The organism is Prevotella phocaeensis (assembly GCF_900065875.1).
Taxonomy (GTDB): Bacteria; Bacteroidota; Bacteroidia; order Bacteroidales; family Bacteroidaceae; genus Prevotella; species Prevotella phocaeensis.
Genome location: NZ_LT160626.1, coordinates 173,015 through 230,685, shown reverse-complemented (window position 1 = coordinate 230,685; position 57,671 = coordinate 173,015). Strand labels below are relative to the sequence as shown.

General features: G+C 45.2%; 49 protein-coding genes and 1 tRNA gene (2 of these 50 running past the window's edge). 24 read left to right on the top strand and 26 right to left on the bottom strand.

Annotation, left to right across the window (positions count from 1 at the left end; genetic code table 11):
* From BN3912_RS09135 to BN3912_RS09115, 5 genes are all read left to right on the top strand, one after another.
* Positions 1–1,954, top strand: the 3' portion of a protein-coding gene (locus tag BN3912_RS09135; protein ID WP_023983591.1) for a TonB-dependent receptor. Its footprint begins 605 nt before the window's first position; 1,954 of the gene's 2,559 nt are visible here — the last part of the coding sequence; its start codon lies off the left edge, out of view; its stop codon occupies positions 1,952–1,954.
* 12 nt (positions 1,955–1,966) lie between these two features.
* Complete coding sequence (locus BN3912_RS09130; protein ID WP_064972303.1) at positions 1,967–3,310, top strand: DUF5689 domain-containing protein; 1,344 nt, start codon at positions 1,967–1,969, stop codon at positions 3,308–3,310.
* A gap of 24 nt (positions 3,311–3,334) precedes the next feature.
* Positions 3,335–4,753: a DUF6359 domain-containing protein gene (locus tag BN3912_RS09125; protein WP_023983594.1), complete on the top strand. Its 1,419-nt coding sequence runs from the start codon at positions 3,335–3,337 to the stop codon at positions 4,751–4,753.
* Between the two features lie 79 nt (positions 4,754–4,832).
* Positions 4,833–5,084 (top strand): type B 50S ribosomal protein L31, encoded by a 252-nt coding sequence (locus BN3912_RS09120; protein ID WP_004369923.1) that lies wholly within the window; start codon positions 4,833–4,835, stop codon positions 5,082–5,084.
* A 96-nt stretch (positions 5,085–5,180) separates the two neighbouring features.
* Positions 5,181–6,107: a DNA/RNA non-specific endonuclease gene (locus tag BN3912_RS09115; RefSeq protein ID WP_023983595.1), complete on the top strand. Its 927-nt coding sequence runs from the start codon at positions 5,181–5,183 to the stop codon at positions 6,105–6,107.
* Between the two features lie 2 nt (positions 6,108–6,109).
* Here the strand turns inward: BN3912_RS09115 and BN3912_RS12525 are convergent, their stop codons facing one another.
* Together BN3912_RS12525 and BN3912_RS09110 are read right to left on the bottom strand one after the other, a co-directional pair.
* Positions 6,110–6,271 carry a hypothetical protein gene (locus tag BN3912_RS12525; protein WP_154665154.1) on the bottom strand — a complete coding sequence of 54 codons (162 nt, stop codon included), beginning with the start codon at positions 6,269–6,271 and terminating at the stop codon, positions 6,110–6,112.
* A 282-nt stretch (positions 6,272–6,553) separates the two neighbouring features.
* The gene (locus BN3912_RS09110) at positions 6,554–7,180 is read right to left on the bottom strand and encodes a hypothetical protein (protein WP_016665229.1); all 627 of its coding nucleotides are present in this window, start codon (positions 7,178–7,180) and stop codon (positions 6,554–6,556) included.
* 319 nt (positions 7,181–7,499) lie between these two features.
* On the opposite strand from BN3912_RS09110, the gene BN3912_RS09105 reads away from it, so the two are divergent.
* Both BN3912_RS09105 and trxB read left to right on the top strand, forming a co-directional pair.
* Positions 7,500–8,051: a glutathione peroxidase gene (locus tag BN3912_RS09105; RefSeq protein WP_023983596.1), complete on the top strand. Its 552-nt coding sequence runs from the start codon at positions 7,500–7,502 to the stop codon at positions 8,049–8,051.
* A gap of 249 nt (positions 8,052–8,300) precedes the next feature.
* Positions 8,301–9,248 (top strand): thioredoxin-disulfide reductase, encoded by a 948-nt coding sequence (gene trxB / locus BN3912_RS09100; RefSeq protein ID WP_023983597.1) that lies wholly within the window; start codon positions 8,301–8,303, stop codon positions 9,246–9,248.
* Positions 9,249–9,308: 60 nt separating this feature from the next.
* Here the strand turns inward: trxB and BN3912_RS09095 are convergent, their stop codons facing one another.
* Complete coding sequence (locus tag BN3912_RS09095) at positions 9,309–10,745, bottom strand: sodium:solute symporter (RefSeq protein ID WP_023983598.1); 1,437 nt, start codon at positions 10,743–10,745, stop codon at positions 9,309–9,311.
* Between the two features lie 100 nt (positions 10,746–10,845).
* Between BN3912_RS09095 and BN3912_RS09090 the strand changes: the two genes are divergently transcribed.
* The 3 genes from BN3912_RS09090 (at position 10,846) to BN3912_RS09080 (ending at position 16,350) form a co-directional block, all read left to right on the top strand.
* Entirely contained in the window at positions 10,846–12,210 is a 1,365-nt protein-coding gene (locus BN3912_RS09090; protein ID WP_004369915.1) for a TrpB-like pyridoxal phosphate-dependent enzyme, read from the top strand.
* A 613-nt stretch (positions 12,211–12,823) separates the two neighbouring features.
* Positions 12,824–13,711 (top strand): YwqG family protein, encoded by an 888-nt coding sequence (locus BN3912_RS09085; RefSeq protein WP_023983599.1) that lies wholly within the window; start codon positions 12,824–12,826, stop codon positions 13,709–13,711.
* Between the two features lie 194 nt (positions 13,712–13,905).
* Entirely contained in the window at positions 13,906–16,350 is a 2,445-nt protein-coding gene (locus BN3912_RS09080; RefSeq protein ID WP_023983600.1) for a DUF2339 domain-containing protein, read from the top strand.
* A 189-nt stretch (positions 16,351–16,539) separates the two neighbouring features.
* Here BN3912_RS09080 and mfd read toward each other — a convergent pair whose 3' ends face one another.
* The 9 genes from mfd to BN3912_RS09035 form a co-directional block, all read right to left on the bottom strand.
* Positions 16,540–20,073, bottom strand: a complete 3,534-nt coding sequence (mfd, locus tag BN3912_RS09075; RefSeq protein ID WP_023983601.1) for a transcription-repair coupling factor — start codon at positions 20,071–20,073, stop codon at positions 16,540–16,542.
* A 108-nt stretch (positions 20,074–20,181) separates the two neighbouring features.
* Positions 20,182–20,979, bottom strand: coding sequence for a polyprenol monophosphomannose synthase (locus BN3912_RS09070; protein ID WP_023983602.1), 798 nt, complete (start codon positions 20,977–20,979; stop codon positions 20,182–20,184).
* Positions 20,980–21,119: 140 nt separating this feature from the next.
* Positions 21,120–21,878 carry a lysophospholipid acyltransferase family protein gene (locus BN3912_RS09065; protein ID WP_023983603.1) on the bottom strand — a complete coding sequence of 253 codons (759 nt, stop codon included), beginning with the start codon at positions 21,876–21,878 and terminating at the stop codon, positions 21,120–21,122.
* Positions 21,875–23,047: a metallophosphoesterase gene (locus BN3912_RS09060; RefSeq protein WP_023983604.1), complete on the bottom strand. Its 1,173-nt coding sequence runs from the start codon at positions 23,045–23,047 to the stop codon at positions 21,875–21,877. The genes BN3912_RS09065 and BN3912_RS09060 overlap by 4 nt, the downstream gene beginning before the upstream one ends.
* Positions 23,044–23,856, bottom strand: a complete 813-nt coding sequence (locus tag BN3912_RS09055) for a vitamin B12 dependent-methionine synthase activation domain-containing protein (RefSeq protein ID WP_023983605.1) — start codon at positions 23,854–23,856, stop codon at positions 23,044–23,046. Before BN3912_RS09055 ends, BN3912_RS09060 begins: the two co-directional genes overlap by 4 nt.
* Complete coding sequence (locus tag BN3912_RS09050; RefSeq protein ID WP_023983606.1) at positions 23,853–25,187, bottom strand: dihydroorotase; 1,335 nt, start codon at positions 25,185–25,187, stop codon at positions 23,853–23,855. Before BN3912_RS09050 ends, BN3912_RS09055 begins: the two co-directional genes overlap by 4 nt.
* 12 nt (positions 25,188–25,199) lie before the next feature.
* Entirely contained in the window at positions 25,200–25,967 is a 768-nt protein-coding gene (locus BN3912_RS09045) for a DUF4369 domain-containing protein (RefSeq protein ID WP_036859035.1), read from the bottom strand.
* A gap of 93 nt (positions 25,968–26,060) precedes the next feature.
* A complete protein-coding gene (locus BN3912_RS09040) occupies positions 26,061–26,489 on the bottom strand; it encodes a C-type lectin-like domain-containing protein (RefSeq protein WP_036859207.1) in 429 nt (142 codons plus the stop codon).
* Positions 26,473–26,811, bottom strand: coding sequence for an FtsB family cell division protein (locus BN3912_RS09035; RefSeq protein WP_230204682.1), 339 nt, complete (start codon positions 26,809–26,811; stop codon positions 26,473–26,475). The genes BN3912_RS09040 and BN3912_RS09035 overlap by 17 nt, the downstream gene beginning before the upstream one ends.
* 154 nt (positions 26,812–26,965) lie before the next feature.
* Here BN3912_RS09035 and BN3912_RS09030 point away from each other — a divergent pair, with 154 nt between their 5' ends.
* Positions 26,966–28,759, top strand: coding sequence for a DNA polymerase III subunit gamma/tau (locus BN3912_RS09030; protein WP_023983609.1), 1,794 nt, complete (start codon positions 26,966–26,968; stop codon positions 28,757–28,759).
* A 56-nt stretch (positions 28,760–28,815) separates the two neighbouring features.
* Here BN3912_RS09030 and asnA read toward each other — a convergent pair whose 3' ends face one another.
* Complete coding sequence (gene asnA / locus BN3912_RS09025; RefSeq protein ID WP_023983610.1) at positions 28,816–29,853, bottom strand: aspartate--ammonia ligase; 1,038 nt, start codon at positions 29,851–29,853, stop codon at positions 28,816–28,818.
* A 288-nt stretch (positions 29,854–30,141) separates the two neighbouring features.
* Here asnA and BN3912_RS09020 point away from each other — a divergent pair, with 288 nt between their 5' ends.
* From BN3912_RS09020 to BN3912_RS09005, 5 genes are all read left to right on the top strand, one after another.
* Positions 30,142–30,819 (top strand): M1 family aminopeptidase, encoded by a 678-nt coding sequence (locus tag BN3912_RS09020; protein ID WP_023983611.1) that lies wholly within the window; start codon positions 30,142–30,144, stop codon positions 30,817–30,819.
* The gene (locus BN3912_RS12200; RefSeq protein WP_154665153.1) at positions 30,816–30,998 is read left to right on the top strand and encodes a hypothetical protein; all 183 of its coding nucleotides are present in this window, start codon (positions 30,816–30,818) and stop codon (positions 30,996–30,998) included. Before BN3912_RS09020 ends, BN3912_RS12200 begins: the two co-directional genes overlap by 4 nt.
* A 101-nt stretch (positions 30,999–31,099) precedes the next feature.
* Positions 31,100–31,173: transfer RNA gene (locus BN3912_RS09015), tRNA-Arg, on the top strand.
* Between the two features lie 38 nt (positions 31,174–31,211).
* Entirely contained in the window at positions 31,212–32,435 is a 1,224-nt protein-coding gene (pepT, locus tag BN3912_RS09010; protein ID WP_064972302.1) for a peptidase T, read from the top strand.
* A 105-nt stretch (positions 32,436–32,540) separates the two neighbouring features.
* A complete protein-coding gene (locus BN3912_RS09005; protein ID WP_023983614.1) occupies positions 32,541–34,793 on the top strand; it encodes a cation:proton antiporter in 2,253 nt (750 codons plus the stop codon).
* A 45-nt stretch (positions 34,794–34,838) separates the two neighbouring features.
* Here BN3912_RS09005 and BN3912_RS09000 read toward each other — a convergent pair whose 3' ends face one another.
* The 6 genes from BN3912_RS09000 to BN3912_RS08975 all read right to left on the bottom strand — a co-directional run bounded on the left by BN3912_RS09000 (position 34,839) and on the right by BN3912_RS08975 (position 44,206).
* Positions 34,839–37,667: a putative LPS assembly protein LptD gene (locus BN3912_RS09000; protein WP_023983615.1), complete on the bottom strand. Its 2,829-nt coding sequence runs from the start codon at positions 37,665–37,667 to the stop codon at positions 34,839–34,841.
* Positions 37,668–37,777: 110 nt separating this feature from the next.
* A complete protein-coding gene (locus BN3912_RS08995; RefSeq protein ID WP_023983616.1) occupies positions 37,778–38,314 on the bottom strand; it encodes an HDIG domain-containing metalloprotein in 537 nt (178 codons plus the stop codon).
* Between the two features lie 89 nt (positions 38,315–38,403).
* Complete coding sequence (locus BN3912_RS08990) at positions 38,404–40,179, bottom strand: biotin/lipoyl-binding protein (protein WP_004369885.1); 1,776 nt, start codon at positions 40,177–40,179, stop codon at positions 38,404–38,406.
* A gap of 548 nt (positions 40,180–40,727) precedes the next feature.
* A complete protein-coding gene (locus tag BN3912_RS08985) occupies positions 40,728–42,959 on the bottom strand; it encodes a patatin-like phospholipase family protein (protein ID WP_023983618.1) in 2,232 nt (743 codons plus the stop codon).
* 80 nt (positions 42,960–43,039) lie between these two features.
* Positions 43,040–43,510: a preQ(1) synthase gene (gene queF, locus BN3912_RS08980; protein WP_023983619.1), complete on the bottom strand. Its 471-nt coding sequence runs from the start codon at positions 43,508–43,510 to the stop codon at positions 43,040–43,042.
* Between the two features lie 6 nt (positions 43,511–43,516).
* Complete coding sequence (locus tag BN3912_RS08975) at positions 43,517–44,206, bottom strand: queuosine precursor transporter (protein WP_023983620.1); 690 nt, start codon at positions 44,204–44,206, stop codon at positions 43,517–43,519.
* A gap of 139 nt (positions 44,207–44,345) precedes the next feature.
* Between BN3912_RS08975 and BN3912_RS08970 the strand changes: the two genes are divergently transcribed.
* Positions 44,346–45,431 (top strand): TlpA disulfide reductase family protein, encoded by a 1,086-nt coding sequence (locus tag BN3912_RS08970; RefSeq protein ID WP_023983621.1) that lies wholly within the window; start codon positions 44,346–44,348, stop codon positions 45,429–45,431.
* A 310-nt stretch (positions 45,432–45,741) separates the two neighbouring features.
* Here BN3912_RS08970 and BN3912_RS08965 read toward each other — a convergent pair whose 3' ends face one another.
* Positions 45,742–46,668 (bottom strand): calcium/sodium antiporter, encoded by a 927-nt coding sequence (locus BN3912_RS08965; protein WP_023983622.1) that lies wholly within the window; start codon positions 46,666–46,668, stop codon positions 45,742–45,744.
* Between the two features lie 128 nt (positions 46,669–46,796).
* Here BN3912_RS08965 and BN3912_RS08960 point away from each other — a divergent pair, with 128 nt between their 5' ends.
* Both BN3912_RS08960 and BN3912_RS08955 read left to right on the top strand, forming a co-directional pair.
* Positions 46,797–47,243, top strand: a complete 447-nt coding sequence (locus BN3912_RS08960) for a NanQ anomerase/TabA/YiaL family protein (RefSeq protein ID WP_023983623.1) — start codon at positions 46,797–46,799, stop codon at positions 47,241–47,243.
* Positions 47,244–47,393: 150 nt separating this feature from the next.
* Positions 47,394–47,651 (top strand): hypothetical protein, encoded by a 258-nt coding sequence (locus BN3912_RS08955; RefSeq protein WP_023983624.1) that lies wholly within the window; start codon positions 47,394–47,396, stop codon positions 47,649–47,651.
* Between the two features lie 146 nt (positions 47,652–47,797).
* Here BN3912_RS08955 and BN3912_RS12335 read toward each other — a convergent pair whose 3' ends face one another.
* From BN3912_RS12335 to nusB, 5 genes are read right to left on the bottom strand one after another with little or no spacing between them, the layout of a single operon-like run.
* Entirely contained in the window at positions 47,798–48,247 is a 450-nt protein-coding gene (locus tag BN3912_RS12335) for a DUF5606 family protein (RefSeq protein WP_023983625.1), read from the bottom strand.
* Positions 48,248–48,249: 2 nt separating this feature from the next.
* The gene (gene coaE, locus BN3912_RS12330; protein ID WP_023983626.1) at positions 48,250–48,834 is read right to left on the bottom strand and encodes a dephospho-CoA kinase; all 585 of its coding nucleotides are present in this window, start codon (positions 48,832–48,834) and stop codon (positions 48,250–48,252) included.
* A gap of 53 nt (positions 48,835–48,887) precedes the next feature.
* Positions 48,888–49,871, bottom strand: coding sequence for a CdaR family protein (locus BN3912_RS08940; RefSeq protein WP_023983627.1), 984 nt, complete (start codon positions 49,869–49,871; stop codon positions 48,888–48,890).
* An 8-nt stretch (positions 49,872–49,879) separates the two neighbouring features.
* Positions 49,880–50,203 (bottom strand): preprotein translocase subunit YajC, encoded by a 324-nt coding sequence (gene yajC / locus BN3912_RS08935; protein ID WP_004369871.1) that lies wholly within the window; start codon positions 50,201–50,203, stop codon positions 49,880–49,882.
* Between the two features lie 19 nt (positions 50,204–50,222).
* The gene (gene nusB / locus BN3912_RS08930) at positions 50,223–51,212 is read right to left on the bottom strand and encodes a transcription antitermination factor NusB (protein WP_023983628.1); all 990 of its coding nucleotides are present in this window, start codon (positions 51,210–51,212) and stop codon (positions 50,223–50,225) included.
* Between the two features lie 235 nt (positions 51,213–51,447).
* On the opposite strand from nusB, the gene BN3912_RS08925 reads away from it, so the two are divergent.
* The 4 genes from BN3912_RS08925 to BN3912_RS08910 all read left to right on the top strand — a co-directional run bounded on the left by BN3912_RS08925 (position 51,448) and on the right by BN3912_RS08910 (position 53,879).
* Positions 51,448–52,077: a 50S ribosomal protein L25/general stress protein Ctc gene (locus BN3912_RS08925; protein WP_023983629.1), complete on the top strand. Its 630-nt coding sequence runs from the start codon at positions 51,448–51,450 to the stop codon at positions 52,075–52,077.
* Positions 52,078–52,142: 65 nt separating this feature from the next.
* Positions 52,143–52,718 (top strand): aminoacyl-tRNA hydrolase, encoded by a 576-nt coding sequence (gene pth / locus BN3912_RS08920; protein ID WP_023983630.1) that lies wholly within the window; start codon positions 52,143–52,145, stop codon positions 52,716–52,718.
* The gene (locus BN3912_RS08915) at positions 52,715–53,149 is read left to right on the top strand and encodes an RNA-binding S4 domain-containing protein (protein WP_023983631.1); all 435 of its coding nucleotides are present in this window, start codon (positions 52,715–52,717) and stop codon (positions 53,147–53,149) included. Before pth ends, BN3912_RS08915 begins: the two co-directional genes overlap by 4 nt.
* A gap of 127 nt (positions 53,150–53,276) precedes the next feature.
* On the top strand, positions 53,277–53,879 hold the full coding sequence (locus BN3912_RS08910; RefSeq protein WP_016665237.1) for a porin family protein: 603 nt from the start codon (positions 53,277–53,279) through the stop codon (positions 53,877–53,879).
* Between the two features lie 202 nt (positions 53,880–54,081).
* On the opposite strand, the gene BN3912_RS08905 is transcribed toward BN3912_RS08910, so the two are convergent.
* Positions 54,082–57,045 carry a TonB-dependent receptor gene (locus BN3912_RS08905; RefSeq protein ID WP_023983632.1) on the bottom strand — a complete coding sequence of 988 codons (2,964 nt, stop codon included), beginning with the start codon at positions 57,043–57,045 and terminating at the stop codon, positions 54,082–54,084.
* Positions 57,046–57,285: 240 nt separating this feature from the next.
* Here BN3912_RS08905 and aroB point away from each other — a divergent pair, with 240 nt between their 5' ends.
* Positions 57,286–57,671 carry the 5' end (the start) of a 3-dehydroquinate synthase gene (aroB, locus tag BN3912_RS08900; protein ID WP_023983633.1) on the top strand. The gene runs 664 nt beyond the window's last position, so the window shows 386 of its 1,050 coding nt (coding positions 1–386); the start codon lies at positions 57,286–57,288; its stop codon lies off the right edge, out of view.

Here is a 57,671-nt window from a genome sequence, read left to right as displayed (position 1 = left end):
TAATGCTCTGTCTTATTTCTTCGGTGTTCAGAAGAAGTGGAATAACGGTCACAGCCTTTCATTCTCTACATGGGGCAATCCTACAGAGCGCTCCACGCAGGGTGCTTCGACCGAAGAAGCGTACTGGCTTGCCAATGATTATTACTATAACCCTTATTGGGGATATCAGAACGGGCATAAAAGAAACTCGAGAGTTGTTAACGATTTCGCACCTTCCGCCCTATTCACATGGGATTGGGACATCAATAAAGATATGAAACTCACAACGACTTTGTTCGGTTCCTATAGCATGTATAAGAGTACGAAGCTCAATTATAACAACTCAGAGAACCCGCAACCCGATTATTGGAAGGCGTTGCCGAGTTCATACTACGACGTATGGGACGCAACGGATACGCGGTATCGCACCGCTCAAGCATTGGCAGACTGGAATTCGGCATATAACTTTTGGAGAGCAAGCAAGGCCAATCGCCAGATCAACTGGGATCAACTCTACTACGCCAACAAGCAGGCAGCCCTCAATGGCAGCGATGCTTTGTATTTTATTCAGGCAAAACATATCGACAACCTGCGCTTTAATTTAGCCTCGACACTGACGACTCAACTCAACAAGAATGCCGTATGGAACTTAGGTTTCATGCTCGGACAGAACAAAGGGCACCACTATCAGACCATGGAAGATATGCTGGGAGCATCTTCTTTCCATAACATAAACACGTATGCACTGGGAACTTACAGCGCTAACGATCCGCGTATTCAATACGATTTGAATACTGCAGGGCCCAATAACCTCGGACGTCTCGTCTACGAAGGCGACAAGTTCGGCTACGATTACGATATTCTTGTACACAAAGGCCTTGTGTGGACTAACTATGCAGTAAATACCGGTCGCTGGCATTTGATGGCTGCCGGAAAGTTCGGGGCTACGGACATGGCACGCAGAGGCAACATGCGCAACGGCTTGTTTGCCAACAATTCTTTCGGAAAAAGCGGTTATGCAAAGTTCGGAGAGGCCGGCGGAAAGGCAAGCATGATATTTAATGCGGGCGCAGGAAATACATTTTCATTGGGTGCCGGCTATGAATGGCGTGCGCCGAATGCCAATGCAGCGTTCGTATCTCCCGAAATGAACAACGACTTTGTGAATAATCTAAAAGACGAACATGTGTTCAGTAGCGATTTCGGTTATCAGTACCAGAGTCCTTGGCTACATGCCAATTTGAACGCATATTATAGTTATGTAGACCACATCACGGAGTGGCAGAACTTCTACTACGACGATGTAAATGCTTTCTCTTATGTATCTATGACCGGTATCAAGAAAGAATACTACGGCATAGAGCTGGGTTTAAGGTTCAAACTTACTTCATTTTTAGATCTTAAAGCTATCGGTTCGTGGAATGAAGCCAAAAACATAAATAATGCACAGGCACGCTATTTAGTTTCTACAAAAGGTGTCTATGTAGACGAAAAGGTATATAACAAGAACATGCGCGAGTCGGGTACGCCGCTTACTACGGCAAGTTTGGGACTAAGCTACCACCAGAAAGGCTGGTTCATCGACCTGAACGGCAACTATTACGACCGCATCTATCTGTCGTATGTGCCCAATTATCGCTTCGAAAGTTCACTAAAAGTCAGCGGTCAAGTAGACAACTTGGGCAATTACATCGTACCCGAACAGATGAAAGGGCACGGCGGTTTCATGCTTGACGGCAGCATCGGAAAGAACATATACCTAAAGCATGGTTCGCTCTCCATTAACCTCATGGTGACCAACATACTGAATAATCAGAAGATTGTTACGGGAGGTTACGAACAAAGTAGAAGCGACTATACGACCAACAACGACGGAACATTAAGCAATTACCGTTCTTATAAGTTCTCTCGTAACCCGAAAGTGTATCACGCATTCGGTACAAACGGCATGATCAACATAGCATATAAATTCTAAAAGTTTATCGAAATGAAAGATTTGAAATATATTCTGTTTGTGCTTATCTGTACGCTCTTCGTATCTTGTATGGGCGAAGATTATGCCGATCCGCAGGGAAACGGCATGCCTCCTTACGGCAATAACGAACTGCAAGAAACCAATGTCGTTTCCATAGCTGCTCTGAAAACCAAATATGCCAGTACTATTTCATCGAACGGCATGGAACAGATAAGCGAAGACATCCAGATAAAAGGTTATGTTACAGGCAACGATATCGAGGGCAATATCTATAACAGCATTGCTCTGCAAGATGAAACCGGCGCCATTATCATCTCCATCGGGCAGGGCGGATTACACGGTTCATTGCCCGTAGGTCAACAAATACTTGTATCACTCAAGGGGTTGGTCATCGGTGGTTACGGCATGCAGCCGCAGATAGGAGCCGTTTATACGAACAAAAACGGTACACAGTCAGTAGGCAGAATGAACCGCTACGCATGGAGTACGCACCATAAAATACTTGGAACTCCCGATGCTTCGAAAGTCAAACCGACAGACTTCGACTTGAGTAAGATAGGTGATCAAACCTATTTAGCAGAAAATTGCGGTAAATTAATGACGCTCAAAAAGGTGAAACTGAAAGATGCAGACGGCAAAGCCGTATTCGCTCCCAACGACGGAAGCGTGCAACTCACCGCCAACAACGTAAACCGCGCTATACAAGGGCATGACAACATCGTGGTTAGAACCAGTACCTATGCCGATTTCGCCAATATGGTAATGCCGACAGAAGTACTGAATATCACCGGTATCTTTACGCGCTTCCGCGACACATGGCAAATCCTGATGCGCAGTACCGGTGATATCGAAGAGGCTCCGAAAGCCATTTATCAACAAAGTTTCGCTGAAAGTCAAGGAGACTTCACTATTTTCAACACCACTCTTCCTACAGAACTTGCCAACGTATGGAGCTGGGTATCTGCCAATTTCGGTATGAAAGCGACAGCATACGTGACAGCCTCTCACGCCAATGTGGCAGCAGAAAGCTGGCTCATCAGTCCGTCTATCGACCTTACAAAGGCCGCCACGGTCTCACTTTCTGTAGATCAGGCGTTGAATTTTCTACAAGGGAACACGCTTAGCGACTTCGCTCAAGTTGCAATCAGTACCAATTATCAGAGTGGAGATCCGGCTTCTGCCACGTGGACACCACTCACTCTTTCCCAATATCCTGCCGGCAGCGACTGGAATTTCGTTACGGGTACGACCTCACTGAACACCTATAAAGGAAAGAAAGTACGCATTGCTTTCCACTATAAGAGTACTTCTGCGTGCGCTCCTACTTGGGAGGTGAAGAACTTTACCGTAGAATAAATAAAAATAAAGATATAAAACAAAATGAAAAAGCTATTCTATTCATTACTCGTTTTGGCTATGACAGCCACGACATTTACAAGTTGTGAAGATGTTCCGGCACCTTACAACGATCCTAACAATAACGGTGGCGGTACGACAACAGAGGTTACTCCTGCAGGTAGCGGTACGGAGGCCGATCCTTACAACGTAGCGGCAGCCTTGCAAAAGATTAAGACTCTCGCAGCAAACGTGAACTCAGAGCCGATTTACGTTAAAGGTAAAATCGTCTCAATCAAGAGTGTTGAAACTAAAACCTACGGCAATGCAACCTATTACATCTCTGATGACGGCACGGCAAAAAATCAGCTTTACATCTATCAGGGCTATTATCTCGGCAACAAAAAATTTACGGCCGAAGATCAAATCAAGGTGGGCGACGAGGTTGTTATCTATGGTCCGTTCGTAAACTATAATGGCAACACCCCCGAAACAGTAGGCAAAGGCCAAACTTACATCTACTCGCTCAACGGCAAAAAAGATGAAAATGGCGGCGGCACCACACCTTCTGTAGAGGCCAAGGGCGACGGAACGGAGGCTTCACCCTATAATGTTACGGCGGCCATTGCCAAGGGCACGGCCTCGAATGTATATACAAAAGGCTTCATCGTAGGTTATATTTACGGCAAAACAGCTAAAGACGGAGCCCGTTTCTCCTCCGATACATGCACGGTAACATCCAATGTCTTGATTGCTGCGACGGCTACCGAAAAAGACATTACCAAATGCATGCCGGTACAATTGCCGGCAAATGCCGTCCGTACTGCGGTCAATCTGAAAGACAACAAGGCTTATCTGGGTAAAGAAGTGCTTCTCTACGGAGAGATTACAAAGTACTACGGACAGCCCGGTATTAAATCTGTAACCTATGCAGAAATCGACGGTAAGACCGCCGGAACTAAGCCCGGAGCAGCTTCTGATGCCATTCTCAATGAGACTTTTGCTACAAGTTTAGGAAAATTCACCGTTGCCAACGAAGTCGATCTTGCAGCAGGAACAACCGTATGGCAGGCAGATACTAAATATAAATGCGCCAAAGCAACCGCATACATCAATAAAGTAAGAGTGGCAAGCGATAGCTGGCTCATCTCTCCGGCATTGGATTTAAGCAGCGTTACCAAAGCTACGCTCTCGTTTGAACAGGCAGGTAGATATTTCGGAACCGTGGCCGATGAAATCAAGGTGCTCGTTTCAACCGACTATAACAGCGGGAAACCGTCTACTGCAACATGGACACCGCTCACATTAAGCGCAACGGTAACAAACAAAGACTTTACTTTCGTTGCCACGACAGCCGATCTGCAAGCCTTCGTAGGCAAGGCAAACGTACGCATAGCCTTTGAATATAAGTCTTCTGCAACGGTTGCCGGTACATGGCAACTAAGAAACCTAATCGTTAAATAATCTATCTTATATTTGGCTGATTACGAAATTCTTCGTAATTTTGCAGCCCAAACAACGATTATTATAAATACATATTAAAATGAAAAAAGGTATTCATCCCGAAAACTATCGCCCCGTTGTATTCAAAGATATGTCCAACGGCGATATGTTCCTTACCAAGTCTACATGCAAAACAAATGATACTGTAGAGTTTGAAGGCGAAACTTATCCGGTGGTAAAAGTGGAAATTTCAAGCACCTCTCACCCATTCTATACAGGTAAGAGCAAGCTTGTCGATACAGCAGGTCGTGTAGACCGCTTCATGAACCGCTACGGCAAGTTGAAGAAATAATATATCAATCAGCTTTTAGAATATAATTGAAAGAGGTGCGTCCTAACGTAATTGCACATACGTTAGCACGCACTTTTTTTATTTAAACATGTATCTATGAACGGATGGAAAGCCATATCAATGGCTATAATTGCGGCAGTAGCCTTATCGGCATGCGGCAACGACAGCGAAGATAACGGAGGCAACAAGGCCGAAACCAATGCTAATAAAAACATAGCTACGGCAAATATGCCTGCTGAAATTACTCATTTAGAGTTTCCGAAAGTAAAAGGAGGCAGCAGCGAAGTCATTGTACACTCGACAACGCAATACGGTATGACGTATGCACTCGAATGGGACCACACGAAACGCGCACAAAGATGGACGTGTTTCGAGATAACTGCTGCCAACAGAGTGAAGAACTGGTCGCGTTACAAATGGAATTCGACTTCTTGGGGAGGCGATCCTTTCCAGCTCGATCCCAAGGTCCCCAAGAACGAACAACCACCTGTAAGAGGAGAATTCAGCGGAAGTTATTACCCTGATGGAGGGAAATCCTATTATCAGCGGGGCCATATATGCGCCTCGGAAGACCGTGTCTATTCGAAAGATGCCAACGAACAAACGTTCTACATGACGAATATGATGCCGCAAGTAGGCAACTTTAACGGCAAAATATGGGCAAAATTGGAAGAAAGAGTGCGCACGTTAGCCCTGAGTACTGATACTTTATTCGTATGCAAAGGCGGAACCATCGACAACAGCGAGCAGATATTGGGCTACACTCGCAGCCGTTTTATCGTGCCGCGCTACTTCTTTATGGCATTGCTTGCCAAGAACAAATTAGGCTACAAGGCCATAGGTTTCTGGGTAGAACATCTTAACGAAGACCACAGCAACGACAAACTGGGCATTTATGCCGTGAACATAGCAGACTTGGAAAAGAAAACCGGCATCGATTTCTTCTGCAATTTGCCCGACGACATAGAAAAACAAGTAGAAACGCTCGATATAGACAACGTAAAACGTGCTTGGGGATTTTAATCTTACACCGCCGTTCTGCAACCTGCATCCACAACGATAAACCGCACCAAACTGCCATCTTGCAGTTCGATGCGGTTTATTTCAATATCGAAACATAGATAATCCCTGCCCATTTCTTCCCAAAAGAAGAGATTACAAAAATTTATTTTGTCTAACCCCGTCATAATCTTCAAAGACAAAAGAACAGCAACCCGATTACTTTCTTAAAAAGATTTAGACAACCTAAGTCCCTACCGCACAACTGTCAAACATTCATCCCTAATCGCTTATCTCTCATCCCTATTCCCGACACACCGCCTTTTTAACAGCCTTACACCCTACCTCTAAGACAGACAAACATACCGCCTGTGTGTTATCAAAAGCCGACACACAGAAAAAAGAGCCGCACCTCATAAGAGATGCAGCCCATGATTTTCGAAATTATTTATTCACACTATTACCTGCACTTACTTAGCATGCGAGTTGATGGGAACCGAATTAATCTTCGTACCTCTGGTCATCGCCTTTGCAAGAGTCTTCCTCTCCAGATTAAACTCATCCACTTCGTCGGTATTCTGTCCTATCATTACTCCGTTAAACTTGCTGCTGTCGAGATAGAACCCATTGCTTACGCTATGGGCATCCAGCCTCATAACACGCTTCTTTCCGTACTGGTTAGGATCGTATTCAAGATAAATATCGCCCGTACGCGGATCGATGTACCACGAAAAACTCAACACATCCGTACCTTCACTATAATAATCGTACTCCCTGCCACGACCATTCAGCGATTTCGAATTATACTGATCGAAGATAAATTCCACGTCCAGATTTTGCGTAACTCGCTGTCCGTTCTCCGTATATTGTGCAACAAGCGTACCTCCCCATATACCGCGAAGCATTTGCGCCTCCTCGTTAAGCGCATCAGTGCCATAATTAAACGGCCGGTTATACCAATCGTAGCTGTCGTACCAACTACCGTAATAGTCGTAATAATCATAGTCTCCGTACCACGGATCGCTGTCGCAAGAGGTGAAAGTTGCCAGCAATCCAACCATTATTGCCATTGGTAAAAGTTTATACATCCTTTTCATAATCTTATATTTTTTATATTGTTGTTTATTCATCTAATCGGTATTGCAAAGATATACTATCCGCCTTTTGTCTGCAATGATAAAATCTATATTTGTAAGTAGGGGTTTCCCTATTCGTTGGTAGGGAAAAACGGTTTATTTAGTTTATTTATGTTTTTTCGGCTTTTGCATGTCATATTATTTATATACCTTTGTAGATAGCAGCACACAGAGTGGGCCCATATAATATTGGCATAGTGTTTGCTTGCAATAATTACAATTACGGATAATAATATCTATAGAAATATTTATAAACAACAAAACCCAATAAACCAAAAAGATGAAAACAGTATACGAATTTACTGTCAAAGACAGAAAGGGAAACGACGTATCTTTGAAAGAGTATGCCAACGAGGTGCTCCTCATAGTAAACACGGCTACCAAATGCGGATTTACCCCGCAATACGAAGAACTGGAGGCTCTTTACAAGAAATACCACGCACAGGGGTTCGAAATTCTCGACTTCCCTTGCAATCAGTTCGGCCAACAAGCCCCGGGAACCGATGAAAGTATTCACGAATTTTGTAAGCTGAACTACGGCACAGAGTTCCCTCAATTCAAGAAAATCAAGGTAAACGGCGACGAAGCAGCACCGCTCTATAAGTTCTTGAAAGAGCAAAAAGGCTTTGCAGGCTGGGACGAAAGCCACCCCATATACCCCATTCTCGACAAGATGCTAAGCGAGGCAGATCCGAATTACAAGGAGAATGCCGAGATCAAATGGAACTTCACCAAGTTCTTGATCAACAAGAAAGGGCAGGTAGTGGCACGCTTCGAGCCCACCGAAAAGATTGCAAACATCGAAAAGCAGATAGAAGAACTGCTGAAATAATCAGGAATTAAGGATTTTAAATTTCGAATTATGCCTGCCGACATTATGAATGTTGATTTAGGATTTAGGAGCTTTGATTAATGTTTTAGGTATAAATAATGTTGATCGGCAAATCGTTTAACTCCTCAATCATAATTATTCACTCATAATGCAAGGCATAATTCGTCATTCAAAATTTCTAATTCATCATTCGCAAATGCCGCAGGCATAATTCGAAATTCTTAATTCAAAACTCAAAATTAAAGAAACATGTCTAACAAAGAATATACCCGTTGCCTCATTATAGGCAGCGGACCGGCCGGTTACACGGCGGCCATATATGCCGGAAGAGCCAATCTGAAGCCGATAGAATACTGCGGTATTCAGCCCGGAGGACAGCTCACGCAGACCACAGAAGTAGAGAATTTCCCGGGATACCCGCAAGGTATCGACGGTAACCGGATGATGGCGGAGCTTCGCGAGCAGGCTGAACGCTTCGGAACCGACGTGCGCGACGGCGAAATAGTTAAGGCCGACTTCAGCAAGTCGCCCTATGTGCTCACCACAGATCGCGGTACACAGATCGAAGCCGATACGGTTATCATCGCTACAGGGGCTTCGGCAAAGTATCTCGGCTTAGAAGACGAGAAGAAATACAACGGACAAGGCGTCAGCGCATGTGCCACCTGCGACGGATTTTTCTATCGCAAAAAGACCGTGGCCGTGGTAGGCGGCGGCGATACGGCATGCGAAGAGGCGCTCTATTTGGCAAACCTCTGCAAAAAGGTGTACATGATAGTGCGCAAAAACTACCTGCGTGCTTCCGACGTGATGCGCCAACGGGTGGAAAACAAAGACAATATAGAAATCTTATACGAGCACAATACACTCGGTCTTTATGGCGAGAATGGCGTGGAAGGCGCACACCTTGTCAAACGTAAAGGCGAGGCCGATGAGCAGAAATACGACCTTCCGATAGACGGATTTTTTCTTGCCATCGGTCATAAACCCAACACCGACGTGTTCAAAGAGTGGCTCGATCTCGACGAAACCGGCTACATCAAGACCGAAAACGGTACCCCCCGTACCAAGATCAAAGGCGTTTTTGCAGCCGGAGATTGTGCCGATCCCGTTTACAGGCAGGCCATCGTTGCAGCCGGAAGCGGCTGTATGGCAGCCTTAGAGGCAGAACGTTACTTGGGAACCATCGGAAAATAGCAGTTTCACATCGTCCGCTTCGGGCCTTAAAACCTATACGCCAAGCACATCGGCACGGCATCATACCGCCCGTTGTGCTTGGCTTTTTCGTGTCAGGAACAGCCCTGCAAACGTCAGAAATCCGTTGAGCATCAGCAATTCATAGCCGAACTTGTAGCCCGTGAGCGCCGATGTAACCATGTCGATGGCATAACATATCAGCGGCGAAGCCACAGCTATGTAAGGTACAAGGCCATCATTCGCCTCATGTTTGGTCAACAATCCGAAAGCAAACAATCCGAGCAGCGGCCCGTAAGTATAGGAACACATAATATAAATGGCATCGATGACGCTTGTAGAATTAATCATTCTGAACAACAGAATGAAGAGAACGAAGACCAAGGCCATGCCTATATGCGCCCGTTTGCGCAGTTTTTCATCGTCTGCACGTTCGCACAAGTCCACACAATAGCTTGTTGTAAGCGCGGTAAGAGCCGAATCGGCGCTCGAAAACGATGCTGCCACGATGCCTATAGTAAAGAAGATAACCACGATGTTGCCCAACCTACCGGTGGCGGCAAACATAGGTAACAAATCATCTCCCTGCACAGAAAACGGAGCAACACCCTGCTTTTGCGCCAAAAGCACAAGCAAAACACCTAATACCATGAACAACAAATTGGCCGGAGCGAATGCAAAACCATAAGTACACATATCCTTTTGCGCCTCGCGGAGCGACTTGCAAGTGAGGTTTTTCTGCATCATATCCTGATCTAACCCCGTCATTACGATTACAATAAATATACCGCTGAAGAATTGTTTCCAGAAGTTTTGACGCGAAAACCAGTCGTCGAACACGAACATACGGCTGTACGACTGCGCTCTCACCGTATCTATAGCCTCGCCAAAACTCATTCCGAGCGCATCGATCACATGGAATATGATCAATATAAGTGCCGTAAACATGCAAAAGGTTTGAAAAGAATCCGTCCAAACAAGCGTTTTAATACCGCCTTTCCGCGTGTATAGCCATATCAGAGTTACCATGCCGACCACCGTAACGGGGAAAGGAACGCCGATACCATCGAACACAAAACGCTGTAGAATGATGCATACGATGTAGAAACGGGCTGCCGCACCCGTCATTTTCGATAGCAGAAAGAACGATGCACCCGTCTTGTACGACCGGTGTCCGAGCCTTTTCTGCAAATAAGAGTAAATGGTAGTAAGGTTGAGCCGATAATATACCGGCAACAGAAAGAACGCCACGGCGAAATAACCGAATATAAAACCGATGCAGGTCTGCATGTATGTCATGTCTGTTTTCAGTACCATGCCGGGTACAGATACGAAAGTAACGCCCGAAACAGACGCTCCAACCATGCCGAACGCCACCATATACCACGGTGAACGACGGTTCGCACGGTAAAAGGTATCATTGTTAGCCCTGCGAGAAGTTAGCTTACTGAATAACAACAGTAAGCAAAAATAAACCAAAACAGTAGTAATTATCACCATAACGGTTGCAAAAATAACAAAAATATACCGATTAATCTGCCGCCGTTAGAGTTTTTTCGTACCTTTGCAAGCAGGATTTATAACTTTAAAACCGATTAAAATGAGCAGACAAAAGAAATTCATACTGCAAGAAAACGAACTGCCTACGCAATGGTACAACATACAGGCAGACATGGTAAACAAGCCTTTACCGCCATTAAATCCTGCAACTCGCCAACCTCTTACGGCCGAAGACCTGTCTCACATCTTCAATGAAGAGTGCTCAAAACAAGAACTCGACACCGAACATGCATGGATCGACATCCCCGAAGAGGTGCTCGACAAGTACAAATACTACCGTTCAACGCCGCTCGTTCGCGCTTTTGCACTGGAAGAAGCACTGAATACGCCCGCTCACATCTACTTCAAGAACGAAAGCACCAACCCTTTAGGCTCGCATAAAATCAATTCAGCCATCCCGCAGTGCTACTATTGCAAGCGAGAAGGTACCACCAACGTAACCACAGAGACCGGTGCAGGCCAGTGGGGGGCGGCATTAAGCTACGCTGCAAGCGTATTCGGACTCTCCGCAGCCGTATATCAAGTAAAGATAAGCATGCAGCAAAAGCCTTACAGAAGCAGCATCATGCGCACTTTCGGGGCCGAGGTAACGGGCTCGCCCTCTATGTCTACCCGTGCCGGAAAGGATATTATAACCCGCGATCCCACGCATCCCGGCTCGCTCGGAACGGCCATTTCGGAGGCCATAGAGCTTGCCACAACCACGCCACACTGCAAATATACGCTCGGTTCCGTATTGAACCATGTGGCATTGCACCAAACCATAATCGGCTTAGAGGCCGAAAAACAAATGGAAATGGCAGGCGAATATCCCGACAAGGTAATAGCTTGTTTCGGCGGAGGCAGTAACTTCGGCGGCATTGCATTCCCCTTCATGCGCCACAATATATTAGATGGAAAGGCAACAGAATTCATTGCAGCAGAGCCGTCGAGCTGTCCTAAGCTCACCAGAGGCGTGTTTCAATACGACTTCGGCGACGAAGCAGGCTACACCCCCCTACTGCCTATGTACACGCTGGGGCACGACTTCAAGCCCGCGAACATCCATGCAGGCGGATTGCGTTATCATGGCGCCGGCGTTATCATTAGCCAATTAATCAAAGACAAGATGATGCATGGCGTCGATATTCCGCAACTCGAGACCTTTGAAGCAGGCATGCTCTTTGCCCGTACCGAGGGTATTATTCCCGCACCCGAAAGCTGTCATGCCATTGCAGCTACCATCCGTGAGGCGCAGAAGTGCAAAGAAGAGGGACAGGAAAAGGTGATACTGTTCAATCTCAGCGGACATGGCCTTATCGACATGACGGCCTACGACAACTATATCAACGGCGATCTGCGCAATTACACGCTGACCGACGATGACATACAAAAGAGTTTGAAGGACATTCCGCATATTCTATGAGGAGAAAGAAAGGAAGGAAGAACCTCCTCATCCCCCTTCCAAGGATGAAAAAGGAAAAAAGAAAGAGAAACAACCGATAGCTACATCGTAAGGACTTGGCTTGCCTAAGTCCTTATTTTATGCCCCCTATTTAAGCAAAGTTATACAAACGTTTTCCTTACACCATAGGTCTAAGCCACTTAAATAACACCTCCAACCGTCATAGAGCACCTGTCTAAAGAGTTTAAATGGCCCACTCGAAAACGTTATTTATAACATACTTGCAACCAACAGATTACCTGTACAAACGTAACATCTCACCTCCCCTCTTGAAAAGAGATGTATAATCCCTCTCTAACTCCCCCCTGTAGGGGGAGAATATAGTTTGAAAGAGGTTGAAAGAAGTGGTAGAGGAGGTCTCTTCCATATATTTCTATCACAAACGAAAACAGGCCATAAGCGCTTTTTTATTCCCAAGATTTTACAACATATCATTTTTATTACTATATTTGTAAGCGTAAATATCGGTGATACCGATAAGAAAGTGCAGACCTCTCTCATCCGGCTATTATACATAAGAGTACCTTTCTGTCTGCCCGCTATCACCTTTTAACGACTTTAAAAATAGGAAACCATGAAATTATTTTGGTTCGATAAGTTCTCGAAAAAGGCATCTTTGAAAAACAAGATGCACGCCATTGCCGATGAAATCAAAAGACGTACGGCCGTCGACTGCTACAAAATAACCGTAGATAAGAGCCGTATACCGACATTAACCGATAGCAAATTGGGAGGTTTGCCCTATTGGGACAACACGAAAGAATACCCCACAGACGAGGAAGGGCGCGGGATGTTCTTGCTCATACAAATCAACTTCGGGCAGATACCTACCCGCTCTATCCTGCCCGAACAAGGCATTTTGCAGGTGTTCTTATCCACTTCAAACAAGTATTACGGGGCAGATTTCGATTGTCCGGACGTACAGAAAGATTTTAAAGTGATATACCATGAGCACGTAGACAACAGCATTACGCCCGACAAGGTTTCGGCCTTGGGCTTTCCGGTGAACACTCAAGCAAACGTGGTTGAATATACTCCCTGCGATAAAGAGGTTGCCTTGAACATCAAGCCGGCACACATGAGCATGACGACAGACGACAAACGCTTCGTTACCGCGTTCGCACAAGCAGTGAAAGACCTGTATGGAGAGCAGATAGACACGCAGGATGAAGACGGAATAAGCATTATAAGCGAGTATTTCGGCGATGATGAAAAATGCACGGATTATTTCTTCGATGCCTTTTACAACGAGAGCCATCTGCTCTTGGGCTACCCCTCGTTTACGCAATACGATCCGCGCGAAGACCTTGAATATTACGACACACTGCTCTTGCAGCTCGTTTCAGACGATGCAGCCAATATGATGTGGGGCGATGCAGGTATCGGCAATTTCTTTATCAACAGTGAGACATTGCGCCGAAAAGACTTCTCTAAGGTACTTTATACGTGGGACTGCGGATAATATGCAGCACCGGCAACCATGATACAGCGCTGGTGTTGCCCCCTGATGCCTGCCCGTTATAATAGATATTCACAACGCAATGCTACGTTCTACGGTTGCTCATGCGCCTGCAGCAAGTACATTTTTCCGGACTGAAACATTGCCCGATACTTAAATAATCATTAATTTTGCAACCGAACATATAATTTATATTTATGGAATCTTTTATCGGCATATTCGTTCTTTTACTCTTCGGAGTGCCCCTTTTGTTGTGGCTTCGTCTTGAAAGTCGTTTTAACAAGATCATCGAGAGCTTGGAATTGTTGGATTACAGGCAACGAAAATTAAAGAAATTACTCGAAAATATGCAGAATAAAGAGACCGCAGAGCCTCGACAAGAAAAGCATCCGGAACCGACAATTGATGAGTCTAAGCCTGAAGAGAAGCCGACAGAAGCGGTTGTTCCCGTGGTTCAAGCAGAAGAAGTGCACGAGCCTGTAGTTAAAATACCCGTAACGCAAATTGCCGAAGAACACGCAGAAACAACGGAAGAGCTTGCACCTGTTAAAGAAGAATTACAGGAAAAGGCCGTTCTGCAAAGCATTGAGACACCGACAGAGGCAGAGCCTGCGATAGCCGAAAAGCCCGAGAATCCCGCATACAGCGAACCGCTATACGAAAAAGAAACCCGCAATTTCAATTACGAAAAGTTCATCGGCGAGAATCTTTTCGGCAAGATAGGCATCTTGGTCTTTATCATCGGCATAGGTTTCTTTGTGAAATACGCCATCGACAAAAACTGGATAAACGAGGTAGCCCGCACTGTTCTGGGCTTTGCAACGGGATGCGGCATGCTTATTCTGGCCGAACGTCTGCACAAACGCTACCGTGCATTCAGCTCGTTGCTGGCAGGCGGTGCCTTTGGAGTGTTCTATCTTACCGTTGCGATCGCCTTCCATTACTATCATCTGTTCTCTCAAACGTCGGCATTCGTTACGCTTATCTGCATCACGCTGTTCATGTCGGGCGTTTCTATCCTATACGACAGGAGCGAACTTGCCGTTACTGCGCTCGTCGGAGGGTTCATTGCGCCGTTCATTATCAGCACCGGAACGAGCGATATCGTTACGCTTTACACCTATATAAGTATTCTCAATCTCGGCATGTTCGCCCTCGCAATGTACAAAAAGTGGGGCGGTTTGCCCGTCATTGCGTTTGCATTCACTTATATTATCATAGGCCTGACGGTACTCAACGATGGAACCGCTAACCCCACACCGTCTCTGCCGGCACAGATGACGTGCTTCACAACGCTGTTTTTCCTGATATTCCAGCTACCCGTATTCTACATATTGAAGTCTGAGAGCACACCTCGGATGAACAAATGGCTTATGTGTGTGATTGTTGGCAATAGTTTTCTTTACTTTCTTTTCGGCAATTTTTTCGTACATGGCTTACTGTTCGATTTCGAAGCAGAGGCTCTTGTGAACCTTTTCATAGCAGCGGTAAACCTCGCGTTGTATCTGTATCTGCGCATCAAGCCCAATGTTTACGCCCCTTTGAACAGTGCTCTATTGGCCTTAACCATTACGTTCATCTCCATTACTCCGCCCGTTCTATTCCGCGGTTCCACTTTCCTAATCATCTGGGCAGCCGAGTCTGTGGTACTTTTATGGCTCTATATCAAGGCTAAGAGTAGGGTTTACGAGGTAGGGGCTATGGTAATGGCAGCCCTTACACTACTGTATTATTTCACTTCCGGTACATATGAGTACGGCTCGGCAGAAGGTACAACCGTACCACTGTTCCTGAATGCCGACTTTTCTACAAGTATCTTCGTAAGTCTGGCGATACTCGTATTTGCCATACTCATGCATCGCTTCAAGAATATCTTTACCGAGCAGAGCCACTTCCTCGTCTACACGCCTTATAATGCGATTATGTTCGGCGCGGGTATCTTTATCGCAATCAATGCATTTATCAACGAGTTCGGGGCCCGATTGAGTGGAGATACAGCTATTGCGGCCGACTTCTTAGCCACCTCCACGATATTTGCCGCGAGTACGGTAGCACTGCGTAACCGCTTTAAACTTGCCGATTTCAAGCAATGGTATGTTGCCATGGGCGGCTTTATCACATTGTTATATATGTATTGTATATGGCTGTTTCCTGAAAAAAGAGAATACACGCCGACTTTTCTGCTTTGGTTGACAACCGCCATTATCGTATTCAATCTGTGGTATATTGTACGCGGATTTTTGAAAATCGACTGGTATCGCAACGAATTATATGCCTATTTCTCTGTGCTTGCCACACTTGTATGGGTATCGGCAGCAAAGTTTTTGCTTCTTTCGCTCGGCTCCTACAGCTTCGGTGCAGGCTTCTCGTTGTCGTTAGGCACGGCGGCTTTCATCCTTATGTGTCTCGGCATGCGCATTCACAGCAAACCAATCCGCATCGTGAGTCTTGCGGAATTCGGCATCGTATTGGCAAAACTGGTGCTCATAGACGTATGGACGATGCAGGCGGTGGGCAAGATTATCGTCTTTATCAGTCTCGGAGTCATCCTCCTTACCTTGTCTTTTCTGTATCAGAAACTCAAGAATGTGCTCTTCGGAGAGGAGCCGGAAGAGAAAGAAGAACACCATAAAGACGTATGAAAAAGTACAGGAAAAATATTTAGAATGCGGAAGAAATGGCGCACGAGCCTACGGTTTCCTCATATACTCCCGTCTCCCGTGCGCCCAAGAGCCATTATCTTCCGCAACCGTGTGCCGCGGAAATGAAATACGCTTTTGCCTCCTTGTGTATCGACAGAACAACAAAAATCACGAGATGTACGCCCTTTATTATTTTTGTTCCATATCACGAAGCACACTGACGGCCTCTTCCACGCTCGTTACATCGTTCACATGCATAAGACGACGCCCTTTTGTTTCTTTCAAATCGCAGCGACGCGAATTTCTTGCAACGTAGTTCAATACTTTCTCGAAGGCCGTACTTCGATAATAAATGCTCTCGGTGTTGCTCACAAACTGCATGCTCATGCGCCCTTGGCGCAACATGATTTTCTCGCAACCCAAGCGTTTGCCTAACCTACGCAGGGCAACTACGTTCATCAGTTCTTCACCTTCGTGCGGTACATTGCCGAAACGATCGATCAATCTATGCCGATAAGCGTCGAGCTCCGTATCGTTTTCTATGTTGTCGAGTTCTCTGTAAAGCAACATCCGCTCACTGCTACCGGGCACATAAGTATCGGGAAAATACATATCAAGGTCGCTCTCTACGGCACAATCTTCTACGAAATTATCGCCCGTAAGTACTTTTCCCTGCGCTATCTCCTCGGCATACATGTCTTGGAATTCGTCGTTTTTCAACTCGGTTACCGCCTGATTTAATATTTTCTGATATGTTTCGTAACCCAAGTCTTCCATAAATCCGCTTTGTTCCGCACCAAGTAAATTGCCTGCACCGCGTATATCGAGGTCTTGCATGGCGAGATTGAAACCGCTGCCCAAGTCGGAGAACGTTTCAAGAGCCTCTAAACGGCGGCGGGCTTCGGGCGTGAGAACGCTCTTAGGCGGCGCAAGAAGATAACAAAAAGCCTTGCGATTAGAGCGTCCGACGCGCCCCCGCATCTGATGGAGATCACTTAAACCGAAACGATGTGCATCGTTTATGATAATTGTGTTGGCATTCGGAATATCGATACCGTTCTCTACAATTGTGGTAGAAAGCAATACGTCGTAATCATAGTTAATGAATCCCATGATTATACGTTCCAATTCATCGGGCGACATCTGCCCATGAGCGATGGCAATACGACAATCAGGCACATATTTATGAATAAGATAAGCTATTTCGGGCAGACTGCTGATGCGATCGCTCACAAAGAATACCTGCCCGTTACGGCTCATCTCGAAGTTGATGGCATCGGTAATAACCTCGTGACCATAGGTAGACAATTCGGTATGGATAGGATAACGATTGGGCGGAGGCGTGCGCATGATGCTCATATCGCGTGCCCCCATAAGCGAAAACTGCAACGTGCGCGGGATCGGAGTGGCCGACATGGTGAGCGTATCTACATTGCTTTGCAGCTTACGAAGTCTTTCTTTCGTGGATACGCCGAACTTCTGTTCCTCGTCGATGATAAGTAAACCGAGGTCATGCCATTTTACCGTCTTTCCTATGAGCTTATGAGTTCCCACGAGGATATCTATTTTTCCGGTTTCGAGATCGGCAAGTATCTGCTTTGTCTGCTTGGCACTGCGGGCACGGGAGAGGTAATCTACACGCACGGGAAAGTCTTTTAGCCGGTTGCGAAACGTTTGATAGTGCTGAAAGGCGAGTACTGTAGTGGGCACGAGTACGGCAACTTGCTTTCCATCACATGCCGCCTTGAAGGCCGCACGCACCGCTACTTCGGTCTTACCGAAACCTACATCGCCACATACAAGTCGATCCATCGGGCGTAAACTCTCCATGTCGGCCTTCACCTCCTGCGTTGCTTTCAGCTGATCTGGCGTATCTTCGTAAAGAAAACTTGCTTCCAGCTCATGTTGCATAAATGAATCGGCGCTGAATGCAAAGCCTTTTTCATGACGACGTTTGGCATATAACTTGATTAGATCGCGTGCTATATCCTTTATCCGCTTCTTTGTACGCTCTTTCAAACGTTCCCACGCGCCCGTACCGAGTGCAGATAAGCGTGGCGGTTCGCCTGTATCCTGTCGACGGTACTTGCTGATTTTGTATAAAGAGTGTATGCTCACGTCTACCTTGTCATTGTTCTGATAGATGATGCGGATAACTTCTTGATAACTGTTCCCACTTGGTACGCGCACCAACCCGCCGAACTTGCCGATACCGAAGTCCACATGAACGATATAATCGCCCGGTTCCATCTCTTGAAGTTCTTTCATTGTGAGCGCTATTTTGCCTGCCCGAGCACCGTCTGACTTAAGACTATACTTATGAAAGCGGTCGAATATTTGATGATCTGTAAAGAAGCATACGCGCAAATCATTGTCGATAAATCCCTCATGAAGCGCAACATCCCCCATTCCATCCAATGGAATGGAAACTTTAGCGGCCTCTTCCTGTTCCTCGGATTGCGGGGAAGAGGTGTTTGCATATATCTCTTGAGTAGAAAAATCGCTACCTTGAGGAAGAATACGGGAGGCTGCCAATATCTCTCTCAGCCTCTCCTGTTGCTTCCTGCTATCGGCTAAAATATAATTCTTATAACCGCGCAAGCGATAATCTTCTAATGTCTGTCTAAGGAGAGTAAAGTTTTTATGGAACAAAGGTTGTGCTGTTACGTGGAAATGCAGAACGGAGAATTGCGTGTATTTTGCCAAATTGTCTGACTGTATGGTATGTTCACCGGCATTAGGTCCGAACTCTACGATGCACAAATTCTCGACATCACTCATGAAACGGGTACCTGTACAAAGCGTACTCTCTGTACGCATATCACGCATAATCTGTGCCTGCTCCATTTCCGTAACTCCCTCTAAGCGCTCAGCCAGTGCTTGCGACGAAAATCCCTCGGCATAAATGCCTGCGATGGTATCGCGAATATAAGCGATATCTTTTGCCACAAGCAAAGCATCCTGTGGCATGAAACTGAGAAACGACACCTTATCGGAGACTAAAGCAGCAAGTTCCGGTACGATTTCTATTTCGTTCTTCTTATCTTTCGACAACTGGTCTTGCACCGTAAAGGTACGGATCGTGTCTATTTCATCACCGAAGAAGTCGATACGAAACGGCACCTCGCACGAAAAAGAATAAACATCGAGTATGCTTCCACGTAAGGCAAATTGCCCGGGTTCATATACATAATCTACTTCATTAAAGCCAAACTCACGCAGTTGTTTCTCTATTTGTATGACATCGATCGTTTGCCCGACCTGCAATTTCAGTATTCGTTCATCAAGTCTTTGCCTGCTTACAACAAGTTCTGCAAGCGCTTCAGGATAGGTAACTATATAAAGAGGAGCCTTTTCCTGCTCTTTATCTAAGGGAAAGGAGCTAATACGAGCAAGCACTTCGGTACGAAGTATTTCATTGGCAGCATCTCGCTGACCGTATTTTACGGCACGACGATACGAAGAAGGCAGAAAAAGCACCTGCTCTACATCCATCATCTGTACCAAATCATGGTAGAAATATCCGGCCTCATCAGCATCGTTGAGAACAAATACAACCGTCCGGTCAATCTGTTTTGCAATAGAAGCAAAAAACATAGGTGTAGCAGACGCCATTAGTCCCTGTAGGAAAATGTTTCTTACAGATTTATCTTCCAACAGCTTTTCAAATGCTCCTGCCTGTGGCAACGAAGCATAGAATTGTCGAATATGTTGCATATTCATAACGTCTTTCCCTTTCTCCCATCCAAAAAAGATAAATTCAACGGGACATACAGGAATTATGAAAATTGATAATACCTAATATTAGTTATAGAGCAATAGATAACAATATTATCTGCTTTCTTCCCTTTCCGAAGAAGATACAGAGGCCGGATTATCGGGAGAAATGATTGCCGGATATTTCCTCAACCATCCGTCTAACCGCAATCGCATTACACCGAAAAACGCTTCACCGAATATTCCACCGCTCATCTTACTTACGCCTTCGCGACGATTGACGAATATCACGGGCACTTCCTTTATCTTGAAACCGATCTTATACGCAGTGTATTTCATTTCTATTTGGAAACCATAACCCTTAAATCTGATTTCATCCAAAGGTATCGTCTGGAGCACCCTACGCTTATAGCACTTAAAACCGGCGGTAGTATCATGCACTTTAAAGCCCGTTACGAAGCGTACATATTTCGATGCGAAATAACTCATCAGCACGCGTCCTATAGGCCAATTCACCACATTCACCCCACTCACATAGCGAGAACCTATTGCAAGATCAAAGCCTTCATCATGGCATGCGGCGTACAAACGGGGCAAGTCGTTAGGATCATGACTAAAATCTGCATCCATTTCAAAGATATATTCGTACTCCCGTTCCAATGCCCAACGGAAGCCGGTAATATAAGCCGTGCCCAATCCCAATTTACCCTGACGCTCGATAATAAACAGTCTATCGGCAAATTCACTATCGATCAACCGGTGTACAATATGTGCCGTGCCGTCCGGACTGCCATCATCAATGACGAGAATATGAAAACATTTCTCCAACGAGAATACCGCACGGATGATCTTTTCTATATTCTCTTTTTCGTTATAAGTGGGAATAATTACGATACTGTCGCTCTGATTCATAGTCTATGCAGTTATAATATAATGTGCAAATTTACTGAAAAATTTTAATAACTATGGTCATTATCATGTCCATATTCCATAAGTTCATCTTTTCTCCGAGACCTTTATCTTCCTTATAAAATGCAGGAAAAGCCGAAACATCACTGATCCGGATTTTCTACAAAGCCCTGATATTCGGGTTCCAACCCGCTCATCACCGTACGGTAAGCCTCGTCCATAGTTTGTTTTTCGTATTCCAAGCCCTTACCTTTCGGGGGGATAGGCCGATGGATGGTAAGCCGCAGCGGATGCCAAACGGCCCATTTGCAGTCGCGAGTGCGCGGCATAACGTCGAAAGAGCCATTGATTGTGAGCGGTACAACGGGCAATTGCAGCTCATCGGCAAGCATGAAAGCGCCACGAAGGAATACTCCCATATGTCCGGAAAACGTGCGCGCGCCCTCCGGAAATACCACCAACGACATGCCGTCCTGCAATGTTTCGCGTGCCTTTGCATAGGTTTCCTTTATTTTACTGGGCCCGCGTTTGTCTACAAAGATATGGTGAGCAGCCTGACAGGCTACACCTACGAAAGGTACATTCTTGAGCGACCGCTTCATCATCCACTTGAAATTACGCCCCAAGAAACCGTATATCAGAAATATATCGAACGCCCCCTGATGGTTGGATACGAAAACATACGACTGATGTGGCTCAAGGTTTTCGCGTCCTTCTACCTTAACAGGCAGCAAGAGCACGCGAACGATGAGCCAAGACCACCATTTTCCCGGATAATATCCCCAGAAGTGTCCGTTCCCGAGCAGGCATCCGCACACCGTAACAATAGAGGTTATTACGGATGAAACGACAACTACGGGCAATACAACGCACAACTGATAAAGTCTGTAAAGGTATTTCATTTTGTTTTATGTAAGGTTATTACTGCGATTTCTGCCGAGGAACCGAGGCGGAAAGGTACAACTCCGCCTATTCCGGCAGTAACATAGAGATAACGATCGCCCTGCCTGTAAAGCCCATAGTCTTGCTTATATCTCAATTCCGTGGGGCGCCAACCGAAGATGCTTAGCTGTCCGGCATGGGTATGTCCGCACAGCGTGAGTTGTATATTACTCTGGGGCAGCACATGTCTGTCCCACGAAGAGGGATCGTGCTGCAGCAATATCTTGAACACCCCGGGCTCTTCGATGTCTCGAAGCGCCTTCCTAAGATCGGCTTTCTGCGGAAAAGGCGGTCTGCCGTCGTTCTCTGTGCCCACAACAACGATAGAATCTTTGCCGCGATGAATAGAAATGTGCTCATTCCGCAGCAACTTCCATCCCATTTGCCGTTGCCTGTTCACCATATCTTTTTCATTGGCATCCTTAATAGCCGCATCGGCTTTGATGTATTCGCTGTAGTCGTGGTTGCCCAAGACACTATACACACCGTCTTTGGCCTGCAGACTTGCCAGCGACCGAGCGTGCGGACGGAGCTCCGAGGGTTGTATGTTCTGCAGGTCGCCGGTAAAGAATATGGCGTCTGCCTTTTGCGCATTGATGCTGTCCACGTCGCGTTTAAGCAATGCAAAACGACTTCCGTAGAACGTACCCACATGGGCATCGGAGAATTGAACGATTTTATATCCATTGAAAGTGGCGGGCAAGTCTTTCATATAAATATCCACATGCCTTATTTCAAGGCGACTGAACCCGACTGTTGTGCCGTAAACATAAAGAACGGCAGCAATAATTCCCGCTGCCAGACCTACAAAACTGCCAACGTTTCTACGGCACCGACGGAGCCTGCAATACAGCAATCCTAACGATGAACACAGCGCGAAAACGGCTTTAGGAACGGCCCAAATGCCAATAAACAGCAGATATACGTCTATCCAAACGAGATCGTCGGGCACGAAATTACGCAGAGAAGCCAAACAAACGGTATACGCAACCATGCCGAAGCACTGCAGCCACCACAACAGGCGGCGCCACCATGCCGACTTCAGGCGGTATCCGAAATACCGAAGACCGATGTATAAATCGGGCAGCACGATCAACAATAGCAACAAAATGAATATCCTTGCAATCATCTTTTCAATAAACTACTTTGTAAAAAGCGCCGCATCAGCTCCATAGGAATACCTCGGCGACGGGCATAATCTACCAACTGGTCTTCTCCGATGCGCCCTAAATCGAAATATATTGCCTGCGGATGCGCAAACATAAAGCCCGAAACGCTGGCATGGGGCATCATCATACCGCTCTCAGTCAGCCGAATGCCGATCTTCTTCATGCCCAGCAGTTCCGATAGAATAAAGTTCAAACTCGTATCGGGCAACGAAGGATAGCCCACAGCCGGCCGTATGCCTTGATAATCCTCACGGTGTATCTGCTCCATCGTTAGCTTCTCGTGGGGCGAATAGCCCCAATAAGTCTTCCTAACCTGCTCGTGCATGCGCTCTGCAGTGCCTTCTGCCAGCCGATCAGCAAGCGTCTGCGAGAGCATCCGCTTAAAAGTATCGTCCTTATAATCTGTTTCCATGCCCGCATCTACCGTGGTTGCGAACACGCCGGCACGGTCTTTGATGCCCGAAGACAGCGGTCTTACAAAGTCTGTAAGGCACAGATTGGGCTGCGAGGAGTTTGCAGAATGCTGCTGACGCAGCATGGGTATTCTCACTCCACCGAGCATCAAATCGTCTCCATCGCTGTTGGCATCGAGAATATCGAATAGAGCATACGTATGAAAACGCCCTTTCCATTCGTTTAACATAGCCGTGGCATCGGCACGAAGTTTACGCTTTTCCTCCGCCGGCTTCCCGTTCAAGCCCCAAGCATGGTAGAAATAAAGCCAGTTGATGTAGGGTTCTATATCTGCAATCTCGTAAGTTATCTTCATCTGAAACTGATTTCTTCTCCCCTATATGCCTCGTCGAACTGGCCGTTATTGTATATAATGTGGCCGTTGCATATCGTGGTGAGAACTTTCCACCTGAAGCTATGCCCCATCAGGGGGCTCCACTTGCATTTATACATGATAGACCTATCCGTGACAGACCATGCTTCCGACGGCCTTAGAAGTACTATGTCGGCCTGATACCCCTTACGTATATATCCGCGGCCGCGTACTCTGAAGAGCGATGCGGGATGGTGGCACATCAGTTCTACCACGCGTTCGACGGTAAGCACGCCGCTATCTACGAGCTCCATCATGACCGGCAACGAGAACTGCACCATCGGCATACCCGAAGCAGACCTCGATGCACCGCCCCTTTTATCGGCAAGCAAGTGGGGTGCATGGTCGGTCCCCACGGTATAGATACGCCCGTCGGTCAGCGCAGAACGCAAAGCGTCGCGGTCGGCCGCGGTCTTTATCGCCGGATTGCACTTAATCAAGGTACCCAACTCCTTATAATCGTTATCGCTAAAGTATAGGTGCGCAATCACTGCCTCGCCCGTTATATTGGGATATTTGCCGAAGAAATCGAGCTCGCGTGCCGTAGACACGTGCGCCACATGGAGATGTGTGCCGAACGTATGCGCCAACTGCACGGCCAAACGGGTAGAGTTATAGCAAGCCTCTGCGGAACGTATCTGCGGATGAAGGGCAACCGGCGGATCATCTCCGTATCTCTGTTTCGCTTCGGTCATATTCCTGTCGATGATGGTCGTATCTTCGCAATGCGTCATAACGGGAAATTGCAGCGATGCACAGGCACTGAACACCTGTTCGAGTGCCTCTCTACGGTCTACAAGCATGTTTCCGGTAGACGATCCCATAAAGAGTTTGACACCCGGAATGCGGTGCCGATCCAATTGAGAGAACAGTTTTACGTTGCTATTCGTGGCGCCGAAAAAGAAACTATAGTTCACATGACTTTTACGCCGTGCCGTTTCGAACTTCTCGTTCAGAGCCTCTATCGTCGTTGTCTGCGGCACAGTATTCGGCATTTCGAAATATGTAGTAACGCCACCGTATGCGGCTGCGCGGCTTTCACTGTCGATGTCGGCCTTCTCGATGGCCCCCGGATCACGGAAGTGCACATGTTCATCGATGATACCGGGTAAAACAAAGCACCCCGTGGCATCTACTTCCTGTTCGTAGATGCCACGGGGAGTTGCGGCAGGTTCCGGAATATCGGCTATTTGACCGTCTTCTACGACTATCGAGGCATCGAATATTCTGCCCTCATTAACTATCTTTCCGCCTTTTATCAGAATATTGCTCATGCGACGGTCTTATCATTCTGAAGGTTTGGCAAGTTCGTTCGGAGTAGGTGCAGGCAATGGAACAGGCGGTGCGGTGGGCGCTTCTTTCATGCCGTTCATAATTTGTTCGTTCTCTTGAGCCTTCTGATAATAATCCTTCACATACGGATCGTTCTTGAAATTATCGGTGGCCTTGCTCATTATATCCTCGATCCACGGGGTAAGTTGCGGATATTTTTCGGTAATGGTTACCATAAAAAAGATACCCGGACCAAGCACATTATCGAAGTTTTCGGTTACAAAAGAAGTCACAAGATGGTCTTCTTGCTGGCTCAAACGCTCGGCTTCGGCACTGAGTTTGGCGGTAACAATATCCATGTTGCTGCCGTTCATAATTGCCTGATCGTGCTTGTGAACGAGTTCGGCCTCTTGATTTTTTAGCTGATTGTACCTGTTGAAGAATTTAAAAAGCTTATCATTGAGCGGCGTTCCGCTTACTGTTTGCTGTGTATTGTCTATCTTTATCGTTATATCTCCGCTCTCCAACACGAGCGGGAGCACGCTTTCATCGTCCATAAAAATATTGGCCATGCGCACCGAATCGAGGTTCCCCGAGAAATGGAACTGCCCATGAACCACGTCACACGAGTCGATATTCACGAAATCATTGTTCTTCAAAACTTTCAAGTATAACATCCTACCGTCTAAATTAGATACGTTTGAAGAACCTTGTATATTGTAAGAGTTCACACAAGAGGTGAAAGTCATCAGAGTTAAAAGTGCGTATAAGACTATTTTCATAAACAACTGTTCTTGTTCTTTATTCACAAAGATAACACGTATTGTTGGTGCTTTAAAATAAATTTATGCTATTTAAAGGTATTACCTGTACTTTTATAGTTTTTTTTCTTTTTGTAATTCCGTTCCTATTCGGTGGGTTGTATAGAGTTCTAAAATAGCTGCAACAAGCAGAAGCACCACCCATTTGTTATACACATAGGCAAGGTAATTTTGGTATCCGTTGCTTCCGGCATTCTGAAACAACGACAACAAAAAGTGATGTACGGTATCTATCATAAGAATACCCGATATCAGAAAGAAGATACTTGCTACTGCCTGTATGCGCTTCAGGCGCTTCACAACGAACGAATTTCCTTCGTATATCTGCATCGACTGCATCACCGAAAACATAATGGCGCCCAGTAGAAACAGCCAGCATACAATGTGTTGCTGCCACATCAGGGAAAAACAGCCGGCACCTATTACCATTAGAGCGCCGCCGGCAAGGAAGACCGTGCTTTGCAGTTTATTCAGTTGTCTCATTTTTTCGTTCATCAGGTTTCTTTTCATCAGTGCTTAAAACATAAATATCTTCATCGTCTGCCTTCATGAAATAGCGCTCACGGGCTATCTTTTCTATGGCTTTAGGATTGCGTTTCAGTTCTCGCAACTGTTTCGTATCAGCCTCGTTTTGCGAATTGTACTTCTTGATTTCCGATTTAAGATCATCTATTTGGAGCTCCAGTTCTATAAACTTACGGAAACTGTTGTCGTCAACTACACCGACAATCAAGATGCCTATCACACTCACTATGATATACTTATAGTGACAGAGCATACTCCATATTACATTCAGACGACTCATTTCCAAATAAATGTGACTGCAAAAGTAAGCAATTTAATCCGAAATATACAAGCTACAATTCATAATTAAATTAAAATATACATGAAACTACCGCTTCTGCAGTTTCTTTTTATTACCTTTGCAACAAACATAACCCTGATTTAGAAAAATCGAAATGGAAGATTATATTGTATCTGCACGTAAGTACAGACCTATGACTTTCGACTCTGTAGTGGGGCAATCGGCCCTCACAACGACACTTAAAAACGCCGTAAAGAGTGGAAAGTTAGCACATGCGTACTTGTTCTGCGGCCCGCGAGGCGTAGGTAAAACCACCTGTGCACGTATCTTTGCCAAGGCTATCAACTGCCAAAACCCCACCGAAACAGGCGAGGCATGCAACGAATGCGAAAGCTGTAAGGCTTTTAATGAGCAAAGATCGTACAACATATTCGAACTTGATGCGGCGAGTAACAACTCGGTTGAGAACATTAAAGCATTGATGGAACAAACGCGCATACCGCCTCAAGTGGGCAAATACAAGGTGTTTATCATCGACGAGGTGCACATGCTATCTACCTCAGCCTTTAATGCTTTCCTTAAAACACTTGAGGAACCGCCCGCACATGTCATATTCATTCTTGCCACAACCGAAAAGCATAAGATACTTCCTACCATCATCTCGCGCTGCCAGATATACGACTTCGAGCGCATGAGCGTGCAGGGTATCGTAGATCATCTTAAGATGGTGGCCGACAAGGAGGGCATTACGTATGAAGACCAAGCACTTTCCATCATCGCCGAAAAGGCCGACGGAGGCATGCGCGACGCTCTTTCGATCTTCGATCAGGCGGCAAGTTTCTGCCAAGGAAATATTACTTATAAAAAGGTGATCGAAGACTTGAACGTGCTGGATGCCGAGAATTACTTTAATATCGTGGACTTATCGCTGCAAAACAAGGTAGCGGAAATCATGGTATTGCTCAATTCAATCATCTCGAAAGGTTTCGACGGGGGGCATCTCATTAACGGATTGGCCGCTCACATCCGCAATGTACTCATGGCAAAAGACGAACAAACGCTGCCATTGCTTGAGGTTAGCAGGCAACAACGCGACAAATTCAGGGAACAGGCGGTAAAAGTACCCACCGCATTTCTATACAATGCCCTTAAAATACTTAACCAATGTGACATCAATTACCGCCAAAGCAGCAACAAAAGACTGCTTGTAGAACTCACACTGATACAGGTGGCACAGCTCACACAACCTGAAGACGATGCCGCCGGTGCGGGGCGTTGCCCTACAAGATTGAAATCCCTGTTCAAGAATATCGTGTCGTCCGTTCAACCTAAACCGGCCATGCAGGTAGCCGAGAACGCCAAACCTATGCAACGTATTACGAAGGCAACGCAGCATAAGGCAGACACCACCGCGCCTTCACCGCAGATGCAGCACCCCGAAAGTGCACCCGCAACAACGGTAAATGCACCGAAAACCAGACTTAGACTGGGCAATCTCGGCATGACTTTTGCCGATTTACGCAACAATGGAGCCAAGAAAAAGGAGGAAGAAGCGGAATTAGAAGTCGTCAACAAAGACGAAAACGCCCCGTTTTCACAAGATGAATTAGACCTACAGTGGCGTATGATGTGCAACAGAATGCCGCAAGAGTTCACCGGAATGGCCGCAAGAATGAAAAATATGCGGCCTAAAATCATCAATTTCCCGCAGGTGGAAATCGTAATCGACAATAAGATACTGCTCGATCAGATTACGGCTATCAAGCATAGAATACATGCCACCTTGGCACGAGACCTGCATAACGGCAATCTACAAATAAACTTTCGCCTTGCCAAACCCGAAGAAGTAGGCAAGGTGTTGACCAAAAGAGAGCTTTTCGACGAACTGCGCAAGAACAATCCGGCCATCGAAAAGCTGCGCAACATATTAGGCTTGGAACTTTCATAAGCCATCGACCGCAGTCCTTTTTATAACATACGGCACCGCGGCCGACGGCTTTTATCTTAAATAAGCGGCATGCCTTCTTTCAAACACTCGGCCCTCATATCGTCGGGCCAGATACTTGCTTGTATCTCGCCTATATGCCCTTTGTGAAGCAGCACCATGCAAAGACGGCTCTGACCGATACCTCCACCGATGCTCAACGGCAGTTTGCCGGCCAAAAGCTGCCTATGGAAGTACAGTTCTTTGCGGTCTTCTTTGCCTTCTATCTTCAACTGACGGCGCATACTCTCCCCGTCTACCCTTATTCCCATAGACGACAATTCGAACGATCTGCCCAATACGGGATACCAAATCAGTATATCTCCGTTGAGTCCTTCCTTGCCATTCTCGGCCACGGTAGACCAGTCGTCGTAATCGGGTGCACGCCCATCGTGCTTTTTTCCATCGCTCAATCGGCCGCCGATGCCTATTATAAACACGGCACCATAACGTTTACAGATTGCATCTTCGCGCTCCTTCGGCGACTTGTCGGGATACATTTGCAACAAATCCTCACTATGTATGAAGCGTATCTCTTCGGGTAAGAACGGCTCGATTTGCGGATAAGTCTCACAAACAAGGTATTCGGTGCGCAAGATTGCGGCATATATGCGCTCTACAACGCTTTTCAGAAACGACAGATTGCGCTGCTGTTCGGTGATAACAGCCTCCCAATCCCATTGATCCACATAAAGCGAATGCAGATTATCGAGCTCCTCGTCGGCACGAATGGCATTCATATCGGTATATACACCATACCCGGGTTCTATGTTGTATTCCGCTAAAGTAAGCCTTTTCCACTTGGCAAGCGAGTGTACCACCTCTGCCTTGGCGTCATTCAAATCCTTGATAGGAAACGTAACGGCACGCTCTACCCCGTTCAGATCGTCGTTGATGCCCAGTCCTTGCAATACGAAAAGCGGCGCAGTTACACGACGTAAGCGGAGTTCAGTGGATAGATTTTGCTGAAAGAAATCCTTTATCAGCTTGATGCCCTGCTCCGTTTGTCTCATATCCAATAATGCACGATAGCCGATTGGCCTTATTATATTACTCATAATTCTATTGTCTTCTAACCTTGTTTCTTCGTTTCAATTTTCGTGCAAAGATAAACAATTAATAAATAACACTGCAACAAACGGGTATATTTATTTCCAAAAAGAAAGTAAAACGCCCCCTATCATTGTCTTTTTGACACATTCCGTTTCTGCTCAAAACACAATATGCCAACATTCTTCCTCGCACCTTTCAATATAACATGGCACATCCGTTACCCACAGACTGCAAGCCTACGGCAGACAGGCGAACCATCTATCCGACATAGAGAATGTATCTAAGATTTCACTGTGGCAGCTTCGCCCCATTTGAAAAGAAAGATTATAGAAAACAAAGACCGCACAATAGAAATCGACTATACCGATTTTCCTGAAACAGATGCAGACTCTGTTGCCGATTGCTGCAACGCAGCATTCGATTATTACAGTCGGCTGTTCGGCGCAGCTCCGGATGGCAAGCTGCTGAAACTTATCATATTGAACGGCTACGACGGGGCTTTCAGCCGTAAAAACTTCATAACTGCTTATGCTACTTCTTACAATGAATGGCTTCATAACCTACTCGGACACGAGATAGGACACTTTTGGTGGCACTCTGCACCAACGGATAATTGGAACGACTGGCTGAATGAAAGCTTTGCAGAGTTCAGTAAACTATGCCTGATCGGGCATGATTACGACGACACAGTGCTCAAAGATTACATCTGTTCGTATAGAGAAACAACCCGCAAGCAGTGTCCTATTTATAATCTCGACCGTAATGCGGAGGGTTCGCATGCCGTTTTTTACCAGAAAGGCGCACTGATACTCTACGATCTTTGGCAGCAAGTAGGCAGCAAGACATTCTTTCTGTTCATGCAATCGGCGGCAGACAGGCATGTAAGCAACAACGAACAGCTGATACAGCAGGCCGACCTGATTTTAGGGAAACAATGGAGCGGGTGGATTATGGAACGGTTGAAACAATGATTTACCAACGGGTGGGCGGTAATTCTCCTACCCCATTCTCCACACATCCGAAAAGGGCAAGACATCCGCTTGCTCCGCCCACGCCCGCCATACCCAATTATCTCTCGTATCACATGCCGCGCCTATCGTACTTATACCCCACTTCTATGTTTCGTAGAGATACTGCTTATCGCGATTAAACGAAACTTCTACGAAAGTAAAGGATGGCCTATTGCGCAAAAATAATGCACGCAATTTGTTGTTTTCAATTATTTTCATTACATTTGCATCCGGTTTTTATGGTCCCGTAGCTTAGCTGAATAGAGCGTCAGATTCCGGTTCTGAAGGTCTTGGGTTTGAATCCCAACGGGATCACTATTCATGTCTATTAACTGTAATTGTTCGATTCGATTATGGAAATTACCGAGCGCTTTATTAATTATACTAAGTTCGATACGCAGTCTGCGGAAGACTCAGAGAGCGTACCAAGTACCCCGAAACAACTTATTTTTGCCAAATTCCTGAAAGAGGAACTGGAACATGAAGGCTTGTCTGACGTAGAAATGGACGAGATGGGCTATATCTATGCCACGCTGAAAGCCAATACAAAGAAAGATATCCCTACAATCGGCTTCATTTCTCACTACGACACGAGCCCCGATTGCAGCGGTGCAAACGTTAAAGCACGTATCATTAAGAACTACGACGGTAACGACATCGTGCTATCGGAAGGTATTGTATCGTCGACAAGCAAATTCCCCGAGTTGAAAGAACACGTGGGCGAAGACCTTATCGTGACCGACGGACATACGCTGCTCGGTGCAGACGACAAGGCCGGAATAGCCGAAATCGTGCAGGCGATGTGCTATCTGCACGACCATGACGAGATAAAACACGGCGATATACGCGTGGGCTTCAACCCCGATGAGGAAATAGGAAGAGGCGCACACCACTTCGATGTGGAGAAATTCGGGTGCCAATGGGCCTACACGATGGACGGTGGAGACCTCGGAGACTTGGAATACGAGAACTTTAACGCTGCCGGTGCGAAAGTATATATAAAAGGTGTAAGCGTGCACACCGGCTATGCCAAAGGCAAAATGCTCAATGCCAATCGCCTCGCATGCGAGTTCAATGCGATGATACCCGAAACGGATATCCCCGAAACAACCGAAGGCTATCAGGGATTTTACCATTTGCTCGGCATAGAAAGTCGCACAGAAGAGGCCAAACTTAGCTATATTATCCGCGATCATGACCGCGAGAAATTCGAAGACCGCAAGGACTTTATCGAGGAATGTGCTAAGAAGATGAACGATAGGTATGGCGAAGGAACGGTGAAGGTGGAACTGAAAGATCAATACTACAATATGAAAGAGAAGATTGATCCGAACATGCACGTGATAGAGATTGTGCTGCAAGCCATGCAAGAAATCGGCATATCGCCGAAAGTAGAACCTATTCGCGGCGGTACAGATGGCGCACAACTGAGCTTCCGCGGACTTCTATGCCCCAACATCTTTGCAGGCGGCGTAAATTTCCACGGCCCCCATGAGTTCGTTTCCGTGCAGGTAATGGAGAAAGCAGTAGACGTTATCATAAAAATTTGTGAGATAACGGCAGATTACGAAGACTAAATAGCATTTCTCCTCCCGTCCTCTCCTGAAGAAAGGAACTCGGCTTGTTATGTATAGGCTTACTCTATCTCTTTGGGAGAAGGCAGGGGGAGGTCCTTTCTCAATATGGCAGACCTCCCTAACTTGATTAAAGATTTGGCACTGATACTGGTAGTTGCCGGTGCTGTTACATTGATATTCAAGAAGCTCAAGCAGCCTCTTGTACTCGGATATATAGTGGCCGGTTTCCTCGTATCGCCCAACATGCCCTACCTTATGTCGGTTGTCGATAAGAAAGACATACAGGCTTGGGCCGACATTGGCGTGATATTTCTGCTGTTCTCCATGGGCCTCGACTTTTCATTCAAGAAAATTACCAAGCTGGGCATGTCGCCTTTCATTGCCGTAACCACTATTCTGTTGACGATGCCCATACTGGGTTACGCTGCAGCCACCTGCTTCGGGTGGTCTCACATGGAGGCGATTTTCCTCGGAGCCATATTTGCCATTTGCAGCAGTACTACCATTATATATAAGACGCTGACCGACCTAAAACTGAAACAACAACGCTTTGCGAACATCGTTCTTACGGTGCTGGTGCTCGAAGACGTAATTTCGATTGTTCTGATGGTAATGCTTTCGGCTCTTGCCACAGGCAAAGATATGGAAGGAAGCGAGATATTAGCCATCATTTTGAAGATTGTATTTTTCATTGTGCTATGGTTTGTCGTAGGTATATTCCTCATTCCGTTGCTTCTCCGTAAGATGCGAAAGCTCCTTACCAATGAGATATTGCTCATTGTTTCGTTGGCCTTGTGCTTCTTTATGGCCATTCTATCGTCGAAAGTCGGCTTTAGCAGTGCTTTCGGCGCTTTTATCATGGGTTCCATTTTGGCCGAAACAGTAGAAGGAGGTAAGATAATTAAGGTGGTAGATCCGCTGAAAGACCTATTCGGGGCAGTGTTTTTCGTATCGGTAGGTATGCTTGTCGATCCGCATGTACTCATACAATATGCTCTGCCGATACTGATTATCGTGATACTGATTATCGTAGGACAGGCCATTTTCGGTACGTTTGCTTTCCTGTTGAGCGGACAGTCGCTGAAAACAGCCATGCAGTGTAGCTTTTCTATGGCGCAGATCGGTGAGTTTCCTTTCATCATCGTATCATTGGGACTCTCGCTGGGCGTTATCGGAGAATTTATGTATCCCGTAATCGTTGTAAGCTCTGCAATCACGACATTCTTTACCCCTTACGTTATCAAAGCATCCATCCCTTGCTATAACTTCATAGAACAACGACTGCCAAAACGATGGATCAAGCTGCTGAACCGGCAGACAATGGGCGAGGAAAACGATACGAACAGCAATAATTACTGGCGTAACCTGCTCGTTCCGATGGTACGGCAGACAGCCATCTATATCGTGCTCACCATTGCCGCGATAGTAATGATGTTTTCTTTCTTCTTACCGTTTGCACGGCATTTACTATCTCGTGAATGGGCCAATATCGTAACCGGACTGCTCACATTGTTCCTCATTGCCCCCTTCCTAAGGGCCATTATCGTAAAGAAAAATCACAGCAAAGAGTTTAAATATCTATGGGGAAAGAGCCTGAAGAACCGTCCTACACTCGTATTTACCATCGTAATACGCACTTTTATTGCGATAGGTTTTATCTTTTACATATTAAATTATCTGAGCAATCTGTCGCTTGCACTGATAACAAGTATTGCCATCGGAGCTATCATCCCCATGATTTTATCGAGGAGTTTGAAGAAACGAAGCATCAAGATAGAACGTATATTCATACAAAATCTCCATTCAAAGGAAATAGCCGCTACAGTTTTGGGACATCGACGGCCATTATATGCCACTCGTCTACTTGATCGAGACGTGCATATAGCCGAATTCGAAGTGCCCGAAAACAGCACGTGGGGTGGTAAAACGTTAAAGGAACTCAATCTAAGAAGCCGTTTCAGGGTACATATAAGCAGCATTCTCAGAGGAAAACAGCGACTTAATATTCCTAATGGAGACACCGTTATCTTCCCTTTCGATAGGATTGAAGCCATCGGTAATGACGAACAACTCACGACATTCAGTAAATCTTTGAGCAATGACATCTATCCCGACGATCCGGAAATAGAAAAGAGAGAGATGAAACTCAGGCAGATGATTATCAAAAGCGATAGTCCTTTTATCGGTAAGACACTTGGCGAGAGCGGCATCCGTGATAAATACAACTGTATGGTAGTGGGCGTGGAAGAAGGTCAGGAGAACCTTACAATGATTACACCTTCACGAAAATTCGAAAAAGGAGATATCATTTGGGTGGTAGGAGAAGAGCAATCATTAGCCGCCTTAGGTATCTCTTAAGCCGACATTCTTACTCGGAAAGCTGCATATTCGGCAATTTCGGCATCAATACCACTGCACAGCATTGCTGTAACCGCTGCGTTTATCGTATTTCAGAGCATCGGTTAATGTTGCCGCATTGCATCGGAAAGTAAAATTATAGCTTGTGTAAGGCGCAAGTACAACCTGACAGCTCATATTGAAGCAGTGCAGGTCGCGCTGAAGAGATGCCGTGGTCATGCTCATTGCATGGTTCTCGAAATCGTAACCGGATGAGAAACTAATGTTCCATCCATCACTAATACGCAGGTTTCCACTAACGTTAAGCGTTTGCGTAAACTTATAAGGATAGCGCATTTTGTCGTAGTTGAATTTGCGTACATCGGTATTCTCACGCATCGTAATGCCGTAACCGATTGTCAAAGACCACGGCATGGAGAACTTCATGTAGCCGTCATCATCGGTTTCGGCCTTTCCTCCTCCGCTCTTTTTCTTGGCACCGCGCTGACCTTCTATCATATCCTCGTCTACGTTGCTCTCAATATCTGTGTCAACTCCTTCTTCGTCTTTGCGATTACGTTTCTTATTGCTATCGTCTTCGGCAGTACTGCCACCGAACAGTTTCTTGAGTTTTTCCGGCGTTAGTGTGAACGATATGTTCTGCGACATGCCTAGGAAACGCCCGAAACGCCCATAGCTCCATTCGGTTCGGTTGCCCACATACGGTACTCCGTCTGCCCCAACTTCGTAAGCATAAGTAGCAAACACGGCATTCATATTAAAGGTATAATTCTTCCACCACTTCAGGCGAATGTTCATACTGAGATCGCTCCATGGCTTTTCTTTTGCCGCCATATTATACGACATTGCCATACCGAGATTATCGATAATACTGATTTTCTTAAATCCGGTAGAATCCTTATCCGATTTCACCTTCATTTCAATATTGTTATCAATACTGAACGATACGCTTCCGGTACGCCCGCGCCCCGGAACACCATACAGTCCGCTTCGATAAGGAGAATACTCAACAAGCGATACATTGCCATCGGCATCTGTTTTCATATACGTATCATAATATCCATAGCGCCGTGCACCGAAATCCGGAGCATAACTGAAACTCACTTGCGGAGTTATAACATGGCGTATAGCTTGTATTTTATCACCGAAAATCTTACGGTTAGGCGTCCAAAATCCGTAGAATTTAGTCGACATGGAAAGGCTGAGGTCCCAATTATAAATGTTATGAAATCCGTATATAGTATCTGCCAATTCAACCTGACGGGCGGCATCCCACGAACGTTTGATCTTATTCGTATACATGCGATCGGTAAAGTTGAAGCTCGGAGTAACATTAATATAATTGAACAAGGTGAAGTTTCCGCTCAACGGAATACGATGTTGAAACCCGTTACGCCAATCTTTTATAAGGTTTGAATGCAGGAAACGATCCTCCTTTGTACTAATAGAATTGGAGAATTGTCCGGTATAACTCACCGAAATCTTTTCATACCAACGTTCGTTCCCCGCAGCATGTTTACGCTTAAACGGATAAAATCGGCTAATACTGATATTCAGATCAGGCAGCGTCATAGCAAGAGAAGAGTCGCGCATATTTTGAGATAAGTTGGCTGTACTGCTAAGCGACATGCCGATACTGGAAAATGTAGTGCTCCAACTTACCGAGGATGTTCGCGTACTCTGCGTCATAGTCTGTGGATTGTACAAACTCGAAAGGTTGTTACGTTCATAACTCGACGATGCATAATTTACGCTTGCCGAGAAAGAACTGTAAGGATTAGCCTTGGCATCCTGCCGATGGCTCCACTGTAACTTGATACTCTTCTGCCGACTGTAATCGGGTAATCCTTTGTCACCCGTTTTGGTATCTTGATAACTGAATAAGAAACTACCGCTGTACCTGTACCGTTTATTGTAATTAGATGCGGCAGATAAGCCCCATGAACCTTTGGTGTAAATCTCTCCGAGGAGCTTTAAATCCCATTTGTCGCTCATAGCAAAGTAGTAACCACCATCGCGCAAATAAAATCCCCTGTCCTGTTCATCGCCGTAAGTAGGCATGATAAAACCGCTCGAATAGCTCTTTGTGAACGGAAAAAAGCCGTAAGGGATAGCCAAGGGCAACGGTACATCGGCGACAACCAAATAGGCAGGCCCGAACACAACATCCTTTCCCGGGCGCACTTTAGCTCTTGAAAGCGCGATATAAAAATCGGGATGCTTCTTGTCGCAAGTGGTATACCGACCATGTTGCAAGAATATATCGCCATCGGCATTACGCTTCGACAACTGACTACTTAAGAAACCATCCTGTTGTTCGGTATAAACATTCTTAATCAATCCCTTTTTAGTCTTGAAATTAAATGCCATCGTGTCGCTTTCATAGCTATCCTTCCCCATCTTGAACTGCGGTGTACCTTCCAATTTTCTCGATGCAGTGTCTTTAATAGCACCTGTTGCGTACACTATATTACTGTCGAGATTGATATAGATTTTCTCGCTTTTCAAATCCATCTGTTCGTATTTCACGCTTGCATCGCCGTAAAGATACGCCGTTCTCGTCTTGGCATCGTAAATCATCGAGTCGTTCGACGCATATTCCACCGGTGCCTCTAATCCGTTTGCCTTAAGTCTGTTAAGAGAATCCAAGCGGATGGAGTCGTCTATCTGCTTGTTATGTCGGAAAATAGCGAGCTGAAGAGAGTCCATCGTCATTGTATCTACCGCCGGTCTTTCCGTAGAATCCGGTGCGATGCTGTCGTTTCTGAGAGAGGTATGTACCTTGCGTTTTTTCTTGAAAAAAGGTACATTTGCATCTGCCACCACAAAGACAATGGCGAACAACAGCAAAAATATGACCGATTTACTTCTCATATAGTGTGCAAAATTACTTAATTAAAAGGTAATTAGCGAGCGATTTCTTTATTTTAACTTTTATGTAAAATCCCCTTTCTTCCATACCGAATTTCCACTGAAAATAATCGTTATTCAAACATTTCTGCCCATTTTCTGAAACGGGCTACACCGTCTTCTCCGAATTTCGATATACTTTTCAGCGCCTCCTCCATCGTCTTTTCACGGTCAAGATGTGTCTTCGAGAAAAATTTATCGGCATAGCAGATAATCTGTTCCTCAATTGTTTCGGGCAGAAAATCCTGATGCGGAAGAGGTAGATTTTGATTTTTAATCTGCTCTTTGGTGATACCGGCTCCGGTATGCCGTTCACATACCCGTGCATGCCGTTCGTATCTTTCGCTGCGAAGCATCTCTGCACCAATCCTGCCATGACAGATATACGGCTCTGTTCCGAAGCATTGTATGCTCGGCGCATTACATCTAACGATGCCAATATCGTGGAGCATGGCCGCCTCTTCCACAAATCTACGGTCGGCATGCAGTTCGGGATGTCTATCTACAATATCCAATGCCTTGTTGCACACCGCACTACTGTGGGCAACAAGAATATTACGCAACTGCGTATTTTTATCGTAATATTTATCGATAATCGCCTGATAATCCATTTTTGTTATCGGTAAAAAACAAAAAATGCACAGTAAACAATGCATATTCATGGCATTGTTACTGTGCACTTCATATCATGTCCGGTCAATTAATTCTGCTCTCTCTCGATATAAGCAATAGTATCTCCCTTGCTTACTTTCGATCCCTGTTTGGCATTGATCTCCACAAGTTTGCCTCCTAAAGCCGCAGGAATTTCTACAAACTCGCCCCACGGCGCCTGAATATAGCAGAACACATCGCCTTCCTTATACTCCTTACCGATGAAAGGCTCCACAGACGGCGCACATTCACCCTCGCCATTGAACTCCCAGAACAGCTGTCCCTTCACGGGAGCCACTATCGCATCGGCCTTTGCATGCTTGAAAGCGGCAAGTTGTTCGGGCGACAGTTTACTGCCAAGTTTCTCGTCTTTAGCCTTTTGCAGGTCGGCAAGGAAGTTTTTCTTGGCCTGTCCACTCTTATAATTACGATACTGTTCGGGATGCATGGCAAGCTCGAAGAGCTCCTCGTCATCCTGTCCGTACTCCCAACCATTCTCGTCCATCTCTTTTCTGAAGTCATCGAGAGCATTCTTGAGCAGCGTATGAGGATCGGCATCCGTAAATTCTCGTCCTTGTTGTTTGGCAAGCTCCACAAGCTCGGGCGCAATTGTACCGGGCACCTTACCGCTCTTTCCTAAAATCATTCCCCACATAGAGTCGTCCATCATTACGAACCTTCCCTTGCCTTGTTCCATGGTAAGGAGGTTCATCAGGGCAATGTTCTTGGTATATTGAGAGAAAGGCGTTACCAATGGAGGATAGCCCACGCGAGGCCAAACATAAGTTACTTCATCGAAAAGTTTCACGAGCATATCATCCATCGACAGCTCCTCTTCGCCTTTCTTCTTACGTAGATTGTTGATAGTATTCTTGATTGGTCCCAGATCAGACATCATACTACCCATCATACCGCCCGGTAATCCGCAACCAAGGAGCAGCGACGACATTATTTTATTACCCGGATTAATAAAATAACCCAGCCACTCATCGATGAATTCCTGTGTAAGTGCGCGTGCTTTCATATAAGCATTCATATTGATTTCGGGTACATCGAAGCCTTCGTTCTTCAGCATACTCAGCACAGATATGATATCCGGATGCACCTTACCCCACGACAGCGGTTCCATAGCCGTATCTATAATATCGGCACCGTTATTGCATACTTCGAGAATACTTGCCATAGAAAGCCCGGGGCCCGAATGTCCATGATACTCGATAATAATATCCGGATGCTTCTCCTTAATCATTTTGGTAAGTTTACCCAGAAATGCCGGCTGACCTATTCCGGCCATGTCTTTCAGACAGATTTCCTCCGCACCGGCCTCTATTTCCTGATCTGCAATCTTCGCATAATATTCCAAAGTGTGCACCGGAGAGGTCGTAATGCAGAGAGTTCCCTGCGGTGTCATCCCTGCCTCTTTGGCCCATTTGATACTTGGAATAATATTACGTACATCGTTAAGCCCGTCGAAGATACGCGGAATATCCACTCCTTGGGCATGTTTTACCCTGTACATCATAGCCCGAACGTCGTCCGGAACCGGATACATACGCAGAGCATTCAAACCACGGTCGAGCATATGCGTCTTTATCCCTACCTCATTGAAAGGCTTGCAAAAAGCTCTTACTGCATCGTTAGGGTTCTCTCCCGCCAACAAGTTTACCTGTTCGAAAGCCCCGCCGTTAGTCTCCACACGGGCAAAACATCCCATATCGATAATTACCGGAGCAATGCGTTCCAACTGATCCTTACGAGGTTGAAACTTACCCGAGCTCTGCCACATGTCCCGATATACGAGACTGAACTGAATTTTCTTCTTCATATCGTAATTATTTTTTATTTCTTCACATAATAACCGCCTGCAAAATTAGACAAAAAAATCCGAAATTCTCCCCATACATATCTTTTTTTATGATTTAAAAACCTAAGTTCAAAACAAGAAAATGATATGGATATAACTGCAACCCCATTTTTATATTTCACTGCAACCGCATATAAAAGCGCAAAGAAAATAAATATTCATATATTCACAACCGCCTCTCTTTATCATCGCAAAGTACTGTTAACCAACGAAATATATCTGTATTTAACACGACGGCATGACATTAAATAACAATAAAGCCTACACATTCATCTCTTGGAAATATCACCTATGCTTCATAGCACGATGGTGTATGCATCATAGAAAATAGATGTAAGAAAGATATGAAAGAAAAACATGCATAATTTTTCTTTCATATCATCAGCTGAAATATGCCAATAATCCTTTAATAATCGGCAATCTCCTTCTATTATGATGATATGACAGCAAAATAAAGAAACCACTCCGGTGGGCGTAGAAAGAAGATATTCTGCATTAATAAAACGGTATCAGAACTCAAATCCCAAATTTATATAGAAACAAAGTCGTTTGGTTTTGCTCGACCAACCCAATGTTGCACCCAGCGGACCGAGTATGCTATCGTAATAATACGACAACTGCATACCTGCTTTCGGTCCATGACCGAAAAGGTTCTTCAATACCTTACCGTCTTCATACCCCGCCAATTTCAGAAGTACATAGTTGTTTTCGGTCAGTCTTTCCTGCAAAGTCAGCTGCAAAGCCATAAACTTATCTTCCACACGTTCTATATAACCTACGCCTGCAAAAGGCAAATGCCGACAGTCGAGATAATGGCCGAACCACTCGCCCCCTATTACCGTTTTGACCGGTGCCGGTGCATTATTGCCGAAAACCAGCCGGCCGTAAACCATAGGTTGCAAGGTAAGTCGCGAAAAAAGCGGAAAACACATGCGCCACATGGCATTGACGGCGTGAATACCCGCATGATGATTGTACTTGATAAAGTTATCTGTATAATAACCGTAGCCGGCATGAAACTTAGCTCCTCGTACAGGGAAATTCCATTTATTTTCCGAATTATAGTCCACATCCGCCCGATACGTCAGATAATGGGCATCGTCCAATCCCCTATCGGCATTCCATTCTCCGCTGCCGACATCGAGCAGTATATTACTGAAATGGTAATAATCCCACCGCAATCCTAATTTTATATTAAAGTTGCGTATATTGAACTCGAGAGGTACAAGGTCAGCCGTGTGCTGATTATAGGTAATATTCGCCTGACGTTTCCCCTTTTCGTTCACATTGATATCGTTATGACGGAAGATATACCCTACAGACATTTTTCCCAAAGCCCAAGGACAGAAGTTCAGATCGGCCTTAAACATGATACGTTTGCCCAGTCTTAACGTCACATCGGTATACATCGGCATGCGTGTTTTCAACAAAAACTCCGAATTGACCTGCAATGCAACCATCTCTTCCGTATCGAAACGTACCCCGAGAGCTACCTGATTTCGTCTTTTTTCCTTAGCCGTAACAATTACATCGTAGCCTTTTTCATACGCATTATACACATAGTCGGCATCGCTATAGAACAGGTCGTCATGCATAGAGGTTACCATTTGGTCCATTTCTGCCGGCGAAATACTGCCCCGTTCAGCCAAACGATATTTCTTCTTCAATAACTTTTCGTCTGCAGGAGCTACGTTTACAAAACTTATACTATGCAATTTTACCTTATCGGCAAACGGTTTCTCATGTCGCAATGCTATTTTCGGAGGCATGAAATCTAACTCATAGCCCAACTGTTTCTTCAGAGCGACCAACTCGTCCCAATACTTCATGGCCGCTTCTTCGCCCCTACGTATCAAGGTATCGATGGCCGCAACGCTGAAACTTGCTGCAGAATATCCATGCGTATCGGCATGTATGAGTACATCGGTATTAGCTATATTCTCGCTATATTTATTTTTACAGTTCACATCTACTATTTGTCCGAGAATTGCACTGCCGCTGTTCAGTTCGTCGGCAGTCTTGGGAACTCCCTGAACCACAACACCTATCACCACATCGGCACCCATCTGTCGGGCCACGTCCACAGGGAAATTATTGCGCAGTCCGCCGTCTACAAGCACCATATCTCCTTTCCGTACCGGCGAGAATGCCCCCGGAATAGACATACTGGCACGCATGGCTTCGGCAAGCACGCCGCTATGGAAAACATATTCGGTATTATCAACAATATCTGTCGCCACACATGCAAACGGAACAGGCAACAAATTAAAATCCACAGAGTCGCGATAACCGGCCGTAAGTTTGGCAAACAAGCGGGCAAGGTTTTTACCTTCGACGATGCCTCCTGCCATTTTAACTGTATTATTGGCAATCGAAAGGTCTCTCGAAAGGAAATAAGTATTCTGCCGTTTACGGTCGGCAAGGCTTTGATGGATAGGATCTGTCTTATCCGAAAGCAGGAAAGACCAGTCTTGCATGTGCACCATAGAGTCTAAACATGTGGCATTATAACCTATTGCATACAATCCGCCAACAATAGAACCCATACTTGTGCCCGTAACGATATCTACCGGTATGCCGGCTTTCTCTATTACCTTCAGTGCACCGATGTGCGCCATGCCTTTGGCACCGCCGCCGCTCAATACCACTGCCACCTTTTTACGTGGCATTTGCTGTGCCGTTGCAGAGATTGTTAACAGTGCTGCCACAGACAACGTAACAAGACAATTTCTTCCTTTCATAAAAAATCCAATCCGTAAATAAAAGCATTCTGCCTGCCTCGTGCAAACAGTTTGTACAAGACAGGCAGAACGGCTAACGGTTATTTCTCTATGCTATGGTTCGTCAACCTATGCTTGGCAAGCTCCTCATACTTTGTTCCCGTGCGGCCGAAATTGGCATAAGGATAAATACTGATGCCGCCCCTCGGCGTGAAATATCCCGTTACTTCTATATATTTAGGCTGCATCAACCGTATTAAGTCCTTCATAATGATGTTCACACAATCCTCGTGGAAGTCGCCATGATTACGGAAACTGAAGAGATAGAGCTTCAGACTCTTGCTCTCAACCATCCGTTCGCCGGGAATATACGAAATACGTATCTCCGCAAAATCGGGCTGCCCGGTAATCGGACAGAGCGATGTAAACTCGGGACAGTTGAACTGTACCCAATAATCATTGTCGGGATGTTTGTTCAAAAAGGTCTCTAAAACCTCGGGAGCATAGTCTGTTCGGTACGTCGTCTCGGCTCCCAGAGCCTGCAATCCTTCGTCTTTTCTTATTTCATCCATACGCTGTCAGATATTAAAAATACGCAACACGTTGTAATTAATGCCCTCGTCGTACACATCTTCTCCCTCGTGTTTCTTCAGTGCATGCACCACCCTGATGGTAACAGGCAATACTATAATCTCGTAAACCGTCTTCAATACCACCTGCCAAAGCATCAACAAAGGCAGTTCACCGGCAGGAACAACGCCCGAAAGTGCCAAGGGAAAGAAGATCAGAGAGTCTATACCCTCGCCTGCAACGGTACTTAAAATGGCACGTGCAGAGAAGTTTTTACCTTTAGACGCTATCTTCATCTTGCTCATCACGTAGGCATTGGCAAACGAACCCGCAAGAAAAGCCACGAAAGAAGCCAAGGCTATGCGCGGTGCAAGTCCGAACACGGCGTGGAAACCGGCATCGTTCGTCCAATAAGAGGCCCCGGGAATAGCATCGCAGATGGCTCCCAAGGCCACGAAAAAGAAGTTCATCGCAAATCCAGTCCATATCAATAGGCGCGCTTTGCGGTATCCCCACACCTCACACACGCAATCATTGATAATATAAGATACGGGGAACACGATCAATCCGCCCGTAAGACTGACAGGACCTACTGCGATTTGCTTTGTTTCAAGTACGTTTGCAGCAATGAGGCAAACGCAAAAAAGAATGCTGAAAAGCATGAACAGCACACTTACATTCTGTCTGTTTTTTTCCATTTTCTTGTTTTTAAAGAGGTTTACCAAGCACTCTATTCACTAAAAAGTATGCAAAGATACTTAATTTTTATGACATTTAAATGCCGTTTTACGGAAAAACATTAATTTTGCTCCTCACAGTTTAAATTAACAGCATTATATGAAAAGACTTTTTTCTATCATGGCAGCCGCAACAATGGCTGTTTCCATACAGGCTCAAAATGCCGATTATGTAATCTCAGGTACCACACCCGACAGCATTAAAAAGGTGTATGTTATCACCAATCTTAACTTTGATCAGCAAGACAGCGTGGCTGTCAATGGCGGAAAATTTCAGCTATCGGGCAAGAAACCGGTCAATTCGTTCATCACGATAGGCTACGATCGCGAACACATGGCTACGGTTATCAACGACTATACCCCCATTACAATCAACTTAAAAAACAATTTTGTAACGGGTTCCGTGCAGAACGTACAATTCGTAGACCTGCAGAAAGAACAACAGAAGCAAGATGCAAAGCTTGCAGAACTATATTCTGATTGGCAAAAAGCGAGAAAAGACGAGACTATAGAGGCTCAAACCAAGAAGAAAACACTTGAGAAACAGATGGATGACATACAGTTCGGACAAATAGAAAACATACTGAAATTCGCCAAGACACACAGTAATAGCGTGGCTCCTGCATTCTATTTGAGCCAAATAGCAAACTCCCTTAACTACGACCAGCTTAATTCAGTGCTCGATAACACAACGGCTTACTACCATCACCCATTGATGCAACAGGTCATTGCATTAAAACAAGCACTCGCAAAACGTCGTCCCGGCAGTGCTTTCACCGATCTCTCCATGGAAGATATGGACGGAAATCCCGTGAAACTCAGTAACTGGGTGGGCAAAGGAAACTATGTGTTGGTAGACTTCTGGGCCTCATGGTGCGGACCATGCCGTATGGAAATGCCCAACGTAGTAGATGCCTACAAGCGCTATCACGCCGCCAAGGGCTTCGATGTGGTAGGTGTATCGTTCGACTCGCAAAGAGATGCTTGGAAAAAAGGCGTAAAAGACCTCGGCATGGAGTGGCACCAAATGTCGGATTTAAAGGGATGGAAGAGTGCTGCACAAACAACATACGGCATCAATGGCATACCTTCGAACATATTGGTCGATCCACAAGGCAAGATTGTTGCCTCTGACTTACGCGGCGAAGGGCTCGCTGCAAAACTGAAAGAAATATACGGTTACTAAACCGAACCATACACAGGAGCGCGGAAGACCACTTTACGATCTTCCGCGCTTTTATCAAACAGCATTCATAAATGCAATCTATATTTCGGAAATAACGATTGCACACATAGCCGAAAAAATTCTGTTGCCCCAATTATCCTTAACAAATATCGTTATTATACACACCATCTATACGGCATAGACAGTATTTCTATCAAAGATATTTCATATATTTTCAACCTTTTCATACCCCCATCGTAAACTCTCTTTCTTTCTATCGCCGGCAATCCATGTACTTTACATTTCCCACAAAGAGAAAGCAAGAGAAAGGTTAAACCACCAAATAGCCGATATAGCCGATAAAAAGAACGATGAGGACCGCACCCTCACACCGCGACAGAGTGTACTTGGTAAACGAGAAAAGCCATAACAGCAACACGGAAAGTATCATCATCGTAAGGTCTATACTCGTTATGCCTTCTATCTGCATCGGGGTAATAAGGCCGGTAATGCCCAAAATAAAAAGAATATTGAATACGTTTGAGCCAAGTACATTACCGATGGCAATGCCGCTTTGCCCCTTTTTAGCAGAGACGACACTGGTGGCAAGCTCGGGTAAAGACGTACCTCCGGCCACAATCGTAAGCCCTATAACGGCATCGCTCACACCGAGTGTACGAGCTATCTTAACGGCTCCATCTACGAAGATATTGCTCCCAAAAATCAAACAGGCTAATCCGAGCAATAAAAACAATACGGATTTCAACATCGAATAGTTCTTTTTCAGGCCTTCATCGATATTTGTACCACTTTTAGCTCCCCGCAGCGTAACATACATAAACACGATAAAAACGCCGAAGAGTATAGATGCATCCGTCCGAGACAGACTTCCATCGAAACAAAACAGCAATAGCAGTACCGACGAAAGCAATGCAAAAGGTACGTCTTTCTTTACCGTAGAACGCAATATGGTTATGGGTGCCACCACTGCAGCCATACCCACAATAAGCAAGGTATTAAAAATATTGGAACCCACCACATTGCCTACGGCCAGATCGGGCGTACCCTTGATGGCCGAAACGAGACTCACACAGAACTCAGGCATCGAAGTACCCATCGCAACAACGGTAAGTCCGATGATTACTTGTGGCATATTCATCTTCTCGGCAAGCCCTACGGCACCATCGGTCAGGCGATCCGCCCCCCACAACACCAGCACAATGCCGGCTACAACCAACACAATATTCAAAACAATCATGATGCAAAGTTACGAAAAAGGCTTCGGATTGCAGGTGCCAACGTGTGGAATTATCGATATTACAAACATTGATGCTTGTACAATCCAAGAAATTTGAGTACATTTGCAATAACAAATCACTCAGCAAAATGATACTTGCAAGATTAGAAGACCGCAAACGTTACGAACATGCGCACCCGCTATTGAAAGCGTTATTCGACTTTTTGGAGACACACAACCTGCAAGATGCGCCGACAGGCAGGATCGATATTGCCGGCAACGACTTGTTCATCAACGTAAGCGAAATAGAACTGAGACCGAAAGAAGTACAACCTCTTGAAGTACACCGCCGCTATTTAGACGTGCAGATACCGCTGCTTCGGCCCGAAGTGATGGGATGGAGCCCGCTAAAATCATTGCAAGAGCCCAACCGTCCGTTCGATTCGGAAAACGATTATGCACTATACACCGCTCCTGCATCGGTCTACTTCACCGTAAATCCGGGCGAGTTTACCATCTTCTTTCCGGAAGATGCTCATGCTCCGATCATCGGCTCGGGCATACAACGCAAACTTATTGCCAAAATAAAACTATAAGACGTTGTGTCAAAACGACGCGTTTACCATCTTATAACTTTCTATTTATCAACAACATAACCTTTCTCTTTCGTGTCAACACGCAAAGGAGTATTGCTTTACGGAGAAAAGTTTGTTATCTTTGCCGATGAACTTAAAAAACGATAGGATATGAAAAGATTGATAACAGAAAGTGCAACCAAGATTATAGTTGCCATAGGAATGATAGCGATTTTGGTATTTATAGCCGTTCCGCACAATAGCGGTAAATTTCACGCGGCAACCAAGAGTGAACAACAGATGATGGCTAAAATGCAATGGTTCTTTGTAAGAACCTCGCCTACAGTGGTGGTAAACAGTCAGGAAAAAGCCGACTCGATACTGCAAGAGCGCGGGCGTTTGTGGCTCGCTGCCAATAAAAACGAATGAAAACAGGATGAGGCAGCGAAATGAAAAACCATTAAGACATAGAATAAATGGTTGTGTTGTTTGAGCACTTAGTGTACCTCAAATAACACAACTATTTACTTGATGCCTCTATTATATAGCATCCTAACTCCTAACTTGATAGCTGTTTACTTATCAGAAGTATCGATCCGGTCTTGTACATTGTCGCCCTCGGTCGGCGCAAGCGCAGCTTCAAAATCGGTAATACCGTTCTTTACAAGAATATTATACCATTGCAACAGTTTCTTGATATCGCTGTCGTGTACCCGATCATGATCGAAATCGGGCAACACTTCGGCAAAATATTTGCGCAATTCCTTGCTGCTTGCTTTCTTATAATTAAATGTAGCCTCTTTAGACAGTTCCTTTTCACCCAATTTCTTGAGCACCTGCCACAAAGGAACATCGTCGGCATCGGTGTAAATGGCAATGTCTCCCAAGCTCGTCACACGGTCTGTAGCGAATGCGGGCATACGTTTACGGGCCTCATCTAAAGATTCTACAATAAGATTCATTTTACCTCTCGACACTAATCTATACAATCCGGGCTTGCCGGCAATTGAAAGTATTGTTTCCATTCTTAATGATTTGTATTGTTTATCTGTTTCAATATATTGCTTATTTGAATATTCACGTCGCTCTCGCCGTTATTTACGATTTCGAAATCAGAAAGTTTCAGCATTTCTTCCTGTGCCATCTGGCTGTTGATCCATGCCAATGCCCGAGTGCGAGAAATACCGTCTCGTGCCATTACACGTGCTACTCTGGTCTCTAAAGGAGCCGTAATGCAAACCACAAAATCGAAATGCGTGCGTCTGAAAAAGCCGGATTCGAAGAGTATAGCACTCTCTAACCAACAATATCCAGATGTTTCGAAGTCACTGGCCACGGCAGGATGCACAATATCATTGACTGCCTGTTTGTTCTGGTTCGATGCCAAAAGAAACTTGGCTAATACCGATTTCTGTAACACCTTATTTATATATACACCGCTGCCTACAAGATTTTTGAGCTTGCGCTGCAACTCTTCCGATGTCTGCATAAGCCTCTTGGCTGCCTCATCGCAGTCGTAAACACGGATACCCCGCTCTTCGAGCAGTCGGCACACATGCGTTTTGCCGCTACCGATACCTCCGGTAATTGCGACTTTCGGACTATTTACCACAATAACGGCATATATTTGTTAGGAATTATAAAATCATATAACAGTACTATATGCTACTGCTGTTCAACGACATAGTCTACTCTTGTTACGGAAAGTCGTGCATTTCTCACGTTATGAGGTACGCTGTTCAGATAAATTGTACACTTATCAGACGGATGATTTTCCAACTCTTTATAATCTGCTATTACACGAAATTCGTTGAATTTGATATACCGAAAAGCGCTGGCTCCGACATTGAATTTCACTGCAACACGCCGAGGGAACGTGCGGAGCACCTTTCCTTGGGGCATATTGATAGCAGTTATAGGCACATCATAGCTCTCCTCCGTTAGAATATCGGGCGAAAGACGGATGGAAACTATGGCGGGGACTGCCTTTACACCGCGTATTTTCTTGAGATGAACTTTCCGGACAACGGTATCTTCGAAATTGGTTATGTTGACTTCTTCGGTAGATATATACCTTACGCTGTCGAGTATATCCTTGCTCGCATAAATAGTTACCACTTCCGGAGCGATATTTACAGAAGCCAGATAGTAGTTCTTGGCGGGTAAAATGCCACCGGAAATACGCACAGGAACCTGTTTCGACAGTCCGAAATTGAAATAAAAGTCTAAACGATCGGGTTTGATACCCGTGATACGCGATGAACCCGACAGCCGTTGATAGATCATTTTTTGTACATCGGCAATAGGAACAACACCTCTGCCTGAGTTTTTATTGGCGTAAGAAGCAAAGTTTATCGTAACCGGACGGATGCCTTCTCCGTAAAGATAGGGCAGAAAAGCGAAACCTTTATCACGTATGGTTACGCGTACGGTATCTTCTATCTCTGTCGTAATGACGGCATTCTTCGGAATGTTGACTAATTTGATGGGGACGGCAACTTCCTTTTCGTAGCTTTCATCGAGCGTCATCGACAGCCAAAAGGCCCCGCTGAGCGAGAGAAAGAACAAAAAAACGAGAAACTCCTTGTTCACAGAACTGAACAAGAAGTTCCTTACAAGTAATATGGCCCGTCTCAATTCAGCTTTCATTCGAACTTCTATGCCTTATTAGGTGCCTGAGACGATGCGTCTGCAAAGATGTAGTTTTTGTCTACTTCAATTACCACACCGCGGGCAATTTCTACTTCTACCTTGTTTGTACTCAAGTCGATATGCTTCACTTTACCGTAAATACCGCCGTTGGTAACAACCGATGAACCCTCCTGAAGCGAATTCTGGAAGTTACGGATTTCTTTCTGTTTCTTTTGTTGAGGACGTATCATGAAGAACCACATAATGACAAACATTGCCACAATCATGATTAACATACCCATGCCTCCGCCTCCTGCAGCGCCTTGTGCTGCCAATAACATTGTACTCATTATTTATCTGTTTGATTAATTATTTCTGATTACTTTCATTATTCTCCGGTTTCGGTACCGCCACATGTGCCTGACGTTGGGATTCCATCGCTTTCATCATCTTGCCGGAACCTATTAGATAACGAGCAATTGAGTCGAGCATGCCATTTATATAGCCCCCGCTTTTCGGCGTACTGTATAGTTTAGCCAGATCGACATACTCGTTTATCGTTACACTTACGGGTATATTGGGAAACGTAAGCATCTCTGCAATGGCGATCTGCATAATAACCACGTCCATATAAGCCAAGCGCGAAAAATCCCAATTACGCGATGTTTCGCTCATATAATGCTGGTATTGGTCGGCATTGAGGATAGTAGCACGGAACAATTTGCATGCAAAATCCTTATCTTCCATATCCTTATATTCCGGAAGGAGCTCCTGCTTCGACTTGTTTTTGGGATCAAAACGCTTAATGGTTTTCAATACGAACGTATCTACAATTTCCTTGTCATCGTTCCAATAGAGGTTTTTCTCCTCGAGAATCGAGTCTATTTCCTCGTTCTCCTGTATCAATTGTTTATAAAGTTTGCGCCAAATTTCTCGGTCAGCTTCAAAAGAATTTTCTTCTGAAGCCATATATTCATTGTAAGCAGAGCTCTGTTCAATTTGGTTACACAGCTTGCGAATAAACTCCTTATCGTTATCCCACGTTAACTTCTGGTTCTCGATAAATTCATTCAACATTTTGTTTTCTTCCAATTGAACAGCAAACTTATTGAACGCAAACTTTGCATTAGGCATCTCGGTTCCCTCACGTTCTGCCCGTTGAGTAGCCACCTCTATACGCAAACGCTCTTCTTTCGTGATGGCAATAATAAGTTCGAGTAGATAATTATATAGATCGTATGACTTAGAAAGGCTGAAAAGAAGTTCCTTCTCGGCATTATCCATGTTTTTACTCCCATTCTGATAGTATGCATAGGTTAACTGAACTATCTTTATACGTATTAACTCACGATTAATCATTCTCTAATAATTTGTGTTTTAATAATGTAATTATCCTGCAAAAATAGTTGTTTTCAATCGAATATGCAAGAAAACATAGGCGATTTATACGTTTTTTAAGGGAAACTTTGCACAATCCGATAAAATCATTTAACTTTGCATCGCTTTTAAGCACATCAATGTAGAGTCGTTTCTCTGTGTGATGGTGAATTAAGGCAAATTGAATATTAATAAACTTAATTTAGAGTAACACATTATGAAAGAGATTAATGTTTCAGGTCAGAAGCGTGAGAACCTTGGAAAGAAAGCTTCTAAAGTACTTCGTAAAGAAGGATTGGTTCCGTGTAATCTTTATGGCGAAGCAAAGCAAGACGGCAAGCCGGTAGCATTGGCGTTTGCTTCTCCTATGAGCGAACTTCGTAAGATCGTTTACACACCTCACATCTATGTAATCAGACTTATCATCGATGGTGAAGAGCATACCGCTATACTCAAAGAGCTGCAGTTCCATCCGGTAACAGATGCTCTGTTGCATGTCGACTTCTTCGAAGTAAACGACCAGAAACCTATCACTATCGGAATACCTGTTAAACTGGTAGGTCTTGCACAGGGTGTACGCGATGGCGGTCGCATGAATCTTTCTATCCGTAAGATCAACGTAACGGCTCCCTATCAACAAATTCCGGAGCATCTTGATATCGATGTTACCAAACTTACCATCGGTAAAAGTATCAAGGTGGGAGAATTGAGCTACGAAGGACTGGAATTAGCTACAGGAAAAGATGTTGTTGTATGTTCTATCAAGATGACACGTCAGGCCGCTACAACCACTGTAACCGAAGCAGTGGACTCTGAAGAAGAAAAAGAAGAAGCACCGGCCGAATAATATAAATGCAGACCGTTTTACAAAACATATCGGTCTGCATCGTTTATCAACAGTCTGTAAAATAGATGGATAAATATTTGATTTGTGGATTGGGAAACCCGGGAGACGAATATGTAGGTACCCGACACAATACAGGTTTCATGGTATTGGACGCTTTTGCGAAGGCGTCCAATATTGTTTTTGAGGACAAACGTTATGGTTTTGTCGCGGAAACAAACCTAAAAGGGCGAAAGGTAATCCTGCTGAAACCCACCACATTCATGAACCTTAGCGGCAATGCCGTACGCTATTGGCTCACAAAAGAAAACATAGATCAAAAGAAATTGCTTGTAGTTTCCGATGACGTTGCACTCCCTTTAGGAGCTTTCCGATTAAAATCGAATGGCAGTAATGGCGGACATAACGGGCTCGGACATATTCAACAACTTATCGGACAAGACTTCGCACGCCTCAGAATAGGTATCGGCAACGATTATCCCAAAGGCGGACAAATAAATTGGGTGCTCGGCCGATACCGCGAAGAGGATATGAATACGCTCCAGCCAAGTATTGATATAGCCGTAGAAATCATCAAGAGTTTCGTGTTGGCAGGTACCGACATTACCATGAACCAATTCAACAAGATTGGCAAAAAGCAATGAATAAAGAAGCCAGAATAGATAAATGGCTATGGGCAGCGCGTATTTTTAAAACACGGTCTGTAGCTGCCGATGCCTGTAAGAACGGTAGAGTAACCGTCAGCGGTATAAATGTAAAGCCGAGCCACACCGTAAAAGCCGGCGAAACCGTGTCTGTTAAGAAACCGCCGATTACTTATTCATTTAAAATACTACAGCCCATCGAACAGCGCGTTGGCGCCAAATTCATTCCCGAGATATACGAAAACGTAACCGATCCCAAGCAATATGAGCTTTTAGAAATGAGCCGCATCAGCGGCTTCATAGCCCGTGCACGAGGTACGGGGCGACCTACCAAGAAAGACCGTCGTGCTATCGATGCTTTCATAGAACCCACAATGTTTGGCTTCGAAGAGCTGCCCGATCCCAATGAAAACGACGAATACCCTCTGTAAAAACGGGTAATATTTCGCGAAATATTTTGCTTTTCATATATTTCTTTCTATTTTTGTAGCCGATAGAATTACAGAAGACCGGATTTCCCAATGAGAAATCCGAATGTTAAACTTAATAATTTCAAATATGAAAAAGATTATTTTTATGATCGCCATGCTGCTTTCGTCCGTAACAACATTCGCACAACACGAAACGGGTAGCCTCACTATTCAGCCTAAAGTGGGCCTAAACATTGCCAACTTTACCAATTCAGAAGGCGCAGATCCAAGATTTGGCATGGCAGCCGGAGCCGAATTCGAATATCAGGCATCCGATCTCATCAGCATCTCAGCAGGACTTCTCTATTCGATGCAAGGCGCTAAGGCCGACGTAACCATTGAAGGAACAAAAGCTAAGGGAACCGTCAAAATGGATTACATCAATATTCCCATCCTTGCAAATGTATATGTAGCCAAGAACTTCGCAGTAAAAGTAGGATTGCAACCCGGTTTCAACACCACAGATAAAATAAAGGTTACAGCCAACGGTATGTCCGCTGAAATGGATCTATCAAAGGTAGGATTAGAGTCGAAAAGTTTCGATCTATCGCTTCCGGTCGGTATTTCTTATGAATTTAACAACATCGTCATCGACGGTCGTTACAATCTCGGACTCACGGAAGTCGTGGAAGACACAGACAGCAAGAACAGCGTATTCCAATTTACCGTAGGATATAAATTCAAATTATAAATTAGGAATCCTAAATTAAGAATTATTGTACAGCGTGCAATAAGGAATTATAAATTAACGTGAGTTCATCAATTCACGTTAATTTAATGTTTTCTTTACTTTACCGTCATACCATTAAAAACAGAAGAGAACAAATAAATATCAAATGGTTAAAGTATATTTTTGTTGATGATATGACAGTAAATACGTACAATAGAATAAGCTACATCATCGGCCCGCCAAAGCCTCCGCGCGGCGGTCTTCCCCCACCGAAGCCACCCGGACCGCCCCTGCGCCCGCCACGTCTGCCATCGGGAGGGCCGAAATCAGGACGATGTTCTCCTCCACTCTTGCCACCGAAGATATTCAGACGGTAAATAACATGCAGCATGGCGTAGCTATTGATACTATTATATTCGGTATCGCTGCGCTGCATGGCATCGATCGTACGGCTTAAATTGCTCTGTCGGCGTAAGATATCATAAAATTGCAAACTCAATGTAAGAGCTTTGCTGCGCAGGAAGGCGTGCGAAAATTGGGCATTCCACACAAGTTCATTAGTGTTTAACGAACGATCGTTATAACCTCGGCGACTGTTTTCATGAATGTCTGTTGCAAGACTCGTACCCCACGGAGCCGTCAGATTGATGTTCAATCCGTAAGAAAATTGCCAAGTATCGAGATTGCTCGAGCTCTGCAACTGGTTGCGAGAGTGCACATAATTTAATCCTCCATCCAACTCAACCTCTAACCATGCGTTGCGAAAACTGCCCGCCAAACGCTCACCGATGCTCAATGAACGGGTAACGTTTTTCTGTGAACCGACCGTGCGATCAATACTTAAATAGCCTACATAATTGTTATAGCCCAGATTAGTAAAAGTATTGACATTCCAATAGCCGGCAGAGTCTACAGACGTGTTGAACATGAATGCGCCGTTCAAATCCCAGTTACCGTTGATATTTTCGGGTTGCGTAGTACGTCCACCCGTGGTCTCGTCGTATGTCACCTTATTGCTAATGCTATTACGAGTGGTACTGAAATTGAGATGTGTCATTATAGACCGTGCGTGGTTTTGGGTATAGTTATTGTAAAAGAAACGGAAAGTATTGGTAAACGATGGTTTCAATCCCGGATTACCCTTCGAAATATTCAACGGATCACTATCATCGGTAATATCGAGCAGTTGTGTCATGTCGGGTTGCGATGTGGTTCCGCGATAATTGATGCGCAGATTACTTACCTCGGAGAAACGGTAACGGAAGTCGAGTGTAGGCGTAAAGTTGGCTACGGTACGCGTAGTATCTATGCTGACACCTTGGTAATTCTGTATAAAATGCGACTTCTGCGGCTGTAACATCACACCTATATTGAAATTAAATCTCTCTCGAATCATTCTGAACATCACTTCCAGTTCGTGCGTGTAGTTTTTGTATTCCGAATAACGACTCAAATCGGTATCGAGATAACTCTCATACGGACGGGGCAGACGCGAGAGGTACCCGTCCCAGTTACGGTAAGCAGGACTGATACCGGCAAAAAACTGTTCGCCCAGATTGCTGAAATCGTATGTCGAGCGGTCGCTCTTTCTGTAGCTATAGGCAAACTGATAGCTGAATTGAAGGAATGTTGCGCGCCACAAAGGCTCGCTATAAGTAGTTTTCGCACTATAGTTCCAACTTTTCACAGGCACAAGATTGTAGCGGTTGGTCTGATAAGTAGAGTCGTTGCCCAGCCTGTCTTTCACCTGATACAGGTGCACATTGCTCGCCGAAAAGCTCTTACTGTTGCTCTCACTGTAACTCCCATCAAGCCGCAGCGTAACGTTTCTTCCCATATTTCCAAACTTGCGATTGTATTGCAGCATCCCCCCGAACTGCTTATTGCTGCTGTAAGTGACGGAATTGTTGTTGCGCAAGTTCACCATCAGACTATCGGCAGCCAACCTATTTATAGATGCTACCGAGAGCGGATCGGCAACATAGAGGTACGGATCGGCGTTATACGAAGCCGACATACCCCATCCGCTGCCATCGTTAGTACTGTAACTCGCCGTCGGACGGAACATAATATCGGTCATACTGTCGGGTTGCCACTCCAATCTCATCTGCGCATTCCACCGGTTTCCGCGGGTATAACTTTGATTAAGACCGTTAGAAAACGAACCTACCGTGCTTACAAAATTCTCCGAAGAACGCTTTGTACTTACATCGCCATCAGAATGATTCCACCTTACACTACCGTCGATCTTCAGCTTGTCTTTCTCTTCATAGTTGAAATTCGCACCGATCATCTTGCTTGCATTGAGCCCATTGAGTCCTCGACCGAACCCTCCGCCTCGTCCGCCGAACCCCATATCGCCGGTATTATTACCTCCTCCGAAGAGCATCACGCGGTACTTGCTGTTGAAATAAGCCCCCATAAGCCGTTCGGCATAGCGGTTTTTCGTGCCTAAAGCGAGGTCTACGTTCGAAAAAGTACCGTGGTTCATGCCGCGTTTCAGTCCAAAATCGAGCACGGTCTGCTCGTTTCCGTCGTCTATACCCGTCACTTTCGATAAGTCGCTTTTCTCGTCGTAGGTTTTTATCCTGTCGACAATCGATGTCGGAAGGTTCTTCAGTGCCGTCTGAGTATCGCCTGTCATGAACTCTTTCCCATCAACTAATATCTTTTTCACCTCCTTACCGTTCACCGTTATCTTGCCGCTATCGTCTATCTGTGCACCGGGTAGCCGCTTTACAAGTTCTTCCACCACCGATCCTTCGGGCGTCCTGTAGGCCGAGGCATTATATATAAAGGTGTCTTCTTTCACCGTTACTTTCATTGCCTGCCCCATCACGGTAGCTCCTTTCAGCATCACAGCATCGGTTTTCATATCGACCGTGCCCAACGAAAGGTCTTTATCGGCCGTCAATTCTATCTGTTTAACCGTAGTAGAATAGCCTACACTCGAAATCTTTAGCAGATATTTGCCGTCCTTTGGTGCCGTTATACTGAATTTTCCGTTCTCATCGGAGATGGCACCGGTTACGAACGTGCTGTCTGTTTTCAATAACTGCACGGTCGACTGCACCATTGCGTCTTTTGTATCTTTGTCAACAAGCGTACCCGTAATCTGTCTGTTCTGCGCCGACACCGCTACGAATGCCATCGCGAACAGCACCGCAAAAAGGAACGTTCTTTTCATTTTATGTCGAAATTTCCTATATCCACATTTTATTAGATGGCTGAACGCCGGAATGGTTTAAACCGCACGATAAAAATATTTACGACGAATATTTTTTCTATTTGCATCTCATTTTTTTGCACATTTGCAGTCTTATGTGCGCAATCTGTAAGGAAATATTGCAGAAAACCTGCCATTTATGTTCCGCGAAAGCATCTTTTTCGTATATTTGTCATCATATTTTCTTACGTTCGAACGATTATGAAGCAGAATATCCTTATTTCCCAAAATCTTCAACAAGACCTTGCCGTTGCCATTTCTGAATGCGAACACGACCGTATTTTCGTGCTTACAGACACCGTAACCTACAAGAAATGCTGGCCCGCAGTATGCAATTTCTTCGTACTGAAGAACGCTATGCCAATCGTAATCGGCGCCACCGACACGCACAAAAACCTACAATCGCTCGCGCAGGTATGGCAGTCGCTTGCCGAAGGCGGTGCAACCCGCCACTCTTGTCTTATCAACTTGGGCGGCGGAATGGTAACCGATCTGGGCGGATTTGCAGCTTCTACCTTCAAAAGGGGCATCGATTTCATCAACATCCCCACTACCCTGCTGGCCATGGTCGATGCCTCTGTGGGCGG

What these genes read in the sequence shown, in the direction of transcription:
- BN3912_RS09130 (WP_064972303.1), top strand. Translation starts at nt 1,967, where the DNA reads ATGAAAGATTTGAAATATATTCTGTTTGTGCTTATCTGTACGCTCTTC.
- BN3912_RS09125 (WP_023983594.1), top strand. Translation starts at nt 3,335, where the DNA reads ATGAAAAAGCTATTCTATTCATTACTCGTTTTGGCTATGACAGCCACG.
- BN3912_RS09120 (WP_004369923.1), top strand. Translation starts at nt 4,833, where the DNA reads ATGAAAAAAGGTATTCATCCCGAAAACTATCGCCCCGTTGTATTCAAA.
- BN3912_RS09115 (WP_023983595.1), top strand. Translation starts at nt 5,181, where the DNA reads ATGAACGGATGGAAAGCCATATCAATGGCTATAATTGCGGCAGTAGCC.
- BN3912_RS12525 (WP_154665154.1), bottom strand. Translation starts at nt 6,271, where the DNA reads ATGACGGGGTTAGACAAAATAAATTTTTGTAATCTCTTCTTTTGGGAA.
- BN3912_RS09110 (WP_016665229.1), bottom strand. Translation starts at nt 7,180, where the DNA reads ATGAAAAGGATGTATAAACTTTTACCAATGGCAATAATGGTTGGATTG.
- BN3912_RS09105 (WP_023983596.1), top strand. Translation starts at nt 7,500, where the DNA reads ATGAAAACAGTATACGAATTTACTGTCAAAGACAGAAAGGGAAACGAC.
- trxB (WP_023983597.1), top strand. Translation starts at nt 8,301, where the DNA reads ATGTCTAACAAAGAATATACCCGTTGCCTCATTATAGGCAGCGGACCG.
- BN3912_RS09095 (WP_023983598.1), bottom strand. Translation starts at nt 10,745, where the DNA reads ATGGTGATAATTACTACTGTTTTGGTTTATTTTTGCTTACTGTTGTTA.
- BN3912_RS09090 (WP_004369915.1), top strand. Translation starts at nt 10,846, where the DNA reads ATGAGCAGACAAAAGAAATTCATACTGCAAGAAAACGAACTGCCTACG.
- BN3912_RS09085 (WP_023983599.1), top strand. Translation starts at nt 12,824, where the DNA reads ATGAAATTATTTTGGTTCGATAAGTTCTCGAAAAAGGCATCTTTGAAA.
- BN3912_RS09080 (WP_023983600.1), top strand. Translation starts at nt 13,906, where the DNA reads ATGGAATCTTTTATCGGCATATTCGTTCTTTTACTCTTCGGAGTGCCC.
- mfd (WP_023983601.1), bottom strand. Translation starts at nt 20,073, where the DNA reads ATGAATATGCAACATATTCGACAATTCTATGCTTCGTTGCCACAGGCA.
- BN3912_RS09070 (WP_023983602.1), bottom strand. Translation starts at nt 20,979, where the DNA reads ATGAATCAGAGCGACAGTATCGTAATTATTCCCACTTATAACGAAAAA.
- BN3912_RS09065 (WP_023983603.1), bottom strand. Translation starts at nt 21,878, where the DNA reads ATGAAATACCTTTACAGACTTTATCAGTTGTGCGTTGTATTGCCCGTA.
- BN3912_RS09060 (WP_023983604.1), bottom strand. Translation starts at nt 23,047, where the DNA reads ATGATTGCAAGGATATTCATTTTGTTGCTATTGTTGATCGTGCTGCCC.
- BN3912_RS09055 (WP_023983605.1), bottom strand. Translation starts at nt 23,856, where the DNA reads ATGAAGATAACTTACGAGATTGCAGATATAGAACCCTACATCAACTGG.
- BN3912_RS09050 (WP_023983606.1), bottom strand. Translation starts at nt 25,187, where the DNA reads ATGAGCAATATTCTGATAAAAGGCGGAAAGATAGTTAATGAGGGCAGA.
- BN3912_RS09045 (WP_036859035.1), bottom strand. Translation starts at nt 25,967, where the DNA reads ATGAAAATAGTCTTATACGCACTTTTAACTCTGATGACTTTCACCTCT.
- BN3912_RS09040 (WP_036859207.1), bottom strand. Translation starts at nt 26,489, where the DNA reads ATGAGACAACTGAATAAACTGCAAAGCACGGTCTTCCTTGCCGGCGGC.
- BN3912_RS09035 (WP_230204682.1), bottom strand. Translation starts at nt 26,811, where the DNA reads ATGAGTCGTCTGAATGTAATATGGAGTATGCTCTGTCACTATAAGTAT.
- BN3912_RS09030 (WP_023983609.1), top strand. Translation starts at nt 26,966, where the DNA reads ATGGAAGATTATATTGTATCTGCACGTAAGTACAGACCTATGACTTTC.
- asnA (WP_023983610.1), bottom strand. Translation starts at nt 29,853, where the DNA reads ATGAGTAATATAATAAGGCCAATCGGCTATCGTGCATTATTGGATATG.
- BN3912_RS12200 (WP_154665153.1), top strand. Translation starts at nt 30,816, where the DNA reads ATGATTTACCAACGGGTGGGCGGTAATTCTCCTACCCCATTCTCCACA.
- pepT (WP_064972302.1), top strand. Translation starts at nt 31,212, where the DNA reads ATGGAAATTACCGAGCGCTTTATTAATTATACTAAGTTCGATACGCAG.
- BN3912_RS09005 (WP_023983614.1), top strand. Translation starts at nt 32,541, where the DNA reads ATGGCAGACCTCCCTAACTTGATTAAAGATTTGGCACTGATACTGGTA.
- BN3912_RS09000 (WP_023983615.1), bottom strand. Translation starts at nt 37,667, where the DNA reads ATGAGAAGTAAATCGGTCATATTTTTGCTGTTGTTCGCCATTGTCTTT.
- BN3912_RS08995 (WP_023983616.1), bottom strand. Translation starts at nt 38,314, where the DNA reads ATGGATTATCAGGCGATTATCGATAAATATTACGATAAAAATACGCAG.
- BN3912_RS08990 (WP_004369885.1), bottom strand. Translation starts at nt 40,179, where the DNA reads ATGAAGAAGAAAATTCAGTTCAGTCTCGTATATCGGGACATGTGGCAG.
- BN3912_RS08985 (WP_023983618.1), bottom strand. Translation starts at nt 42,959, where the DNA reads ATGAAAGGAAGAAATTGTCTTGTTACGTTGTCTGTGGCAGCACTGTTA.
- queF (WP_023983619.1), bottom strand. Translation starts at nt 43,510, where the DNA reads ATGGATGAAATAAGAAAAGACGAAGGATTGCAGGCTCTGGGAGCCGAG.
- BN3912_RS08975 (WP_023983620.1), bottom strand. Translation starts at nt 44,206, where the DNA reads ATGGAAAAAAACAGACAGAATGTAAGTGTGCTGTTCATGCTTTTCAGC.
- BN3912_RS08970 (WP_023983621.1), top strand. Translation starts at nt 44,346, where the DNA reads ATGAAAAGACTTTTTTCTATCATGGCAGCCGCAACAATGGCTGTTTCC.
- BN3912_RS08965 (WP_023983622.1), bottom strand. Translation starts at nt 46,668, where the DNA reads ATGATTGTTTTGAATATTGTGTTGGTTGTAGCCGGCATTGTGCTGGTG.
- BN3912_RS08960 (WP_023983623.1), top strand. Translation starts at nt 46,797, where the DNA reads ATGATACTTGCAAGATTAGAAGACCGCAAACGTTACGAACATGCGCAC.
- BN3912_RS08955 (WP_023983624.1), top strand. Translation starts at nt 47,394, where the DNA reads ATGAAAAGATTGATAACAGAAAGTGCAACCAAGATTATAGTTGCCATA.
- BN3912_RS12335 (WP_023983625.1), bottom strand. Translation starts at nt 48,247, where the DNA reads ATGGAAACAATACTTTCAATTGCCGGCAAGCCCGGATTGTATAGATTA.
- BN3912_RS08940 (WP_023983627.1), bottom strand. Translation starts at nt 49,871, where the DNA reads ATGAAAGCTGAATTGAGACGGGCCATATTACTTGTAAGGAACTTCTTG.
- yajC (WP_004369871.1), bottom strand. Translation starts at nt 50,203, where the DNA reads ATGAGTACAATGTTATTGGCAGCACAAGGCGCTGCAGGAGGCGGAGGC.
- nusB (WP_023983628.1), bottom strand. Translation starts at nt 51,212, where the DNA reads ATGATTAATCGTGAGTTAATACGTATAAAGATAGTTCAGTTAACCTAT.
- BN3912_RS08925 (WP_023983629.1), top strand. Translation starts at nt 51,448, where the DNA reads ATGAAAGAGATTAATGTTTCAGGTCAGAAGCGTGAGAACCTTGGAAAG.
- pth (WP_023983630.1), top strand. Translation starts at nt 52,143, where the DNA reads ATGGATAAATATTTGATTTGTGGATTGGGAAACCCGGGAGACGAATAT.
- BN3912_RS08915 (WP_023983631.1), top strand. Translation starts at nt 52,715, where the DNA reads ATGAATAAAGAAGCCAGAATAGATAAATGGCTATGGGCAGCGCGTATT.
- BN3912_RS08910 (WP_016665237.1), top strand. Translation starts at nt 53,277, where the DNA reads ATGAAAAAGATTATTTTTATGATCGCCATGCTGCTTTCGTCCGTAACA.
- BN3912_RS08905 (WP_023983632.1), bottom strand. Translation starts at nt 57,045, where the DNA reads ATGAAAAGAACGTTCCTTTTTGCGGTGCTGTTCGCGATGGCATTCGTA.